This window comes from Burkholderia sp. Bp9015 (genome assembly GCF_003853505.1).
Classification (GTDB): Bacteria; Pseudomonadota; Gammaproteobacteria; order Burkholderiales; family Burkholderiaceae; genus Burkholderia.
The window spans coordinates 113291-169057 of sequence record NZ_QTPZ01000010.1 but is presented as its reverse complement, the minus strand read 5'-3'; the positions used below and the strand labels follow the sequence as shown (position 1 = coordinate 169057).

The window sequence follows — 55767 nt, the reverse complement described above, 5'->3', positions numbered from 1 at the left end:
GACACGTCCTGCGACGTGACGTTCAGCTCGCGCGCCTTCTTCTGGTCGAGCTCGAAGCGCACCGAACGTTCGGCCGGCTCGTCCCAGTCGAACTGCACGTTCACCGTGCGCGCGTCGCCGCGCATCGTCGCCGCGACCTTCTCGGCGATCGCGCGCACCGTCGCGATGTCGTCGCCGCTCACGCGGAACTGCACGGGATAGCCGACGGGCGGCCCGTTCTCGAGCCGCGACAGGCGCCAGCGCACGGCCGGGAAGCGGTCGCGCAGCGTGGTCTCGAGCCAGGCCGCGAGCTTCTCGCGATCCTCGACCGATTTCGCGGTGACGACGAACTGCGCGAAGTTCGGCAACTGCAGCTGTTGGTCGAGCGGCAGGTAGAAGCGCGGCGCGCCGCTGCCGACGAAATTCACCGAATGGTCGATTTCGGGCCGCTTGTCGAGCACCTTCTCGAGGCGTTCGGTCTCGCGCAGCGTCGCCGCGAACGACGCGCCTTCGGGCAGCCGCAGGTCGATCAGCAGCTCGGGGCGATCGGAGCTCGGGAAGAATTGCTGCGGCACGAGCGAGAAGCCCGCCAGCGCGACCACGAACAGGGCGCCGGTGATCAGCAGCACGACGAAGCGCCGCTCGATGCACCAGTCGATCCAGCCGCGCAAGCGCGTGTAGAAGCGCGTGTCGTAGATGTCGTGCTCGTGATCGTCCGGCAGGTGCGCTTCGTGCGCGTGCTTCTTGCGTTCGGGCAGCAGGTGGAAGCCCAGCAGCGGGATCAGCACGACGGCCGCGAACCACGATGCGATCAGCGCGATCGCCGACACCTCGAAGATCGAGCGCGTGTACTCGCCGGTACTCGATTTCGCGAGCGCGATCGGCAGGAAGCCCGACACGGTGACGAGCGTGCCCGTCAGCATCGGGAACGCGGTGCTCGTGTACGCGAATGCGGCGGCGCGCGCGCGGCTGTAGCCCTGCTCGAGCTTCACGGCCATCATCTCGACCGCGATGATCGCGTCGTCGACGAGCAGCCCGAGCGCGAGCACGAGCGTGCCGAGCGACACCTTGTGCAGCCCGATGTCGAACAGGTACATGAACAGGGCGGTGACGGCGAGCACGACCGGAATCGAGATCACGACGACCATTCCGGTGCGCAGGCCGAGCGACACGAGGCTCACGACCAGCACGATCGCGACCGCTTCGGCGACGGCTTCGAGGAAGTCGTCGACGGAATGCGCGACCGCATGCGGCATGCTCGACACCAGCGTCAGCTTGAGGCCGGCCGGCAACCGCGCCTGCAGATCCTTCGATTCGGCGTCGAGCGCCTTGCCGAGCCGGATCACGTCGCCGCCCGGCTGCATCGTCACGCCGATGCCGAGCACGGCGTGACCGTTCGCACGCATCTGCGTGATGGCCGGATCGTCGTAGCCGCGCTTCACGGTGGCGAGATCGCCGAGCCGGAACGTTCGGCCGTTGATGCGGATCAGCGTGTCGGCGATCGTGGCGACGTTGTCGAACTGGCCGCTCGGCCGCACGAATACGCGGTCGTCGGCGGTCGTCAGCACGCCGGCCGACGAGATGTCGTTCTGCGCGTTGATCGCCTGCCCGAGTTGCTGCGGCGAGATGCCGAGGCGCGTGAGCTGCGCATTGTTCACCTCGATGAAAATCCGCTGGTCGGGATCGCCGAAATAGTCGACCTTGCCGACGCCGGGCACGCGCAGCAGCACGGTGCGCAGCTGGTCCGCATAGTCGTGGAGCTGCGCGGGCGTGAAGCCGTCGCCTTCGAGCGTCCAGATGTTGGTGTAGACGTCGCCGAACTCGTCGTTGAAGAACGGGCCCTGCACGCCGGGCGGCAGCGTATGGCCGATGTCGCCGACCTTCTTGCGGATCTGGTACCAGGTCTCGGGCACGTCCTGCACGGGCGCCGAGTCCTTCATCGTGAAGAAGATCAGCGATTCGCCGGGCCGCGAATAGCTGCGCAGGAAGTCGATGGCCGGCGTTTCCTGCAGCTTGCGGCCGATCCGGTCGGTCACCTGTTCCTGCACCTGCCGCGCGCTCGCGCCGGGCCAGAACGTGCGGATCACCATCACGCGGAACGTGAACGGCGGGTCTTCGGATTGCGCGAGCCGCGTGTACGCGAGGATGCCCGCGAGCGTCGCGAGCGCGATCAGGTAGACGACCAGCGCCTGGTGGCGCAGCGCCCATGCCGACAGGTTGAAGCGGCCTTCTTCGCGGGGGCTGCTCATGACGCGAAGTCCTCCGCGTGCAGCGGGGCGACCGGCCGCACCTTCTCGCCCGCGCTGACCGTGTGCACGCCTTGCAGCACGACGCGCTCGCCCGGCTGCAGCCCGCTCGACACGGTGACCGTGCGTTCGTTGAAGCGCGCGACGTCGACGCGGCGCAGCTCGAGCGTGTCGTCCTTCGTGCGCACGACCCACAGGGCCGGATGCGGGCCGTCGTGGAACAGTGCGGTCGCGGGCAGCGTGATGCTCGGCGCGTTGCCGGCAACCGGCGCGCCGTCGAACGCGACGTTCGCGGTCATCCCGAGGCGCACGGTCGGATCGGGCGCGGCGAGCGTGAGCTTCACACGCCAGGTGCGGCTTTGCGGATCGGCGGCCGGCGCGATTTCGCGCACCTTCGCGGCGAACTGGCGGCCCGGCAGCGACGGCAGCGTGACGCTCGCCGCGTGACCGGGCGCGAGCGATGCGAGCGCGGCCTCGGGCACGTCGCTGACGACGTCGACGTCGCCCGACCACGCGAGCTGGTAGACGGCCTGGCCGGCCGATACGTTCTGGCCGGTGTCGGCCTGCTCGGCGGTGATGGTGCCGGCGTGATCGGCGACGAGCGTCGCATAGCGGAGCTGGTTCTTCGCAAGCGCGAGCTGCTGCTGCGCCTGGTCGCGCTGCGCGAGCGCCGACGTGTAGCTGTTCTCGGTCTGCTCCAGCTGCGCCGTTGCGATCAGGTTCTCGCGCGCCTGCGCGCGATCGCGATCGCGCTGCTGCTTCGCGAACGCGAGGCTGTGCGACGCGGCATCGAGTTGCGCCTGCGCGCTCGCGACGTTCTTCTCGACGTCGGACGGATCAAGCAGCGCGACGACCTGGCCGGCCTTGACGGTATCGCCGAGCCGCACCTTGCGCTCGACGATCTTGCCCGCGATGCGGAACGACAGCGGCGTCGCATAACGTGGCTGGATCTCGCCGGGCAGCGTGGCGGCGGCCGCGGCGCCGTCGGCGCGCGCGGGCAGCGCGACGACCGGGCGCGGCGCGGGCGGCGCGGCTTCCTTCGGATGACAGGCGGCGAGGACGAGCGCGGTGCCGACCAGCAGCACGGCGCGGGAACCGGAGCGATTCACGAAACCCCCAGATGAGGTGAGAGCGGAACGAAGCCGGCAAGCGCGGCGGGCGCTTGCCCCGAGTGGCGCCAGTCCGGCGCACACGAACACAGCCGAACGGGGTCGTTCGGAAACTGCGGTGGATTCTAATACACTGCTGTATCTGAATGCAAAGATGAATCTGAAAGGAAGTTGGTGCTAGACTGCGCGCCATGAAACCTCAGCGCTTAACTCGCGAGCAGAGCAGGGACCAGACGCGCGAACGTCTGCTGACTGCCGCGCACCGCATTTTTATGAAGAAAGGCTTTGTCGCGGCGAGCGTCGAGGACATCGCCGCGGCGGCCGGCTACACGCGCGGCGCGTTCTACTCGAACTTCCGCAGCAAGTCGGAACTGCTGCTCGAATTGCTCGAGCGCGACCACGATTCGGTGCGGGCCGATTTCGAGGCGATCTTCGAGATAGGCGGGTCGCGCGAGCAGATGGAGTCGATGGCGCTCGCGTACTACCGGACGCTGTTTCGCGACGACGAATATTCGCTGCTGTGGGGCGAGGCGAAGCTGCAGGCGGCGCGTGACGCGAAGTTCCGCGTGCGCTTCAACCAGTTCCTGCACGGCAAGCGGCTGCAGATGGCCGAATTCATCCAGCGCTTCGCGGAGCGCGCGGGCACGCCGCTGCTGCTGCCGGCCGAGACGCTCGCGTTCGGCCTGATGTGCCTGTGCGACGGCGTGCAGTCGTACTACACGGCCGACCCGCAGCACGTGTCGGCCGACGTGGCCGAATCGGTGCTCGCAGGGTTCTTCGCACGGGTCGTGCTGGGGCGCGCGCCGGACTGAACGGCCGGGCGGGCGGACGGAGAAGCGGGCGCGGCCTACGGGTGGTGCGCCGGTGCGGCGACCGACAAGGCCACGACGCCACATCGGGCGCCGCGCACCGGCGCCGTCACCGCTCGCCGGTCATCCGCCGGTACGCGTCGAGCAGCGACGTCTTGTAGACGACGCCCGCGAGCGTCGGCTCGGCTTCGCTTTCGATCACCGGCAGCCGTTCGCCCTGGAACGCCATGAAGCGTTCGAGCGCGGTCGCGAGCGGCATGTCGGGCGTGAGCAGCGGAAACGGCGTATGCGTGTAGTGCGCGGCCGTCTTGTCGGTCGTGTCGCGCTTGTCGAGCAGGTCGGACGTGATGTCCTTCAGCGCGACCGCGCCGCGGAAGCGCCCGGCGTCGTCGGTCACGTACAGATACTTCACCGGATATTCGAGAAACACGCGCGTCATGTCGGCGACGCTCGCGGTGAGCGGCACGATCGTCTGCGCGGGCTGGATCAGCTCGCGCATCTGGGTGGTGCGCAGCCGCAGCCGTTCCTGTGCGTCCTGGTGATGGTGCAGCGTGATCTCGTACATCGACGTCGTGCCGGTCGCGCGCGCGACGAAATACGCGAACACGCACGACACCAGCAGCGGCAGCACGACCTGGTAGCTCAGCGTCATCTCGAAGATCATCAGGATCGCCATCAGCGGCGCCTGCGTGGCGCCGGCCAGAAACGCGCCCATCCCGACCATCGCATACGCGAAGTACGCGGACGTGTGGCCGGGCCACAGCGCGTGCATCGCGAGCCCGAACAGCGAACCGAACACGGCGCCGACGAACAGCGTCGGCGTAAACACGCCGCCGACCGCGCCGGAGCCTGCGGTCGCGGCGGTCGCGATCACCTTGAACACCAGCACCGCGACGAGCGCCTGCCAGGTCCACGGCGCATGCAGGATGTGGTTCACGACGCTGTAGCCGTTGCCCCACACGTCCGGAATCCACACCGAGATCACGCCGACCACGAGGCCGCCGAGCGCGAGCCGCACCGGCAGCGGCACGGGCAGCCGCTTGAACTGGTTCTTGGACGCATCGAGCAGGTGCAGGAACTGCGGCGCGAGCACGCCGCACAGCGCGCCGAGCACGACGAACAGCAGCACTTCGGCGCCCGTCACGGCCGGGAACACCGGCATCTCGTACGGTGGCCGGTAGCCGGCGAATTCCCGCATCACGATGTTCGCGACGACGGACGCGACGACCATCGGCCCGAAGCTCTCCATCGCGATCGTGCCGAGCACGATCTCGGAGACGAAGAACGCGCCGGCGATCGGCGCGTTGTACGCGGACGTGATACCGGCCGCGGCGCCGCACGCGACGAGCAGGCGCAGGCGCGGCGGGTCGAAGTGCACGAAGCGGCCGACCAGCGACGCCGCGAGCGCCGCGAGCTGCACCATCGGGCCTTCGCGGCCGATCGAGCCGCCGCTGCCGATCGTCAGCAGCGACGACACGCTGCGCCACAGGCTCTGCCGCACCGGCACGACGCCGTCGCCGAGCGCGACGGCTTCCATGTAGTCGATGTTGCCGGATTTTCGGTCGCCGCGCGTCGCGAGCAACAGCACGCAGCCGGCGAGGAAGCCGCCCGCGGCCGGCATCCAGAAGCGCACGTACCAAGGCAGGCTTTTCGCCATCTCCACGAAGCTGCCGCTGTGCCCCGAGATCAGGCGCTGCATCAGGTCGATGCCTTCGCGGAACGCCATGGTGGCGAAGGCGCCGCCGACGCCGACGACGGCCGACCAGATCAGCATCGTATGGGCGTCCGACAGGCGGAACAGCGTCTGGGCGCGAGTGCGCAGCTTCAGCAGGAACGAGAGCACGGCTGAAAGAGGGTGATGAAGAGGACGAAGGAAAACGACGCGAAGCATAGCACTGCGCCGCGCCCGCGGGACCTTCCCGTCGGGCGCGGCGCGTGTCGCGGCGTGGCTGCGCGGCTCAGCCAAGCCAGTGCTGTACCGCCCAGGTGATCCCGTAGCCGCCGGCGATCAGCCACACGTACAGGATCAGGCCGGTGGTCAAGGCGCGCGGGCCGGCCTCGCGGATCTGCGACACGCGGGTCTCGATGCCGAGCGCGGTCATCGCCATCGTCAGCGCGAAGGTGTCGAGCAGGTTCAGCGTGTGCGTGACGTCGGCGGGCAGCACGTTCAGCGAATTGACGATCACGAAGCCGAGGAAGCCGAGCGCGAACCACGGCACCGCCACCTTGCGCTTGCCTTGCGCGCCTTCAGCGGTCGCATCGGCCGAGCGCGCGGAGCGGGCGAGCCACCAGCCGAGCGTGAGCAGCACCGGCACCAGAAGCATCACGCGGGTCATCTTCACGATGGTCGCGACGTGCGTGACCTCCGGACTGATGTCGCTCGCCGCGCCGACCACCTGCGCGACCTCGTGGATCGTGCCGCCGAAGAACAGGCCGAGGCCGGTCGGGTCGAGGTTGAGCAGGCCGGCGTGATACGCGAACGGGTACAGGAACATCGACAGCGTGCCGAACAGCACCACGCTGCCCACGGCCATCGCGCTCTGGTGCGGCTTCGACTGCAGCGTCGACTCGAACGCGAGCACGGCGGCCGCGCCGCAGATCGCACTGCCGGCGGCGGTCAGGAGCGCCGCGTCGCGATCGAGCTTCATTACCTTCATGCCGACCCAGGTGCCGATCGCGAGCGTGCTGACGACGATCAGCACCGACACCGTCAGGCCCGGCAGGCCGACCTGCGCGATTTCCTGCAGGCTCACGCGCAGGCCAAAGAACGCGACCGCGATGCGCAGCAGCTTGCGCGCGGAAAAGTTGATGCCGGCCGCCCAGCTCGCGGGCATGCCGTCGCGCAGCGCGTTGCCGTACAGCGCACCGGCGACGATGCCGACGATCAGCGGCGACAGGCCGAGCCCGGCGACTGCCGGCAGTTGCGACAGACTCGTGACGGCGGCGGCGAACAGCGCGACGAACAGCACGCCGTTCAACTGGCCGCGCAGCGACGGCGCGGCGTGGGCAAGATGGGGAGTCGGAGCAGTGGACATGGGGCACCGTGATCAAGCAGGTTGCGATGGCCTAATCCTAGTTTGGTTATATCGATATGAAAAATTGTGATTTGTGACGTAAACTATCCGGGAAGCCGATAATTCATCCCCATGACCCCGGATCAACTGATAACGTTCGCGGCCGTCGCCGAACATCTGAACATCAGCCGCGCTGCCGTGGCGCTGCATCTGTCGCAGCCGGCGGTATCGGGCCAGCTGCGCCTGCTGCAGGACGAGTTCGGCGAGCCGCTGTACCAGCGTGACGGCCGCGGCATCCGCCTGACGCCGGTCGGCGAGCAGCTCGCGCAGTACGCGAAGGCCCAGCGCGACACGTTCGCGCAGGCGCGCGCGTTTCGCGACGCGGTGCGCGGGCTCGACGCCGGCACGCTGCGGATCGGCGCGAGCACGACGCCGGCCAGCTACCTGCTGCCTTACCTGATCGCGGCGTTCCAGCCGCGCGTGCCGCGGGTGGCGATCCACACGATGAGCGGCAACACGGCCGACGTGGTCGCCGCGTTGGCATCGCTCGACATTGCGATGATCGAAGGGCCGCCCGGCGAGGCGCTGCCGCCCGGCACCGCCGTGCACGCATGGCACGAGGACGAGATCGTCGCGGTCGTGCCGGCCGGGCATGCGCTCGCCGCGCCCGAGTACGCAGCCGGCGTCACGCTCGAGGCACTCGCCGTGCATCCGCTCGTGCTGCGCGAGGAGGGCTCCGGCGTGCGGCAACTCGTGGAACGCGCGTTCGCGCACGGCGGCGCGCCGATGCGTGTCGCGTTCGAGATCGCCGGTGTCGAGGCCGTGAAGGAGGCCGTGCGCGCGGGGATGGGCGTCGGCTTCGTGTCCGCGATGTCGCTGCGCCACGAGGGTGCGGCGCTCGTGCCGCGCTCGCTCGCCCCCGCGCCGCTCACGCGTCATTTCTCGATCCTGGTGCCGCACGGCGCGGCGCCGTCGCGCGTGGCCGCCCAGTTCCTGGAAATGAGCCTCGCGCACGACGCCGGGTAGACACCCGAAGCCGGTCCTGGAGCGCCGGATGCCCCTGCGCCCGCGCACGTTCGTGCGGCGGCCATCCTTAGGGATTTCCTCTATGGCGTGCGCCCGGGGCGAAGCGCACCATCCGTCTCAAGCAAATGGAACCGGTTCCATTCCGGAGAAAAAAGGGCAGACATGGCAGACATCGTGATCGTGGCGAGCGCATTCGGGATGGACCGCGTGCGTCAGGAGGGCCACCGTGCATTCATCGCGACCGCGGCGGCATCCGGTGCGACCGGCTTCGAGGTGCGGCGCGAACTGTTCGCATCGGACGACGACGCGACGCCCGGCGCGCTGGCCGAGCTCGGCACGGCGCTCGCCGCGCACGGGCTGTGGTCGGTCTATTCGACGCCGGCCACGCTGTACACGGAAACCGGCGCGCTCGACGCCGAAGCGCTGCGCGACACGCTCGTCGAAGCCGACGCGCTCGGCGCGCGCTTCGTCAAGTTCCAGCTCGGCGGCTTCGCCGGCAACGCGCACGCAGCCGAGATCGTCGCGCTGTCGCGCGGCGCGCGTGCCCGCGTGGTGGTCGAGAACGGCCAGTTGCCGGTGGGCGGCGCGCTCGTGCAATTCAGCGGGCTGTTCGCGGCGCTGGCCGAGGCGGGCGCGCCCGATGCGCTCGGCATGACGTTCGACATCGGCAACTGGCAGTGGCCGGGCGAAGCGCCGCTCGCATGCGCGCACGCACTCGCGCCGCATGTGGAATACATTCATTGCAAGGCAGTCGCTGGCGAGGGCGCGCGCCGTTTCGCGGTGGCGCCGGCGCCGGGCGACACGCTCGTCACGGGCGTGCTCGCGGCCCTGCCGCAAGCGGCGCCGCGCGGCATCGAATTCCCGTTCGATGCGGCCGACCTGGCGGGCGATGCCGGCCGGCGCGTCGCGTGGCTCGCCGCCGCGTGACGCTCGAAGGATACGGAGGAATGCACTCATGAAGGCAGCACTCGATGTCGTGACCTACGGCGAAGCGATGGCGATGTTCGTCGCCGCCGAGCCCGGCCACCTCGCGCACGCCGCGCAATTCACGAAACGGATCGCGGGCGCGGACCTGAACGTCGCGATCGGCCTGTCGCGGCTCGGCTTCCGGGTCGGCTGGATGAGCCGGGTGGGCCGCGATTCGTTCGGCGGCTACGTGCTCGACACGCTCGCGCGCGAAGGCATCGACGCGTCGTGCGTGACCGTCGATCCGCGCTATCCGACCGGCTTCCAGCTGAAGTCGCGCAACGACGACGGCAGTGACCCGACCGTCGAATATTTCCGCAAGGGCTCGGCCGCGAGCCACCTGTCGTGCGACGACTACGTGGCCGACTACGTGCTCGGCGCACGGCACCTGCATTTGACGGGCGTCGCACCCGCGATCTCCGCGACGTCGTGCGAGCTTGCGTTCCGGCTGGCGCGCGAGATGCGTGCGGCCGGCAAGACGATCTCGTTCGATCCGAACCTGCGCCCGACGCTGTGGCCGTCCGCCGACGTGATGGCGAAGACGCTGAACGCGCTCGCGTCGCTCGCCGACTGGGTGCTGCCGGGCTTGGCCGAAGGGCAGCAGCTCACCGGGCACGACACGCCGGCCGACATCGCGGGCTTCTACCTGGCACAGGGCGCGCGCGGCGTGGTGATCAAGCTGGGCGCCGACGGCGCGTACTTCCGCACGGCCGACGGCCGCGAGGGCACGGTGGCGGGCGAGCGTGTCGCGAACGTGGTCGACACGGTCGGCGCCGGCGACGGCTTCGCGGTCGGCGTGGTCAGCGCGCTGCTGGAAGGCCGCTCCGTCGAGCAGGCGGTCGCGCGCGGCAATCGCATCGGGGCGCTCGCGATCCAGGTGATCGGCGATTCGGAAGGCTTGCCGACCCGCGCGGCGCTCGATCGGCTCGAAAACGTCAGCAATCGCGCCGATCGCCTAGAGGAAACCGTCACCGCGCAATGAGAGGCCGGACACGGCACAATCCGCGGACCCAATTCGTGCTTCGTGCACGGTTTTGCATGAGGCCGGAGCAGGCGCCATCGCGCCGACGCCGGTCGATTCCCGAAAGGACGGGAGCGGAGCCGGGCGTTTGACCCGCCCACTCCGATCACCCAAGGAGACACTCTGATGGCAGCCAATCTCGCAGCACGACGCTGGTGGACGATCATGCCGATCGTGTTCATCACCTACAGCCTCGCTTACCTCGACCGCGCGAACTACGGGTTCGCTGCAGCCGCCGGCATCAACCAGGACCTCGGGATCAGCAAGGGCCTGTCGTCGCTGATCGGCGCGCTGTTCTTCCTCGGCTACTTCTTCTTCCAGATTCCCGGCGCGATCTATGCGGAGCGCCGCAGCGTCAAGAAGCTCGTGTTCGCCAGCCTCGTGCTGTGGGGCGCGTGCGCGGCGCTCACGGGGGTGGTCACCAACATCCCGTCGCTGATGGCGATCCGCTTCGTGCTCGGCGTGGTCGAGGCGGCGGTGATGCCGGCGATGCTGATCTACATCAGCAACTGGTTCACGAAGAACGAGCGCTCGCGTGCGAACACGTTCCTGATCCTCGGCAACCCGGTCACGGTGCTGTGGATGTCGATCGTGTCGGGCTATCTCGTGCACGAATTCGGCTGGCGCCACATGTTCATCGCCGAAGGCGTGCCGGCCATCATCTGGGCCGTATGCTGGTGGTTCCTCGTGCAGGACAAGCCGGCCGATTCGCCGTGGCTCACCGCGCAGGAAAAGCGCGACCTCGACGCCGCGCTCGCGGCCGAACAGGCGGCGATCAAGCCCGTGCGCAACTACGGCGAGGCGTTCCGCTCGCCGGCCGTGATCAAGCTGTGCGCGCAGTATTTCTGCTGGAGCATCGGCGTGTACGGCTTCGTGCTGTGGCTGCCGTCGATCGTCAAGAACGGCTCCGAGCTCGGGATGGTCGCGACCGGCTGGCTGTCGGCGCTGCCGTACCTCGCGGCGACGATCGCGATGCTGGTCGCGTCGTGGGCGTCCGACAAGGTCGGCTCGCGCCGCGGCTTCGTGTGGCCGTTCCTGCTGGTCGGCGCGGCCGCGTTCGCCGCGTCGTATGCGCTCGGCTCGTCGCACTTCTGGATCTCGTATGCGCTGCTGGTCGTCGCGGGCGCCGCGATGTACGCGCCGTACGGCCCGTTCTTCGCGATCGTGCCGGAACTGCTGCCGAGGAACGTCGCCGGTGGGGCGATGGCGCTGATCAACAGCATGGGCGCGCTCGGCTCGTTCGTCGGCTCGTATTTCGTCGGCTACCTGAACGGGGCGACCGGGTCGCCCGTCGCATCGTATGCGTTCATGAGCGTCGCGCTCGTCGCCGCGGTGATCCTCACGCTGTCCGTCAAACCCCAGGCGCGCGATGCGCACCCGCTCGCGACGCCGCTGCAAGGAAAATGAAAACGATGAAGCCTCGTATCGTCGCGTACAAGCCGCTGCCCGATGACGTGCTCGCGTACCTGCGCGAGCATGCGGAGCTCGTGCAGGCCGACGGCGCCGACGCGCTCGCCGACGCCCTCGGCGACGCGGACGGCGCGATCGGCGCGAGCCTGAAGGTCACGCCGCAGATGCTCGATCGCGCGCCGCGGCTGAAGGCCTGGTCGACGATCTCGGTCGGCTACGACAACTTCGACGTCGCGGATCTCACGCGGCGCGGGATCGTGCTCGCGCATACGCCCGACGTGCTGACCGAATCGACCGCCGATACCGTGTTCTCGTTGATCCTCGCGTCCGCGCGGCGGGTGGTCGAACTGGCGGAGTGGGTGAAGGCCGGCCACTGGCAGCGCAGCATCGGCCCCGATCTGTACGGCACCGACGTGCAGGGCAAGACGCTCGGCATCGTCGGGCTCGGGCGGATCGGCGGCGCGGTCGCGCGCCGCGCGGCGCTCGGCTTCCGGATGCAGGTGCTGTACACGAACCGTGCCGCGCACGCCGAAGCCGAGACGCAGTACGGCGCGCGCCGCGTGACGCTCGACGAGCTGCTCGCGCAGTCGGACTTCGTGTGCCTGCAGGTGCCGCTGTCGCCGCAAACGCATCACCTGATCGGCGCGGCCGAATTCGCGAAGATGAAGCGTGGCGCGATCCTGATCAACGCGTCGCGCGGGCCGGTGGTCGACGAGGCCGCGCTGATCGACGCGCTGCGGGCCGGCACGATCCGCGGCGCGGGGCTCGACGTGTTCGAGAAGGAGCCGCTGGCGGCGGACTCGCCGCTGCTGCGGATGAGCAACGTCGTCGCGCTGCCGCATATCGGCTCGGCGACGCACGAGACGCGCCATGCGATGGCGCGCTGCGCCGCGGAAAACCTGGTCGGCGCGCTGGCCGGCACGCTGCGCACGAATCTCGTCAATCCGGACGCGCTCGCGCGCGTCTGAGCGGCGGCGGCCGGCCGGCGGGCCGCCGCCGCCGTTAGAGTCGATGGTCTTGGTGCGGGAGGGCAGGCTGCGTTATGATCGCCCGCTCGTCGCGCATCGACGACCCGGCCACGCGGCCGGCGGCGTCCGGCGACGGGCATCCGTGCCAGCCCGGTGCGGCCGATCGCCGTGCGTGTCAGGCGAGCGGAGCGGACGCGAAGGCGCCGGCTTCGATCGACCGCGAAGCAGGGGAGCGGCGGCGTGCGCCGGGGGGCGTTCGTATCCAACAACAAAGGTCCGTCCGCACACGAAGCGGCGCGGATCGTACGTCGCGAGGCACGACTTGAGCGATTCGCAACCTTCCACGCAGCGTCCGGCGACGATCAGCGACGTCGCACGCGAAGCAGGCACGGGCAAGACCAGCGTTTCGCGCTATCTGAACGGCGAGACGCACGTGCTGTCCGCCGATCTGCGCCAGCGGATCGAGACGGCGATCGCGCGCCTGAACTACCGGCCGAACCAGATGGCGCGCGGGCTGAAGCGCGGCCGCAACCGGCTGCTCGGCATGCTCGCGGCCGACCTGACCAATCCCTATACCGTCGAAGTGCTGCTGGGCGTCGAGGCCGCGTGCCACGCGCTCGGCTACATGCCGCTCATCTGCCACGCGGCGAATGAAGTCGAGATGGAGCGGCGCTTCCTGCAGCTGCTCACGACCTACCGGGTCGAAGGGCTGATCGTCAATGCGCTCGGCGCCGAGGAAGACGTGCTGCGCCCGCTGCGCGGCGGCGGCATCCCGGCCGTGCTCGTCGACCGCACGGTCGAGGGCTTCGAGGCGGACCTGATCGGGCTCGACAACACCGATGCGATCGAGACGGCGCTCGCGCACCTGATCGCGCGCGGCTTCGATGCGATTCATTTCGTCGTGCAGCCGTTCGAGCGCGTCAGCTCGCGGCGCCTGCGCGAGGCCGCGTTCCGCGCGGCGCTCGAGGCGCGCGGGCTGCCGGTGCCGCCGACGGTCGTGCTCGACCTGAACGAGCCGGCCGCGGCCGCCGTGGCGCTCGCCGACCTCGACGCGCGCGTCGACGCGGCCACGCAGCGCGGCGTGCGGGCGGCGCTGTTCGCCGCGAACGCGCCGGTCGCGCTCGCGATCGCGCGCCACCTGCGCGCCCGCTTCGGCGCCGCATGGCAGGAAAAGGCCGCGCTGCTGTCGATCGACGATCCGGAGTGGGCCGAGCTGATCGGCATCACGACGATCCGTCAGCCGACCTACGAGATCGGCTACAAGGCCGTCGAATTCGTGCACGAGCGCATCGACGGCGCGGTCGGCGACGTGCGCGTCGCGATGCTGCCGGGCGAGCTGATTGCGCGCGCGTCGACCGCAAGCTGAGTATCATGCGGGGCACGCGGCGCGTCAGGTGCGCTGCCCCGAACAAGGAAATTCATGACTGTCGCTCCCGTCACGCTGGCGGTGCTGATCGCCGCCACGCTGATCATCGCGCTACTGCCGTTCGTTCTCTTCCGTACCCTGCGCAAGCCGCTTGCGCTCGACCGCCGCGACACGATCGTCGGCGTCGCCGTCTTCACGCTGTTCGCGATGATCGTCGAACGCGCATTCCATGGCCTCGTGCTGAGCCAGACGCCCGCCGGCGGCTGGCTCACGCAGCCGCTCGCATTCGTCGCGTACAGCGCGCTCGCGACCGCCGTGTTCGAGGAGGTCGGCCGTTATCTCGGGATCCGGTTCCTGAACCGCCGCTACGGCGCGTCGGCCGGCGACGGGCGCGGCATCGGCTACGGGATCGGCCATGCCGGCGCCGAAGCCTGGTTCGTCGGCGTGCTCGTCTGGGGCCAGTGGTCGTATCTCGCGTGGCTCGCGAGCCGCGGGCAGCTCGAGACGCAGCTTGCCGACCTGCCGGGCGATACCGTCGTGCGGCTGCACGTGATGCTGGCGACGCTGTCGGCACAGTCGATCCTGCTGTTGCTGATCGAGCGCTGCGCGGCGTTCGCGGTGCAGCTCGCGCTGTCGGTGCTGGTCTGGCGCGGCGTGCGTGCCGGCCGCGCGGGCGTATTGCCGCTCGCGATCGTGCTGCATGCGCTGGCGGCCGCACCGGCGTTGCTGTACCAGGTGCGCGTGCTGCCGGCCGGATCGCTCGAGGCCGTGTATTTCGTGCTGGCCGCGATCCTGGTCGCCGTGCTGGTGAAGACGTGCCGGTCGCCGCGCGCGGCGGCCTGACGGGAGAGGCGGAATGGACGACTATCTGATCGAATGCGCAAGCGCCGAATTCGACGCGCTCGCGCGCGTGATCTGCGATCTCTTTCCGGAGCAGACGCGTTTTGCCGAAAGCAGCGACGAACGCGGGCGCTTCCTGTCCGTGCAGTGGCTCGCGATGCGTTTCGGTTCGACGCCGAAACGGATGACGCTCGATATCCGCATCGTGCCGGCCGCGCTGGCGCGCTATCTGGCGCTCAGGCCGATGCAGCGCGCCCGCAGCCACGCGGTGCTGCATGCGTACACGGAAGCGATGCTGGGCTCGCTCGAGGAGCGGCACGCGGCGGGTGAAGCCGTCGAGCGCACCGCGGAACTCGAACTCGACGAAGACTTTGCGTGAGCGGCGACGCCGGCGCGCGCCGGCACGATGCCGGCGCGGCGCGTGTCACGCGACGCGCGCTTACGCGTCGCGATAAACCTGCGCGAAGCGCTGCGCCTGCACGACGCCATAGTCGCCGGGTGCATATTGCATGACCCAGTCGCCGGCCACGCCGCGCAGCGTGTCGCCGTTTTCCGAGCGGGCGATCGTGAACGGCTCGTCCATGCGACGGGCGAGCACGACGGCCGGCCGGTTCCGGTAGGCGCCCGGCGCGCCGTGCGCGAGCGCCGGATCGGCGGGCAGGTACTTCGCGTCGAAGCGCGCGCGCGACACGACCCAACGGTCGCCGGTCGAGCCGGTGATCAGCGCGTCGCCCGCGACATAGCGGTTCGGGCCTTCGAGGCTCATCAGTTCGCCGTCGGCATCCGCGAATGCGACCGTGACGGTTTCATCCTTCACGACGCGACGGGCCTGCGGGTCGGTACGCAGATCGAGGTGCTTGAGTTCGAGCATGGCAGGGGGGAAGTGCGGGAAAAGCCGGGAGCTTATCCCGAATCCGGCGCGCCGTGTGACGCGCCGGATTCCCGCGGGATGCGCGACGCCGTTCGGCCCGCACGGGCAGTGCGGCGCCGACGGGGCGGACGTCAGGGTTGCGCGGGCGCGCTGGCGGCCGGCGCGGCTGCTGCCTTGCCTTCCTTGCTCGCGGCCTTGCCCTTGCCGCGGTGTTCGCCGCCGTGGTGCAGCCAGCTGCGGAACGTCGTGTCGGCGAGCGCCTTCTGGTCGGCCGGGAAGCGCTCGTAGAGCGGCGCGAATGCGTCGGCGAGCTTTTTCGCGCCGTCCGCGTTCGCCTGCGCGAGTTCCGCGTACTGCTTCATGTCGTCGACCGCGGACACGTCATGGCTTTCCATCCGGGCGCGATAGAGGCGGCCCATCGTGTCGCCGTTCTCGCGCATCGTGTCGGCGAACGTCTTCCATTGCGGTTCCTGCGCCGACGTGATCTTCAACTGGTCGTGCAGGTACTTGATGCGCTGCTCGATGCGCGCTTCGTGGCGCGCCGCACGCTGCTCGGCGCTCGGGGCCGACGACGCCGTTGCCGCTGCCGGAGCGGGCGTCTGCGGTTGCGGCGGGGTTTGCGCGAATGCGCTGGCTGCAACGGCGAGCGTAGCGAGGGTGAGCGAGATCTTCTTCATGGTTGGCTCTCCGGGGTGGTGTCGTGCGAGCGGGCGCGGCGGCCAGTGCCGCGAGCGCGCATCTCGCGTCGCACCTTATTAGTAGCACGTTGAGTGCAGTGCAGCAGCGAAAGCGACACTTGCTTACATCCGATACGAATCGAAATTGAAAGGGACCTGGGGAAGGCCGGTGATCGATGGTGTTCGATCGGCGAGTCGGGCGCCGCGCGCGAACGAGGCGGGGCGATGCGAACGCGTGAGATCCCGTTTGGGCGCACCGGCGTTCGGCGCTATCATCGCGTCACGTTCCATTTCGCCGGCGCGTTGCACGCCGGCCCAGCCTCATGCGTCCTCCTCGCCTCGACCAACTCGACGACCTCGACCGGCAACTCGTCGCGCTGCTGCAAGCGGATGCGCGTGCAAGCGTCGCCGATCTCGCGCGACAGCTCGACGTTGCCCGCACGACGGTCGTCGCGCGCATCGCGCGGCTCGAGCGTACCAACGTGATCGCCGGTTACAGCGTGCGGCTCGGTCAGGACGTGCTCGACGCGAGCATTTACGCATACGTCGGCATCATTCTCACGCCGAAGTTCGGCAAGGACGTGCTGCGCAAGCTCGACCGGATGCCCGAGGTGCAGCTGTTGTGCGCGGTGAGTGGCGAATACGACTATGTCGCGTGGTTGCGTGCCGATTCGCCGGAACGGCTCAACGACCTGCTCGACCAGATCGGCACGCTCGAAGGCGTCGAGCGTACGACGACGTCGATCATTCTGTCGCGCAAGATCGATCGCGGCACGATCGGCGGATGACGCGTCGCATGCGGTGTTGCATGTGACGCCGCGGCGCGATTCGATTCGTCGCGCAGGTTTTTTCCTCCTTTCCCTTCCCTCGATGCCTTGATGCCCGCCGCCTGCGCTCGCCGCGGGGCGGGGCGTTGCCTCGCGCGTCCGCACGCGAGCATCGTTGTGTCGAATGCGTGCCCGGGCGCGCGCAACGATTCATTTGCCCGCCATGTCCCGCCTTGCGGGTTCTTTCCTGTCCGGCCACACGCGTCCACACGCGTCCACACGCGTCGATCGCGGCCCTTCTGCGGCCCGTCGTATACGCGTTTTTTAGATGATTTGGTCGTTGTGACGAAATGTGTAGTCATTTCGTCGAAAGTATCGGTCGTTTCGCATCATTCTTCGTCTTGGAACTGATTTTGCACGTCCCTAAACTGTGTTCATGGCTCGACGCCGTACACCAACACCAAACCCATCATCAGGAGATAAGCGCATGAAAATCGCCATCGTCGGCGCAGGTCTGATCGGCCACACCATTGCTCACATGCTGCGTGAAACGGGCGACTACGAAGTCGTCGCGTTCGACCGTGACGCTGATGCGCTCGCCAAGCTGTCGCGTGAAGGCATCGCGACGCAACGTGTCGATTCGGCCGACGCCAATGCGATCCGTGAAGCCGTGAAGGGCTTCGATGCGCTCGTCAACGCGCTGCCGTACTACCTGGCGGTCAACGTTGCAGCGGCGGCCAAGGCGGCCGGCGTCCATTACTTCGACCTGACCGAAGACGTGCGCGCGACCCACGCGATCCGCGAACTGGCCGACGGTTCGGACCGCGCGTTCATGCCGCAGTGCGGCCTCGCACCGGGCTTCATCGGCATCGCCGCGCACGAGCTCGTGAACGGCTTCAGCGAAGTGCGCGACGTGAAGATGCGCGTCGGCGCGCTGCCCGAGTATCCGACCAACGCGCTGAAGTACAACCTGACGTGGAGCGTCGACGGCCTGATCAACGAATACTGCCAGCCGTGCGAAGCGATCCGCGACGGCCGCAAGCAGTGGGTGCAGCCGCTCGAAGGCCTCGAACATTTCTCGCTCGACGGCACCGAATACGAAGCGTTCAACACGTCGGGCGGCCTGGGCACGCTGTGCGAGACGCTGTCGGGCAAGGTCGAGACGCTCGACTACAAGTCGGTGCGCTATCCGGGCCACCGCGAACTCGTGCAGTTCCTGCTCGAAGACCTGCGACTGTCGAGCGACCGCGACACGCTGAAGTCGATCATGCGCCGCGCGGTGCCGTCGACGAAGCAGGACGTCGTGCTCGTGTTCGTCACGGTGACGGGCGTGAAGGACGGCCAGCTCGTGCAGGACGTGTTCACCCGCAAGATCTTCGCGAAGGACGTGTGCGGGATGCACATGAGCGCCATCCAGATCACGACGGCCGGCGCGATGTGCGCGGTGCTGGATCTGTTCCGCGAAAAGAAGCTGCCGCAAAGCGGTTTCATCCCGCAGGAAAAGGTGTCGCTGAAGGCGTTCCTCGCGAACCGCTTCGGCAAGCTGTACGAAGGCGGCACGATGGAGCGCGTGCACGAAGTCGCCTGACGATCGGTCCCAGGCACGAGGGCCGTGCGACGCCGGGAGCGCAACAGCGCTTCCGGCGTTTTTTTTGACGAGCGCGTCGAAGCCCTTCACGGCTTCACGGATCGCATTGGCGTCGGCCGAATCGACACGTTGCGTCGCGATGCCTTCACGCGACATGGTGAAGCGACGAGGAGCAGGGCGGTGCGCGCCGCTCAGGCGGGCAGCGGCGGGACGATCGTTGCCGCCGGCGGGGGCGGCACGATGCGGTACAGCAGCGCATCGATGTCCGCGTCGGACGGTGCGGTGTTGTCGAACATCACGATGCCGTCGCATTCGTGGCCGGTCGGCACGAAGCGGCGTTGCCGGTATTCGTCCCAGTGCGCGAGCTTGTACGCGTCGTTCGGATTGCCGCGCGCGACGATCCGCTGGTGCGCGACGTCTTCCGAGGTGTGGACCCACACGACCGTCAGCGCGACGTCCGGCCCGATGCCGAGCCACGTGCGGTCGAGGATGCGCCGGTCACGCACTTCGCGCGACAGCGGGCCGACCACGAGCGCGCCGATGCCGAGCGCGAGGTTCTCGCGGGCCGTGTCGAGCAGGCCCTGGTATTCGGGATCGCGCAGATGCTTCAGGTAGAGCGGGCTGTCGCGGTCGTTCGGATCGGAGGTGAGGGCGCCCATCGCGGCCGAGCTGTAGCGGCCGTAGAGCGTGTCCTTGTCGAGCAGGCAGAAGGCTTCGCCGGTCGCGCGCATCAGCGGCCCGATCAGCCGCTTCGCGAGCGTGGTCTTGCCGGTGCCGGCATGACCGCAGAAGAACACCAGGTGCGTCACGAATACCGGCTCCCCGAATCCGTGCGCGGTGCGGCGGTGCGCTTGCCGTCGCGCGAGAACACTTCCGCTTCAAGCCACATCGCGTTGATGATGCCGAAGCCGAGCGCCACGCCGATGCCGAGTATCCACGAGAAATACCACATGGGTCTGTCTCCTTGAAGGTTGGGCGGCACGGCCGTGCCGTGCACTTGTCGAAGCGATGCCGTGCGCGAGCCGCGGCGCACGCAATCCGATCATGACCAATATCGGCGTGCCGCGCAAGCCGGGCCGCCCGCGCGGCAACCCGGTAAACTGGTGCGATAACGGCAACATGACGGACATCATGCTCATCAACTGTGCTGCATACCAGGACGGCCGCAAGCTGGCCGATATCGATATCGACGCCATCAGCGAATACGTGTCGAAACCCGAGTGTTTCGTATGGGTCGCGCTGAAGGATCCGACGCCGGACGAGATCGACCTGATGGGCGAGGAATTCGGGCTGCACGAGCTCGCGCTCGAGGATGCCCGCAAGGGGCATCAGCGGCCGAAGATCGAGGAGTACGGCGATTCGCTGTTCGCGGTGCTGCACACGGTCGAGCTCGACCACGACGGCGAATTCAATGTCGGCGAGCTGAACGTGTTCGTCGGCCCGAACTACGTGCTGTCGATCCGCAACCATACCGAACAGGACTTCCGCGCGGTGCGCAAGCGCTGCGAGCGCGAGCCGCATCTGCTGCAGGAAGGGTCGGCGTTCGTGTTCTATGCGTTGATGGACCAGGTCGTCGACCGCTATTTCCCGATCCTCGAGACGCTCGGCAACGAGCTCGAGGAACTCGAGGACCGCATCTTCACCAAGGCCACGCCCGCGTCGTCGCGCGCGATCATCGAGGATCTCTATTCGCTGAAACGCCGGCTCGTGATGCTGCACCAGCACACGGCGCCGCTGATCGAGCCGCTCGCGAAGCTCACCGGCGGACGCATTCCGCAGGTCTGCAGCGGGATGGAGCATTACTTCCGCGACGTGTACGACCACCTGCAGCGGATCGTGAAGACGATCGAAGGGCGGCGCGAGATGGTCGTGACCGCGATCCAGGTCAATCTCGGGATGATCTCGCTTGCGGAGAACGAGGTGACCAAGCGGCTCGGCTCGTTCGCCGCGCTGTTCGCGATACCGACGATGATTGCCGGCATCTACGGGATGAACTTCGCGAACATGCCCGAACTGCACCTCAAGTACGGCTTCTACGGCTGCATCGGCGTGATGGTCGTAGCCGATCTCGCGTTGTGGTGGCGCTTCAAGCGGGCGGGGTGGCTGTAGCCGTGGCCCCGTGCACCGTCAGCGCGGAGCGTGCTTGCCGACCACGACGCGCCACGGACGCACGCGCCAGGACTTGACGAGGCCGTTTTGCACGTAGGGATCGGCGCGCGCGAACGATTCGGCGGCTTCCGGCGAATCGCCTTCGAACACGAGCACGGCCTGGTCGGCCGGATCCTGCAACGCGCCGGCGAGCACGAGTTCGCCGCGTTCGGTTGCCGCCCGCGCGAGTGCGAGGTGCTCGGCGCGGTACTGTTCGCGCCGGGACAGGTAATCGTCGACGAGTTCGTAGATCAGCTGGTAATGCATGGTCGCTCCCGGAATCGGCCGCCGCGGGATGGCGGGTGTTGGCTCAGTATAGGGCGAGGTTCTGTCTTTGTCGGCGCGGTTTGCGGTGGCCTCGTTGGTGCGTGGCCCGCCGATGGCGACGGTTTTCAGGTCTCGACGTTCTTCCTTAAAATGCAACTAACGGTCTGGCGCAGATCCGCCATCACATGTGGTGGGGTCCTCGTACGGGAACCGTTACCGCCCGTTGCGTCTCGTTGTGTCTTCAGGAAAGGCGGGGGCAGGCAGACATGTTCCATGCGGATTCCGGGCCCGGATTGCGCGCGCCGGAAAAAGGGGGCCGAAGCCGGGGCGAGCGTCGGTGCGGGCGTCGTGCGAGGGCGTTTCCATTGGCCGCAATGCGACCTATGCTGAACAAACCCGGAGCGAACTTCGTTCGTCCGATTCGTCCAGAGAGGTGTGCCATGCCTGTATCAGCCACCCTGCAGGATTGCCTGCGCCAGAAGTCATCGCGGTACGAAGTCGTGTACCACCCGTATAGCCATACCAGCATGGAGACGGCCGCCGCCGCGCATATCCCCGGCGATCGCCTCGCGAAAACCGTGCTGCTCGAGGACGACGAAGGCTACGTCGCCGCCGTGCTGCCGACGTCGCACGCGGTGCGGCTGTCGGACCTCTGGGTCAAGACCGGCCGCCATCTCGTGCTCGCCAGGGAAATCGAACTGCGCGAACTCTTCAAGGATTGCGACCTGGGCGCGTTGCCGCCGGTGTGCATGGCGTACGGGATGAAGACGTTCCTCGAGGAACATCTCGCGCAGCAGCCGGAAGTGTATTTCGAGGCCGGCGACCACGAAGCGCTGATCCACATGATGCAGGATGAATTCCTGTCGCTGATGGAGACGGCCGAGCGCGCGCATTTCTCGCACAAGATGCAGGGGATGTGGTTGTCCTGATCGTCCTGTTGCGGGCGGTTTGCGGTGGCTGGAGACGGCGTCTGGCGGGCGGCCGTCGGGGGCATTGCGTGCCGCAGGTTTTTGCTGAGGCGGGGTTCACGCTGCAAGAAAGGTGGCTGCGCGTGACTGGTGAGGAAGGAGGCCGGTGGTGTGCGGCGGGGATTTCAGGGGCGTTTTCGGGTGAATTTCATATTTGACATAATCTCAATTATCGATATGACTGGTTGTAGTAGCTTTTTAGAAATGTCGTGTTCTGGCTACTTAGAAATGTCGTGTTTTGACCTCGGTATGCTGGCCGGTTCTTTGCGGGACCACGGAGCCGGCCATGTATCCAGGTGCATTGGTGACACTGAACATGCGAGAACTCGACCGTCTGAAGGTAATCCAGGCCGTGGTGGACATGGGACTCAAGCCCGGACGCGCGGCCGAACGACTGGGCGTGACCGTGCGTCAGCTCCAGCGTCTGGTGGATCGTTACCGTGAGTCTGGCGCCGCCGGACTGGCTTCGCGCAAGCGTGGGCGTCCCGGTAATCGGCGGCTGGACGCTGATCTGGCCGATCGAGCACTGTCGATCATCCGTGATCGCTACGCCGATTTCGGGCCGACGCTGGCTTGCGAGAAGCTGTGGGAATGCCACGCATTACCCGGAGTTGCTTTCCGGCCGGACGCGCCGTTGCGGGTTCACATCGACGCCCCGGGCGAGACCGTCATCGCCCGGAGCGCACCGGCCTACGTCGTCACGCTGGCGCTGGGTTCGAGCGCAGAGTGGTTTTCCCCTGCCCCGGGACGGATCTTGAACCAGATCGAGTACATGGCCGGCAGAAACACCAACGTCAGAACCGTTCCGGCGAATGTTCCTCCGATAAGCGTATAAGCCAGCGTGCCCCAGAACACGGAATGGGTAAGCGGAATGAACGCAAGCATCGCGGCGACCGCAGTCAGGATCACGGGCCGCGAGCGCTGCAGCGTTGCCTCCACCACCGCATCGAACGGCGTCATGCCCGCGCGCGCATTCTCTTCGATCTGGCCGATCAGGATCAGCGTGTTGCGCATCAGGATGCCTGAGAGCGCAATGAGTCCCACCAATGCGTTGATGCCGAAGGCCTGATTGAACAGCAGGAGTGTCGGCACCACACCGATCAAACCCAGCGGACTGGTCGCGAACACCATCATCGTGGCGGAAATCGAGCGGGTCTGAAAAATGATGATGAGCAGCGTCAGCGCGATCATGATCGGGAACAGCGGCGCGAGCGCAGTTGTCGCTTTGTTGGCCTCCTCGATGGAGCCGGCCTCCTCGATCCGGTAGCCGCCCGGCAGCTTCGCGATGATGGGCTGAAGCTGCGCGAGCATCGCGGTCGACACATCGGGCGGCTGCAACCCTTCGGCGATATCGCCGCGCACGGTGATCGTCGGCGTTCGGTCGCGCCGGCGCAGGATCGGATCCTCCATGCGGATGTCGACTTTGCCGACCTGCGAGAGCGGCACCCGCTGCCCTGCGGCGCCGATCAGCGTGAATCCGTCGATCCGTTGCGGGTCGAGCCGGATGTCGCCCGCCGAACGCGCGACGAGCTCCACGGAACGAATGTCCTCGCGCACGTGCGTGACGGGAATGCCGGTCAGCAGGAATTGCAGTTGCTGCGCGACCGAGCTGGACGTCAGTCCAAACGCCCCGAGCCGATTTTGATCGAGCGTGAAATGCACGGTGGGAACGCGCGGCCCCCAGTCGGCGTTCACCGTTCGCATCATCGGGCTGGCGTTCATGGTCCGTTCGACCTGTGCGGCGATGGTGCGCAACGTCTGGGCGTCCGGGCCCATGACCCTGAACGCAACGGGGTAAGGCGAGTAAGGGCCGAACACCAGCTGCGTGACGCGAACCTGCGCTCCGGGCACCAACCCTTCGGCGATGACCTTGCGCAGACGGAATTTGAGCGCTTCCCGTTGTCGCTCGTCATTCGTGCGGATCACGATCTTCGAGAAGGACGAATCCGGCAACTCCGGAGACATGGCCAGATAGAAGCGCGGAGCGCCCTGCCCGATGTACGAGGTCACGATCTGCGCTTCCGGCTGCTTCGCGAGCCATGCCTCGACCTTTTCCGTTGCCGACGCGGTCTGCTCGATCGAAGTCCCATAGGGCATCTGCACTTCGACGAGCACTTCCGGGCGATCGGAAGTCGGGAAGAATTGCTTCTTCACGAGCCCCATGCCCATCACGGCGACCACGAACGATGCCACCACGATCCCGGCGACCATCCACTTGCGCGCGACCACGCGCCCGAGGAAGCGGCGAAAGCGCCGGTAGTTCGGCGTGTTGTAGATCGCCTCGTGGCCGCCTTCGATTACGGCGATGTCGGGTAACAGCTTGACGCCGAGGTACGGTGTGAAGACGACGGCCACGATCCACGAGGTGACCAGCGCGATGCCGACGATCCAGAACATGTTGCTGGTGTATTCGCCGGCCGTCGAGCGCGCAAAGCCATTCGGCATGAAGCCGACAGCCGTGACCAGCGTGCCCGACAGCATCGGTGCGGCCGTGTGGCTCCACGCGTAAGCTGATGCCTGGACGCGGCTATAGCCCTCCTCCATTTTCACGACCATCATTTCGATGGCGATGATCGCGTCGTCGACGAGCAGGCCGAGCGCGAGAATCAGCGAACCGAGCGTGATGCGGTCGAAGCTCTTGCCCGTTGCGGCCATGACGACGAAGACGCCCGCGAGTGTCAGCGGCACCGCCGCCGACACGACGATGCCGACACGCCATCCCATGCTCGCGAAGCTCACGACCATCACCACGAGCAGCGCGACAAAGAACTTCACCATGAATTCGTCGATGGCCGAATGGATGTTGACGGCCTGGTCGGTCACTTTCGTGAGGCTCACGCCCAGCGGCAGCCCGGCATTGATCGATGCGACTTCCGTGTCGAGCGCCTTGCCGAGATTGAGCCCGTTCCAGCCGTCCCGCATCACGACGCCGAGGAGCAACGCCGGTTCGCCTTTGTTGCGAATCTGGAACGTGGCCGGGTCTTCGTAACCGCGTTCGACGGTCGCCACATCGGAGAGCTTCAGTGTGCGGCCCTGAACGACGATTGGCGTGTCACGGATGGTCTGCAGCTTGTCGAAGGCGCCTTCGACACGAATGAAGACCTGCGCGCCCGCCGTATCGATCGAACCAGCCGGCGTGAGAACGTTCTGGTTGTTCAGCGCGGCAAAGATCTCCTGCGGCGTCACGCCGAGCGTCGCGAGCCGGTCGTGCGAAAACGACACGTAGATCCGTTCCGCCTGCTCGCCGATGATGTTCACCTTCTTGACGCCCGGCACATGAAGAAGCCGCTGGCGCAATCCCTCGGCGTCGCGCACCAGCAATCGTTGCGGCTCGCCTTTCGCCTTGAGCGCGAACAGCGCGAACGTTACGTCGGAATACTCATCATTGACGAGCGGGCCGATCACCCCGGGCGGCAGGTTGCCCGCTTCATCGTGCAGCTTCTTGCGCGCCTGATAGAACTCCTCGGGCACGTCCGCGGGCGGCGTACTGTCGAGCAAGGTCACGGTGGTGAAGGCCAGCCCCGGACGCGTATAGGTCTCGGTCCGGTCGTACCAGCGCAGCTCCTGCATGCGCTTTTCGAGCGGCTCGGCCACCTGGTCCTGCATTTCCTGCGCGGTCGCGCCGGGCCATGCCGTAATGACCGTCATCGACTTGACGGTGAATGGCGGATCTTCGGCCCGCCCCAGTTTCAGGAAGGCAATCACGCCGGCGATCGAAATCAGGATGATCAGAAACAGCGTGACCGAGCGCTCCCGCACCGCAAGAGCCGACAAATTGAAGCCGCTCATTGCGCGGCTCCTTGCGTGGAGACGGATGCCGCGGCCAGCTTGTCGTTGGCGAGACGCACGCGCTCTCCGTCGTGCAGCAACTGGGCACCGAGCGCGACGACCTGGTCGCCTTCGCGAAGATCGCCAGTCACCGTCGCACTGTCGTCGCTCAATGCGGTGACACGAACCTTGTGCCAGGTCACACGCGATTGAGATCGATCGACGGTCCAGACGCCGGTGCCGGTGCCCGTGCCCGGATCGAACAAGGCGCCGACCGGCACCACCATGCCGGCCTGTGTCTGGCCGGCATCGCCGGCGAGATCGATGGTCACGGTCGCGCCGAGCGGTGCATTCGAGAGCGCGCCCTCGAGGACGTATCTCGCCTCGTAGGTCCGTGTCAGCCGATCGGCAGAATCGGAGAGCTGGCGCAGGACGGCGGGAACGGGCTTCTGGTCCGCGCCGTAAAGCGTCGCCGCGGCAATCGAGCCGGACGCGGGACGCAGCGTCTCGGGAAGCTGGACGACGGCCTCGCGGGGGCCGGCATGCGCGAGCCGCACGACGATTTGTCCCGGCGCGACGACCTGGCCCGGCTCCGCCAGCGTCTCGACCACCACGCCGTCGGCGTCCGCCATGACGACGGCGTATCCGGAAGCATTGTTGGCGAGCACGGCCTGCGCCTGCGCTGCGACGAGCTGGGCCCTGGCGGAATCGGCGGCCGCCTTGAGCTGGTCGTAGGTCGATGCCGACACCGCGCCCGCCCCGACGAGATCCCGATACCGCGCCTCGTCGGCAGCCGTCTGCGTCGCGCGCGCCTGCGCAGCGTCCACGAGTTTCTGCTGCGCACGGGCCTGCAGCCCCAGATCGATCGGATCGATGCGCATCAGGGGCTGGCCGCGCTTGACCGTTTGGCCCGCGTCGACCAGTCGCTCGATGACTTTACCCTGAACGCGGAAACCGAGATCGCTCTGAACGCGGGCGCCCACGACACCCGAAAACGACCGGCTCGCACCCGCCGCACCGTGAACGGCGCTTGTACGGACCAGTGGCGCCTCGGTACGCGGATCAGCAGCCGGATGCTCGCCGCATGCTGCGAGCGCAAGCGAAGCCAGGCCCAATGTGTAGACAAGACGATGGCGCCGGAACATGAGATCCCCTCTCGCAAAGAACAGGAGACCTCATTCTGATACCGGTGACTAAATCAGTCAATAGTCACAGCGAGATTCATGGAGCAAGACTTCTGAGTACCAGGCTCGCGAGTTGGGCCGTCGCCTCTTCCGCGCCATCGAGGTTGTACTGCAGCAGCAAGGGATTGAAGTAAGGCTTCATCACCAGAAAGATCGCGTTCACCGCCTCGTCCGGCGGCGTCTTGCGTTCGAATTCGCCGGTTTCTCGTCCGAGCCGCAGGATATCGGCGATGAGTTGCCGGATCTGGTCCTCATAACTCTGGACAGATGGCCAGAGCGATTCGGCCGACACGGCGGCAATATCGTAGAGCTTGCGATCCTGGAAGAAAAGCTGGCCTCCGGTTGAAAGTAAGGTCTTGAACATGCAGCGAAATTTTTCCGTCGCACTGTGCGCGCCGTCGATGTTTTCCCTGACTGCGGCGATCATCGCGGCGAGGCGATTGGCGCAGATGACCTGACCGATCGCCTGTTTGGAGTCGAAAAACTTGTAAATATAGGCTTTTGAAAACCCGATTTCCTTCGCGAGATCGGAGACCGTGGTTTTTTCGTAGCCGTAACGGCTGAAGTATTCCGTCGCGGCGTCGACGATCTGGGCGCGAACTTCGTGGTCCGAGGGGCCACGGGACGAAGAGGTGGAGGGAGTCGGTTTGTTCATGCCTCAAGCTTAGTCCGACGCTCGTCAGTTGACAACGTGTGACCATATTGTATATTGGTCACTATATTTCCCCTCCCGTTGTCGCTCCCGAGATGATCATGCCCTTGCGCCGTCCACTTGTTCTCCTGACTAGCGTCGCCGCCCTTTCGGCGTGCGCCGTGGGTCCCGACTACCGCCGCCCGGATGCGCCGCTGGCGCAGCACTACATGACCCAGCCGCCCGCCCGCGCGGCAAAGGCGCCGGTTGCCGATCTGTCCGCATGGTGGGAAAGCTTCAACGACCCGCTGCTCACGCATTACGTTTCGCTGGCGCTGGCCCAGAACCTGGACCTGGCCCAGGCCGTCGCGCAAATCACTCAGGCGCGCGCGCGCCTCGGCACGGCCAACGCGGCGCTCCTGCCGTCGGCCTCGGTTTCCGCGTCGGCGGCACGAGCCTATCAGTCTGTCGATACGCCGTTGGGGCGATTGCTCAACGCCACGCCGGGGTACGAGCGCTGGGGCACCGCGTACGAAACCAACCTGGAGGCCGGTTGGGAGATCGACATTTTTGGCGGTCTGCGCCGTCAGCGTGAAGCCGCGCTCGCCGATTACTCGGCAACGCAGGCGGCGGCAGTTGCCACCCGGCTTGCCGTCGCGGCCCAGACTGCCGATATCTACGTCACGATCCGGGGGCTCCAGGCCCGTCTGGATATCGCGACCCGGCAGGTGCAGACGCAGCAGGCGCTTCTCGCAGACGTGAAACTCCTGTATTCGAAGGGCGCGGCAGCCGACTATCAGGTTCAGCAGGCGCAAGGTGCGCTCGACCAGGTGCAGGCCAGCGTGCCCGTCCTCCTCGCGGCGCTTGATGCGGCGTCGAACGCCCTCGACGTGATGCTCGGTACACCTCCTGGCACGCACCGGGCAGAGCTGGGCTCGCCTTCCCCGATCCCCGTCGCGCCGGCGCTCGCGGAAATGGGCACGCCAGCCGATCTGCTGCAAAGACGTCCCGATCTGATCGCCGCCGAACGTCACCTCGCCGCCGCCAATGCGCGCATCGGCGCTGCGATCGGCGAGTACTACCCGACGGTCTCGCTGAACGCCTTCCTCGGCAGCGCGACCTCGGCCGCCGCCGGTACGTTGTTCTCGGGCGGCGCCAACCAGGCGGCCGGCCTCGTCGGGCTGCGCTGGCGACTGTTCGATTTCGCCCGCATCAGTGCCGATGTCGACGCGGCGAAAGGCGCCGACGCGCAAGCGCTCGCGGCCTATCGGCAGGCCGTGCTCCGCGCCTCCGAGGACGTCGAAAACTCGCTCTCGTCATTGGTGAATCGAGAGGCGCAGGCTGCCACGCTGTCGCATGCCGAGTCGTCGTTTTCCCGCGCCAAGGATTCCTCGATGACCGCGTACCGCAGCGGTGCAGCGAGTTTCATCGACGTATTGCACGCCAACGAGACGCTGCTCCAGGCCGCCGACGCGCGTGCACAGGCACAGACGGAATCCGCTCGTGCAGCGATCTCGACGTTCAAGGCGCTCGGCGGCGGCTGGGACCCGGCATCGCACGATGCGCAGACGTCGTTGAGCTCACGCTGACGCCACCGCCCTGCACTGGCGCGCGCAATGGAGCCTGCGCACGTTCCTGGTTCGCGCAATAGCGCACCGCACCATTGACGTGCGCGTCGCGCCCGCAATCGGAGAGCGTCTCGCGCATCACGACACCAGTCGCGCGCCAGTCATCGAATTGCGCTAAATTGGGCCTGTTTTCATTTGAACCCGCCGTCGGGTAAAGGCACACGACGCCTGTACGGGCGCACTCCAAGGCGCGATGAATGAACGATAGGAATCACGTCGATTTCGGGCAACCCGTTGCAGACGACGCCCTCGCCAAACGGTTTCTACTGCGAGATGCGCCCACCGTGCGGGCCGGCGTTTTCTCCCACGGGCAGCCTATCTCGTTCACACGGTTGACGAACCCCCGGCCTCAACCGGGGCGCTCGCTCACGCCGCAACCGGAGGAAGCCTTTGTCTTTCAGATGCCGCTGATACTGAGCCCCGATCCCGGCCTCCGTTATTCAGGCGGTAACCTCGATGCTTCCGCGTCGTGCAGTCCCGGCAGTTGCTTTCTGCTCGACCTGCGCTCGAGCCCGACGCGCCGTCTCGACATGCCGTTCGATACCATGCGGCTCTATCTGGCCCAGAGCGCGATCGAGGAATTCACCGATCAAAAGCGGCGCCGGCGCATAGGCGGACTCGTGCAGCCGCATCTCGGCGCCAGCGACCCGGTGCTGTTCAGTCTTTCGCATACGCTGCAGGCGGTCCTGCAGCATCCCGACCTGACGAGTGCGCTGTTCATCGATTACCTCGCGCTGGCGTTTTGCGAACACGTCGTCACACGATATGGCCGAGCCGATCCGGCGCTCCGGCCGCGCCGCTCGGGACTCGCTCCGTGGCAGATGCGGCGCATCGAAGATTATTTCGCGTCCCACCTGCACGACAATCCTTCGATTGCCGATCTCGCGCGCGAGTGCAATCTCTCCACCAGCTATTTCGGTGAAGCCTTCAAGCAGACGACCGGCAGCACACCCCATCAGTGGCTGCTCAAGCGCCGCATCGAGCGCGCGAAATCGCTGTTGCGGGAAACAGATGCGAGCCTGGCCAGCATCGCATCGGACTGCGGATTTTTCGACCAGAGTCATTTTTCGCGCGTGTTCTCGCGCCTCGAAGGGTGCGGGCCGAAAGACTGGGCGCAGCGGAACCGATAGCGCCGGACAGGTGCGAACGTCGTTATCGGCGCTTGCGCGCCCGCTCGATATGCGTCGACGCGCGACGCACCACCGCCTCTGATCCGAGTTCAACCACTGCCCCGGTGTCCGACGGCCGTCCGCGATTCGTCCATCGAATCGTTGTTTTATACAAGATCGTTCTGGCACCCGACAGGTACGCTTCTCTCACATCGACTCGTCGATGCCTGCGCGGCTCGTCACGGATCGAGCGGGTGGCCGTCGCGGTATGGCCGTTTCTTTTTCACCGCACCCGCCGGGATAGCACGCTGATTTGCCCGTAAAGTTTCGCGCGGCCGCCAGCCTGGAACGGTATGGCGCTGCGCCGGTCCGCCCAACCCTCCTGGAGTCGAGGCATGAAAAACCGCGATACGTCTACGCGTCTTGATCACGCAACGGGCGCGCCCGTTGCCGACAATCTGAACATCGAAACGGCCGGCCCGCGCGGCCCCGCGCTGCTGCAGGATATCTGGCTGATCGAGAAACTCGCGCACTTCGACCGCGAGGTGATTCCCGAACGACGCATGCACGCCAAAGGATCGGGCGCGCACGGCGTATTCACGGTAACGCACGACATCACGCGCTACACCAAGGCAAAACTCTTTTCGGAAATCGGCAAGGCAACGCCCGTATTCATGCGCTTTTCGACGGTCGCCGGCGAGCGCGGCGCCGCCGATGCCGAGCGCGATATCCGCGGCTTCGCGGTGAAGTTCTATACGGAAGAAGGAAACTGGGACATCGTGGGCAATAACACGCCCGTGTTCTTCTTCCGTGATCCGCTGCGTTTTCCCGATCTCAACCACGCGATCAAGCGCGACCCGCGCACGGGACTGCGCAGCGCAAACAGCAACTGGGATTTCTGGACGCTTTTGCCGGAGGCGCTTCACCAGGTCACGATCGTCATGAGCGACAGGGGCATTCCGCGCAGCTATCGCCACATGCATGGTTTCGGCAGCCATACGTTCAGCCTGGTCGATGCCGACAATCGGCGGACGTGGGTAAAGTTTCACTTCCGTACGCAGCAAGGCATCGCGAATCTGACGGACGACGAAGCCGAACAGCTCGTGGGCAAGGACCGCGAAACGCATGGCCGCGATCTTTACGAAAGCATCGAGCGCGGCGACTTCCCGCGCTGGACACTCTTCATTCAGGTGATGAACGACGACGAGGCCAGGTCTCTGCCGTTCAATCCGTTCGACCTGACCAAGGTCTGGCCGAAAAGCGATTTCCCGTTGATCGAGGTCGGCGTACTCGAATTGAACCGCAACCCGGGCAATTATTTCGCCGAGGTCGAGCAGGCGGCCTTCTCGCCCGCGAACGTCGTGCCCGGCATCGGCTTTTCGCCGGACAAGATGCTGCAGGCACGTCTGTTCTCTTACGGCGACACGCAACGGTATCGGCTGGGCGTGAACTTCAATCACATTCCCGTCAATGCGCCGAAGTGCCCCTTCCACAGCTACCACCGCGACGGCGCCATGCGCACCGACGACAACCTCGGCGGCACGCCTTCTTACTATCCGAACAGTTCCGGCGAGTGGGAAGTGCGGCCCGATCTTCACGAGCCGCCGCTGAGAATCGAAGGCGACGCCGCGCATTGGGACCACCGCGTGGACGTCGATCACTTCGCGCAGCCGGGAAACCTGTTTCGCCTGATGAGTCAGGCGCAGCAACAATTGCTGTTCGACAACACCGCACGCCAGATGGCCTCCGTTCAGGCGCATATCCAGGAACGCCACATCCTCAATTGCACGAAGGCCGACCCCGAGTACGGCGCGGGTGTTCGCGAGGCCCTGGCAAGAATCGGGGCGACGACTGCAGCCAAGTAGCCAGCCATTCGCGTGCGGCGTCCGCCACGACGCCGGCGTCCGCTCACATTTCGATGGAGGACCGTCATGTCAGAGTTCATTCAGGATGTCGCGGTGCCCGACAGTCAGCTTGCGCGGGAAATTACCGAGTTCGTGCGCGACACGTCCACCCCGCTGCTCTTTCATCATTCGAGCCGCGTATATTTGTTCGGTGCGCTGGAGGGTGTGCGCCGCGGCCTGAAATTCGATCCGGAACTGTTGTACGCCGGTGCCATGTTTCATGACGTCGGCCTCACCGGAGCGTACAGCAGCGCCACCGAACGCTTCGAAGTCGACGGGGCCAATGCGGCCCGCGACTTTCTCTCGGGCCGGGGCATCGACGCGGCCGACATCGATCTCGTCTGGACGGCGATTGCGCTGCACACCACGCCCGGCATTCCGCGCCATATGCACCCGGTCGTCGCGCTGGTGACCGCCGGGGTCGAGATGGATGTGCTCGGACTGTCGTACCACGCGTTCACGCACGAGGAGCGCGAAGCCGTGACGCATGCGCATCCCCGCCCGCCGCACTTCAAGGAAGAGATCATTCAGGCGTTCTACGACGGCATCAGGCACAAGCCGGAAACCACGTTCGGCAACGTGAAAGCCGACGTGATCGCCGACAAGGAGCCTCATTTCCATCGGGGGAATTTCTGTTCCGTCATCCGCAATTCGGCATGGCCGGGTTGAAGGTGCCGTGTCCCGCGCATCGATGCCCGGCCAGTCGCGCCGCGCCACCCGATCGCGATCGTACGCAGGTCCGCATAGGCAGAAAACACCGGCGATCGCATTGGGCGAGACGGCATGCCGGTGTCCATCAACGGAATCATTCACACTGAGGTGAACATCATGGGCAAGCTTGCACGGAAAGTGGCCGTCGTAACCGGTGCGTCGAAGGGTATCGGTGCCGCCATCGCCAAGGCGCTCGCGGCAGAGGGCGCGTCGATCGTAGTGAACTACGCAAGCAGCAAGACGGGCGCGGATGACGTCGTGTCCGCCATCACCACGGCCGGAGGAAAAGCGGTTGCCGTCGGAGGTGACGTGTCGAAGGCTGCCGATGCAAAAGGCATCGTCGATGCGGCGATCGAAACGTACGGCCGCCTCGACATCCTCGTCAACAACTCGGGCGTCTACGAGTTCGCCCCGATCGAGGCGTTCACGGAAGCGCAATACCGCAGGCAGTTCGACATCAACGTGCTCGGCGTGCTGCTCACCACACAGGCCGCCGTCCAGCACCTGGGCGAAGGCGCCAGCATCATCAATGTCAGTTCGGTCGTCTCGACGCTCACACCGGCGACGACTGCCGTCTACAGCGGCACGAAAGGCGCGGTGGATTCCATCACCGGCGCGCTCGCCCGTGAACTCGGGCCGCGAGGCATTCGCGTGAATACGATCAATCCCGGCGTGATCGTGACCGAAGGCGCGCAAAGCGCCGGGGTGATCGGATCGGAGTTCGAGAGTTCCGCGGTCAGCCAGACGCCGCTCGGGCGCGTGGGCAGACCGGACGACGTTGCGTCGATTGCGGTTTTCCTCGCGTCCGACGACGCAAAGTGGCTGACGGGCGAGCATATCGTCGCCAGTGGCGGCATGCGATGACGCAGGTTCGCGAAACCGCGCACGCAGGTCGGCCTCAAAATCGACGAAACAAGCGTGACGGTCGTTCTGGATTTCTCACGCGTCAGTGCGTCGTCACGTCCAGTTGAAGCGTGACGACCGAAGTTACCGACACGAAACGTCGACGCCCGTACTTTGCAAGTGTGACCTGCATTCGCGGGTCACCTCCCTCTCCCGCTTTTCACGCGTTTTTCGTTCGTTGAACGGTGCGTGGCCGCGGATCGGCGTCAGCACGATCGCACACGCCGGGTTCACGCCGACGTCGCCTTTGACGCTTATCCAATGGCGATCATGAAGCTATGGAAAACACTCCAGGTACCGACGATGTCACGAACGGCATCAGCGACCGGCATCGCTGGGACAGGATTCTCGACGCCCTGCGATCGCCTCCGGCCGCACCGCCCTTTCCGGGAGTGGATGAGCGTGCGTGCATGAGCCACTCAAACCTGGAGGCCGTCCGCATCGTGATTCTCGAGCGCCCGTCAACCGACACCGTTCTCATCTCGTAGAGCAGCTCGACGGCGTGTCGATATGGCGAACAGACCTGGCGGAGAGTTGTTGCCCGAGAGGACGGGGTTTGCATTCTGACGGGCGACTCGATTGCCCGGGGGGATTCGGTCTTTCGTCCAAAGCGCACGCGGAATGCGATGTGCAGCAACTCGATGGCGATGATCAAGGCGTCGTCCATCGATCTGCCGCGGTATCGGGTCGGTCAGACATCGGCCAGGTTGGGCGCGGAACCCAAGCCCTCGACGCCAGACCGGCTCGGAGATCGGCACGCAGATGCTCTCCCCGATCTCGAACCGCACCTTGCCCGACTGTTCTCCGAGGCTTGAGTCGGAGGCCGACGTAGGCGAGAAAAAGGAGACGTACGGACCGTTGCGGTGATTGCAGTTCGATTCGATGCGCCAGCAGATGAGCAAGCCTGGGCCGCGGACGGAACAGGAAGCGTATGCAGGTCAGGTCAGACGCGTTTTCGTACTCGCCGGTTTCGATTCATATCGATGCTATTGTGATAAGAAAAGTTATCCGGACAGATCCGATAAGCCATCGAAGTACCCGGCGCGTCCGGGCACGCCATCGCGCGGCATTGACAGCACTTCCTCGCACGAATCCCGGATTTCACGGCGATTCGACGCGCGGTGTCGCCCGCGATTGCTGCTTCGTTCGCAGCCGCGTCGATTCCCCTTCCGCCGCAACGATCGCCGTCGCGGCCGCCCCGTTCTTTCCCGCATTTGTTCCCGCGACGCAAGACTGTTGGTCCACGGTGGGTGTTCGAACTCCGGCGCGACGCGCCTAAAGTCTGGTCCATCGGATTCATCGATCCGGTCGGCACCGAAGCCGAAAACCAGTCACCTGTCGAGGCATATCATGAGCACATCCAAAGTCATCATCGTCACCGGCGCATCGCAAGGCATCGGCGCGGAGACGGTCAACGCATTCCGCGCCCAGGGCCATCGGGTGGTCGCGACGTCCCGTTCGATCGGCGCGTCGGACGATCCCGGCCTGGTCACCGTCGCGGGCGACATCGGCGACCCGGCCGTCGCGCGGCGCGTGGTCGATACCGCACTCGAGCGCTTCGGCCGGGTCGACACGCTCGTCAACAACGCCGGCGTGTTCATCGCGAAGCCGTTCACGCAATACACCGCCGACGACTATGCGGCCATCACCCGCGTGAACCTGGACGGTTTCTTCCACGTCACGCAGCGCGCGATCGCGGCGATGCAACGCAACGGCGGCGGACACGTGGTCAGCATCACGACGAGCCTCGTCGACCACGCGAACAGCAACGTGCCGTCGGTGCTCGCATCGCTGACGAAAGGCGGACTCAACGCGGCGACGAAGTCGCTCGCAATCGAGTACGCGAAGGCCGGCATCCGCGTGAACGCCGTGTCCCCCGGCATCATCAAGTCGCCGATGCATGCGCCCGACACGCACGCGACGCTCGCCTCGCTGCATCCGGTCGGCCGGATGGGCGAGATGAGCGACATCGTCGGCGCGATCCTGTATCTGGATTCGGCGCCGTTCGTTACCGGCGAGATCCTGCACGTGGATGGCGGCCAGAGCGCCGGGCATTGAGCGGCGACGATGGGAGACTGCGCTGACGCGAATGGCGCGAATGGCGAGCGGGGCGCGGAGCGCGGCGGTCCTGCAACGGCGCAGCCGCGCCATTCGCGCCCCGCTCTGCCCCGTTGCCGGCATTCCACCCCGGACGAGCCTAGCGCGCCCGCTTGCCGGGCGCCTGTTGCAGATGTTCGACGAGAAAGTCGACGAACACGCGCACGCGCGAAGACAGATAGCGCGCGTGGGGATACAGCAGCATGAACGGCCGCGACCGGCCGCCCTGGCCGGACAGCACCTCCGTGAGCGTGCCCTCGCGCAGATCCCGGTCGACGATGAAGCGATAGGTCTGGAACAGGCCCGCGCCGCTGCGCGCGAGCGTGACGCCGGCGAGGACGTCGCCCGACGTGCCGTAGCCGCCGGTCGTCGCGACGTCGATTTCCGCCGAGCCGTCGTTGAACAACCACGGAATCGGCCGGCCGCTGCTCGGGAGCTCGAACTGGATGCATTCGTGCGTGTGCAGATCGTCGACGGCGCGCGGCACGCCGGCGCGTTTCAGGTAGCCGGGCGTCGCGACGACAACGAGTTCCGCATCCTCCAGCTTGCGCGCGACCAGGCTCGAATCCGCCGGCGCGCGGCCGCGGATCGCAAGATCGAAACCCTCCTCGGCGAAGTCGATGTTGCGGTTGCTCAGATGCGTTTCGACGCGCACGTCCGGATATCGCTCGCGAAACGCGGGTAACAGCGGCAACACGCGATAGTGTCCGTACGGCGTCGGCATGCTGATGCGCAGCACGCCGGCCGGCGTGGCCTGCTGGCCCGTCGCTTCGCGCTCGGCGTCGACGAGCTGCGAGAGCGCATCACGGCATTGCTCGAAATAGCGCCGGCCGGAATCGGTCAGGCGGATCTGCCGTGTCGTCCGCACGAACAGGCGTACGCCGAGACGCTCCTCGAGGCGCGCGACCGAGCGGCTGACCGCGGCCGGCGTGACGCTCGCGGCCGTCGCCGCGAGCGTGAAGCTGCCGAGTTCCGCGGCCAGGCAGAACAGCTCGATGCTGCCGAGCAGCAGGTCGTCGAATTTTCTCTGCATGGGGCGCTCCTGCTGCTTCGTGCGTGGCGTGGCCGGCAACGCGAACGTAGGCATCACGGAATCGCGCTCGCGGTGAGCCGGCGCGCGCCGTTTCGTCGCGTGACGCTGAAGCAGCGAGTGTGCATGAATCCCGGCCGGGAAACCAGCGTACCGACGACCGTCGCCGGCAACCGTTCGCGCCACATTGAGCCGCGCGCGATTCGTTACATCGCGTGTCGATTCAATTGCGCGAACGATATTTACCGGCGTCGACCGCCTCAATAGAGTGACTGCCAGAGACCCGTGCGAGTGAATCTTCCGAGCCTGGGCGCCACTCAAGCTTCCCCGAAGGAGCAAGCGATGACGATCGAACAGAAGCTGGCCGAACTCGGCCTCACGTTACCCGAACCGCCGCAACCGCTCGGCAGCTACACGGCCGTCAGCGAAGCCGGCAACCTGTTGTTCATCTCCGGACAACTGCCGCTCGTCGACGGCAAGGTTGCCTATACAGGCCGCGTCGGCGAACGGCTGAACGTCGACGACGGGCGGCATGCGGCGCAACTCGCGGCGCTGAACGTGCTCGCGCAGATCCGCAAACACCTCGGCGGGTTCGAGCGCCTGCATCACATCGTGCGTGTCGAGGGGCACGTTGCGTCGGCGGACGGCTTTTTCGGCCAGCCGGCCGTGATCGACGGCGCATCCGATCTGTTCGCCGCCGTGCTCGGCGACAAGGCCGGACATGCGCGCTCGGCGTTTTCCCAGCGCCAGTTGCCGGCCGACGCAGCCGTGATTCTGGTCGTGATCGCCGAAATCCGGCCGGCGTAGCCGCGTTGTGGTTGCGCGGGCAGCCGCCGTTCCGACGGCGGCCGCCCTGTCCGCGCCCGGAATGTCGCGCGACGCGATCTTTTCGATATAAGGGATGGAACACCGCACATCCTTGCCTGGCAAGGCCGTACACGATCCAGATACATTGAAATACAAAATATCGCATGCGATTTAATCGAATCCGCTTGATGAGGTTCGGCGTCTCGACCAAACTGCATCGCATGCGATCGAATCGCATTAGATGGAACCTTCCAACCTGACGGAGTGAACGATGAGCAAGATCGAAAAAGTGCTGTACACGGGCAAGACGCATACGACTTCCGGCGGCCGCGACGGCGCGGCGCGCAGTTCCGACGGTCGCCTCGACATCCAGTTGTCGTCGCCGGGCACCGCCGGAACCGGCACGAATCCGGAACAACTGTTCGCGGCCGGCTGGTCGGCCTGCTTCATCGGCGCGATGCAACTCGCGGCACGTGCGGCGAAGGTGACGCTGCCGGCCGATCTCGCGGTCGATGCGGAAGTGGACCTGGGCATGGGCGGCAACGCGTACTTCCTGCAGGCCCGCCTGAACGTGAGCGCGCCCGGGCTCGATCGTGACGTCGTGCAGCACATCGTCGACACCGCGCATCAGACCTGCCCGTACTCGAAAGCGACGCGCGGCAACATCGACGTCGAAATCCGCATCGTCTGAACGTTGAATCGGGCGGCCAGGCGCCGCCCTCCCGAATCTCCTGCCATTTTCTTGTCGAGGTAAATGATGAAGACCCAACTGATCGCCGCCCTGCTCGTCGCCGTGTCCGCTGCCGTTGCCGCGCCGGCCTTCGCCAATGAAGCCGTCGTGACGCGTGCGCAAGTGCGCGCCGAACTCGTGCAGCTCGAACGGACCGGCTACCCGCTGAACCGCGCCAGCGACGCGACCTACCCGGACAACCTGCAGGCCGCGCTGACGCAGATCCACGCGGACGACGCGGTGGCCAACGCACCGTCGAACGCGGGCTACGGCGGTGACGCCGTCGCGGCGACGCAGTCGGGCCGACGCGCGGTCGTGCAGATGGCCGAGCGTTCGATCTATTTCGGTCGTTGAGCGCGATCCGCGATTCCGGACGAATCGCGTCGACATGCCGCACATGCCTGAACGCCCCGTTTCTTTCCATTGAATCTGTCGAGGTAAATGATGAAAACCCAAGTGATCGCCGCCCTTCTCGTTGCCGTATCCGCCGCCGTTGCCGCCCCCGCCTTTGCCAATGAAGCCGTCGTGACGCGTGCGCAAGTACGTGCCGAGCTCGCCCAGCTGCAGCAAGCCGGCTATGTGCCGGGCCGCGCGAACGATCCGCACTATCCGGACGACCTGCAGGCCGCGCTGACGCGTATCCATGCGAACGACACCGCCGCAGCCGATACGGCGACGTCCGGTTACGGCAGCGACGCGGCAGCCGGCACGCAGTCGGGCAGCCGTCCTGCCATGCGGGTCGCCGAGCGCTCGATCTACTTCGGCCATTGAATGAAATCGCGATCGGCGCCGATTGCCGGCGTGCGACGCCCACACTCCGATCACTCTTTTCTGTCGAGGTAAATGATGAAGACCCAACTGATTGCTGCCCTGCTCGTCGCCGTGTCCGTTTCCGCTGCCGCACCGGCATTCGCGACCGAAAGCACCGTCACGCGCGCGCAGGTGCGGGCGGAACTGGCCGCGCTCCAGAAGGCCGGCTACCTGCCGAATCGCCCGAACGATCCGAACTATCCGGAGAATCTGCAGACCGCGCTGAAGCGGGTGCGCGACAACGCTGCGACAGCGGCCGATACCGACGCATCCGGTTACGGCACCGACGCCGACGGCGCGACGCAAGCCGGCAGCCGGAACGTCGTTCGCACGGCCGAGCGCTCGATCTACTTCGGTCATTGAGCACCGCGCCGAAATCGACGACGTCATCCATCAAATAAAGCGCATGCGATATAATCGTATGCGCTTTTTGTTCGTCTGAGACCTGAATGGACGATCGCGTCTATGCTGTGCGACGAACGACCTTCAATCAGGGAGCAGGCAATGCGGCAAGCAACGACGGGGAACGAAGGAAGCGGAGCGCATCCGCTCGACAACGCCGTTTGGCATGCGCTCGCCGGCGAGCAGCAGCGTTTTGCGCTCGGCGACGAGCGCGCGCGGCGCTTTCCTCCCGAACTCGCGCCCTTTGCCGGCCTCGCCGAGCGCAGCCCGGCCGCTTTCGACGCGTTGCGCGCATTGATCGACACGCACGGGCCCGCGGCACTGGTCACGCCTGACGAGATCCCGACGCCGGGCGGATGTTCCGTGGTCCGGCGCGCGGTGCTGCATCAGATGATCTGGCAGGGAACGCCTGACGATGCGCAGCCGCTGGAGCATGTCCGGCTGACCGAAGTCGACGTACCGGCCATGCTCGAGCTGATCGCGGCGACGGAGCCGGGTCCGTTCGGCCCGCGCACGATCGAATTCGGCGGCTATCTCGGTGTACGGAGAGAAGGACGGCTCGTGGCGATGGCCGGTCAGCGACTGACTGCCGGCGGCCATACGGAGATCAGCGCCGTGTGCGTGGATCCCGCCTTTCGCGGCCAGGGCCTCGCGGCCGGACTGATCCGCGCATTGATCGCGCGGATTCATGCGCGGGCGGAAACGCCGTTTCTGCATGTGCTGTCGTCGAATCGCGTCGCAATCGAGCGCTATCTGGCGCTCGGTTTCACGATCCGTCGCGACATGCAATTGCTGGTGTTGGGGCGTGAGGATACCGGGACGGGCCAGCCCGAGCGTCAGCCGTAAGCAACCGGGCGCAGCATTGCAAAAGTCGGTCCGGACGGCCGGAAAAGCATGGAAATCGTGGAGGAAGCCGGCTGCAATCGTATCCCGGCTCGACATCGAGCCGGCGGCCAGGCTATTCGTGGTTTACTCGTCGATCGAATCGATCAGGTTGCCGCGCAGCGTGACGATCGCCTTCTGCATCTTCGCGAATTCGTCGGGTTTGAGCCCGGTGGCTTCGACGAGATTCATGTCGAGCCCCTTCTCGCGCACGCGGCGACCGCTTTTCGTCAGGCTCACGACCACCTGACGCTCGTCCGACGGATCGCGGTGCCGTTCCAGATAGCCCATCGCCTCGAGCTTCTTCAGGATCGGCGTCAGCGTGTTCGATTCGAGGAACAGCTTTTCGCCGAGCTGCCCGACCGTCTGGTCGCCCTCCTCCCACAGCGCAATGATCGTGATGTATTGCGTGTACGTGAGGCCGAGCTCCTCGAGGATCGGCTTGTAGGCCTTGCCGAACGCGAGGTTCGTCGAGTAGATCGCAAAGCACAGGAACTCGGAAAGCTTCGGCGTGGCGGGCGATTGGGTTTCGGTCGGTTTCATGAGCATCCTCCATCGACACGGGGGCGTGTCGCAGATGAATGCATTATATATCGCGTGCGATCTTATCGGAAGCATGATTATCGTTTCCGATCGACAGCACGCGACGCGAGCGATGCCCGCTCACGCTCAGGCTCGATCGCCGTCGTTCCGGCCCCGGCGCTCGCCGTGCCGTTGCCGGCTGATCGACAGCAGCGAACACTGCACCGGATGCGCGATTTCGGTCGCGAGGCCGCCCGCGGCGAACAGCAGGATCGTCAGCCAGCGTTTCATGCATCCTCCACGACGGACAGGCTCGCGCCGTCGGCGACGGTCGCGTCGAGCGCATACGGATCGACGCCTTCGAGGCAGCCGAGATTGACGCGCCAGCACGCGGGATCCTTGCGCGTCTGATGAAACGGGTAGACACCGCACCGGCTGCAGAAAAAGTGACGGGCCGTGCGCGTGTTGAAACGGTAGGTCGTCAGCGCGTCCTCGCCTGCGACGATCTTCAGGTCGGCGGCGGGGAACATCGGGCTCATCAACGCGCCGCGACGGCGGCAAAGGCTGCAGTTGCAGCGAACGGCCGGCGCAAGCGCGGTCCGGACCTGGAATTTCACGGCGCCGCAATGGCAGGATCCGTTGAACCATGTAGCAGACATGTCGTGCTCCTCGAGAGGTGATGTCTGCTTTATATCGAACCCGGGCGGACGCGTTGTATCGCTCTGTATCCGCGCGGTGCGCAGACACAGAGCATTGCAATTTTGTCGCGAACGGTGCGGACTTCAGCGCCTTCCGGCGCGTCCGCCGCGCGCCGCGTGATCCGGCACTCAGTCCAGCGCGTGCTGCAGCCGCGAGATGGCCGCCCGCGTCTCGCGCTCGAGCGTCGCGAACAGTTCCGCCGCCGGCAGCGACCGCACGAGCGGCGCCGCCTGCCCTGCCCACTGCGCGCCGTAGCCGAACTCGCCCTTCGCCTTCGCGGCCGCATGCAGTGCCTTGCCGGCGTCGTACGCGATCGGATAGGCGGGCGTCGCCGGTGCGTGCGGATCGTCGCCGAGCGCCGTCAGCCGGTTCGCGATGCCGCGCGCGACACGGCCGGAGATCGCGGTCGTGAAGGTCGTGCGGTGCGCCGCGTCGCCGAGGATCGCGCGGCGATATCCGTCGTCGATCGACGTTTCGGGACACGCGACGAACGCCGTGCCGAGTTGCGCGGCCTGCGCACCGAGCGCGAGCGCCGCGGCGATGCCGTCGCCGTCCATGATGCCGCCGGCGGCGATCACCGGCAGCGCGCATTCGCGCACGAGCAGTCGCGTCAGCGCGAACGTGCCGAGCCGGTCGTCGTGCGCCGTCGAGTCGAATACGCCGCGATGCCCGCCGGCCTCGATGCCCTGCGCGACAATCGCATCGATGCCGGCCGCGGCGATCTGGCGGGCTTCGTCGGGATGCGTCGCGGACGCGAACAGCGTGATGCCGGCGCGCTTGAGCATCGCGATCGCCTCGTCGGACGGCAACCCGAAATGAAAGCTCACGACCGCCGGTTTTTCCTCGAGCAACATCGCGAGCATCGCATCGTCCGCGACGAAGCTCGTGTAGATCTCCGACAGCGCCGCCGGCGGCGTCGCGCCGTATTCGCGGAACACCGGCGCGAGCCACTCGAGCCACGCGCGCTCGACGGCGGCATCGGCACGGGCCGGCTGGTGGCAGAACAGGTTGATGTTGAACGGCCGGTCGGTGAGCGCGCGCGTGTCGCGGATCATCTTGCGCGCGCCGTCGGCGTTCGTCGCGCCGACGCCGAGCGAGCCGAGCCCGCCCGCGTTCGACACGGCAGCCGCCAGCGCGGGCGTGCTGACGCCGGCCATCGGCGCCTGGATGATCGGAGTGCGGACGCCGAGCGTGCGCAGCAGCGTCCGGTTGTCGGTCGGTCGATTCATGTCGTTGCCTCCTGCAACGTCCGGGATCGGAAGGCTCGGGCCGGCTGCCGGCCGAAGCGGCTGGGTCGGGTCCGGCGACGTCGCGCATGCGCGGTGCGTCGTATGGACCCTGTCATGCGAATGCGAAAGCGGTGCCGGATACGGCGGCTGACCAAACGACGACGCGGCCGTCGCGACGCGTGGTTGCGGCGTCGCCTCCGCACGGCGTTCGAACCGGCCGCCCCGCAACTGCGCCCATGCTACGCCAGAGCTCCGCCCGCGGGCCAGCGCGCAGCGCTTCTACCGGCTGCGCACCCGATATGCGAGCGCCGCGCAGGCCGCCAGCAGCGCGGCCGTCACGAAGAACACCGAATGCAGGCCGAGCGCGACGCCGATCTGTCCGCCGATCACCGGGCCGATCACCTGCCCGCCGAACTGCGCGGACTGCAGGTAGCCGAGCATCTGGCCCGTCGCGCGCTCGTCGACCGACTGCCGGACCAGCTTGCCGATCGACGGCAGCAACCCGGCGAGCGTCATCCCCATCAGCACGCGCAGCGCGGCGAGCTGCCACCAGTGCGTGACGAACGCCTGCGGCAGCATCGCGAGCGCGGTCAGCAGCAGGCAGCCGACGATCACGTTCCAGCTGCCGATCCGGTCGGCAAGCGCGCCGAGCCGCGCGGCGGTCAGCATGCTGCCGAGTGCGGAGCCGGCCATCACGACGCCGGCGACGCGCGCCAGATGATTGCCGTCCACGCCGAGCCCGCCGATATAGACCGTGATGATCGGCTCGATCGACATGTTCGCGAGCAGCACCATCATCGCCGTCACGAGCAGCGCGGCGACCGCCACGCGATCGGTGCGCCGGGCCGGGTTCGCCGACGTTGCGCGGGCGTGCCGCGCGTGCGCGTCGGTGGCCGGATCGAAGTCCTCCTTCACGACGACGATCGTCAGCAGCGCGGCGACGGCGATCATCGCGCCACCCGCGAAAAACGTGCCGCGAATGCCGAGCCAGCCCGGCAGCAGGCCGCCGACGAGCGGCCCGACGAGATTGCCCGCGAGCGCGCCGGTCGACAGGATGCCGAGCGCCCAGCCCGCGCGTTCGCGCGGCGCCTGGGTGCCGACCATCACGGTCGACGCGGACGCATAGCCGCCGACGAGCCCGGCGATCAGCCGCAGTGCAACGAGTTCCACCACGTTGTGCGCGACGCCGATCAGCGACATCACGACGGCCATCCCGAGTGCCGCGCGCACGAGCATCGGCTTGCGGCCGAAGCGGTCCGCGAGGCGGCCCCACAGCGGTGCGGTGACGGCCGTGCCGAGGAACGTCGCGCCGAACGCGACGCCCGACCACTGGATCACGGCCGACTGCGCGTCGACGCCGAGCTGCCGCACATACAGCGGCAGGAACGGCAGCAGCATGCTGAGACTCACGAGCGTCGTGAACGAACCGAACACGCACACGGCGAGATTGCGGCGCCAGTAGCGCGCATTGCGTTCGGCGTAGCCGGCGCTCGAGCGGCCGGCGTGTGCGGCGGCCGGTGCGTGGGCGGTCGTGCTCATCGCGTCCTCGCCGAGGAGATCACGTCGACCGCGAGCGCCAGCAACAGCGCGGCGGTGCCGACGCCGAACAGCGCTTCGTAACGGCCGCCGCTCGATGCGAACAGGTACGACAGACCGTAGGCGGCGACCGCCTGCATGATCGCGAAGCTGGTCGTCGCGCTGCGCCATGCGCGCTTCGCGACCGACGGATGATGCGCGAGCAGCTCGTTTACGCGGCCCAGCGCGAGCGGCACGATGCCGGGCGTGAACGCGCCGACGAGCAGGCTCGACACGATCAGCGCGGCCGGGCCCAGGCCGAGCAGCGGCAGCGCGACCGCGACGGCTTCGATCGCGAATGCGATCCGCAGTGCGCGGCCGAAGCCCGCACGGTCGGCCAGATGCCCGCACGCGAGCGGCCCGACGATCGCGCCGAGGCCGTACAGCACCCAGTACTGCGCGCCCGCGTCGACGCCCTTGCCGAGTCCGCGCGCGACGTAGTCGACGAGGAAGATCATGTGCGGGACGAGCCCGACCGCGTTGAGCCCGTATTCGACGTACAGCGCGCGCAGGCTGCCGGCCGGCAGGTTGCGCGCGTGCGCGGCATGCGCCGCGGCGGCTGCGGGCCGTGCGTCGTCGGCCGGCCAGCCGCGCCACGCGACGGCGGTCAGCAGTAGCGACACGATCGCGAGCCCGAGCCACGTGACGGTGAGCCCTTGCCGCAGCAGGATCGGCACGATCGTGCCCGATGCCGCGATGCCGAGCCCGATCCCGGTGAAGATGCCGCCGCTCGCGAAACCGCGCCGGGACGGCGGCACGTGCGTGAGGATCGCCGGCGCCGCGAGCACCATCAGCGCACCGCCCGACAGGCCGGACGCGAAACGCCACACGAAGAACCACACGAACGACACTGGTGCCGCGCACGCGACGAATGCGAGTGTCGCGAGCAGCATCATCGCGCGCAGCACGGCGGTCGAGCCGGCGCGGCGCGCGAGCGTGCCGGCGACCAGCGCGCCGGCCAGATAGCCGCCGAGGTTGGCCGCCCCGAGATACGCGGCGGTGGACGCGGGAAACCAGTGCGCACCGATGATCGCCGGCAAGAGCGGCGTGTACGCAAAGCGCGCCAGGCCGATCCCGATCAGGCTCGCGCTGGCGCCGGATACCGTGCCGCGCCACACGTTGAACGCGGGGGCGTGCGGCCGGTCGAGAAGCGCTTGTTGCATGGAGACCTCCCATTCGCTGGGCGGATGCACGCGCATCCGCCGGTTGAAGGAAGTCTAGATTGAACCGGGTATCGGGAGAATCCATGCAGCACGGAAGCCATTCTTCCGCAACGCGATTCAATCTCCGTCGGTGATGGCCGCCAGCTGCGCGAAATGCTCGCGCAATCGCGGCGCGGCGAAATCGACGAACGTCCGCACCTTCGGCACCGACAGGCGTCCGTAAGGCGTGACCAGATGAATCGGCAGCGGCGCGTGCTCGCTGTCGCGCAGCACGATGCGCAGCGCGCCGTCCCGCACCGGCTCCGCGACGTGATACGAGAACAGCCGCGTGACGCCGTGGCCGGCGAGCGCCGACGCGAGCGCACCGCGGATCGTGTTGACGATGAAGCGCGGTGCGAACTGGACCACCTGTGGCAGCGCCGACGGCGCGGACGGCGGAAAGCTCCACGAATCGAGCCCGAAGTGCGTCATCGAGATGATCCGGTGCCGGGCGAGATCGGCCGGCGCGGTAATCGGCGGATGGTTCGCAAGGTAGTCCGGCGACGCGACGACGACACGCCGCACCGCGCCGACCGGCATCGCGACGAGCGTCGAATCGCTCAGGTGCGCGATGCGCAGCGCGACGTCGATGCCCTCGTCGATCAGGCTGACGGGACGGTCGAGCAGTTGCAGGCGAATCGACACGGCCGGATGGCGGTCGATGAATTCGTCGATGAGCGCACGCAGCACGTCTTCGCCCGCGGCGACCGGTGCGGTGATCGTCAGCAGGCCGCGCGGCGCCGAGCGTTCGTCGGCGATCAGCATGTCGGCTTCCTCGAGATCCGCGAGGATGCGGCGGCACGCTGCCGCATAACGTTCACCGGCTTCGCTCAAACGGATCGTCCGGGTGGTCCGGTACAGCAGCGCGGTGCCCGTGTGTTCCTCGAGAAACGCGAGCGCGCGGCTGACGGCCGCCGGCGAGCGGCCCAGCCGGCGGCTCGCGCCCGCGAGGCTGCCCTCGTCGAGCGTGGCGACGAACACCTTCATCGCATCGATTCGGTCCATGTCGTGTGCGGGGGCGCGTGGGGTCGTGTCGTGGGCGGGAAAAGCCAGCGAGCAGTCTACCGTACGCGTTGCGCAACGCGGGGGCAGCGCGGTCGCGCCGCTTCGTGAAATACTTCGGCCACGCGTCCTTGCGGAACTTCGAGATGACCGACTTGCCTGCCGTGCCCGCGTTGCGTTGCGTCGTCATGCGTTGCGCGTCGGCGTGCGTCGTCGCGTGGCTGGTCGCCGGGCCGGCGATGGCCGGCTCGTCGGCGGTGTCGCCGCCCGGGTTGCCGGCGCCCGCAATCCGCTCGCCGCAACGCATCCTGTTCGTCGGCGACAGTCTCACGCACGGCCGTTACACGCCCGTGCGTTCGTACGGCGCGATGCATGCCGGCCGTCAGGCCGCAGGCGCGGCCGCGGCGCGGGTGATCGACGAGAACTTCGGGCAGACCGGCGCCCGCGCGGAACGCGAGCCGGGCCCGTGGGGCGGGATTCCGGGCATCTTCGCGCGGTTTGCCGTCGAAGCCGGGCTCGACTATGACGTCCATCTCGAAGCGATGTCGGCGACGAGTCTCGCCAAACACGACCGCGTTGCATCGGACGTGATCGACCGGCCCGTCTGGGACGCGGTCGTGCTGCAGGAGTTGAGCGCGAAGCCGCTGCCGTTCGTGCTCACGCATAGCCGTGCCAGCGATCCCGCCGCCTTCTGCGCGAGCGTCGCGAAGATCGCGCGCGGCATTCGCGCTGCTGCACCGCAAGCGCGCGTCTATCTGTACGAAACCTGGCCGGGCGCCGATCTCGCGAAGGCGCTAGCGGGCGAGCCGGGCAGCGCCGGCTTTCACGCGCGCTATGTCGAGCGTCTCGCCGAACTCGGCGCCGCGTATCGCGATGCATTCGAACGCGCCCGCCGCACCGATCCGTCGATCGTGGCCGTCGCGCCGGTCGGCCGCGCATGGCAGCGCGCGTGGATGGCGGGCATCGCCGATCCCGATCCGTATGCGCCGTCGGGCGCCCCGCTGCTGTGGTACGGCATGCGCGCGCACAACGACCCGCCGATCTCGCGGCTCGACTATCAGCATCCGGGCGTGACGGGCGCTTACCTCAGCGCCCTCGTGCTGTTCCAGCAGATCGCCGGCGTCGACGTGCGCACCCTGGGCGCGCGGGAGCAAGCAGCCGCGCAGCTCGGCATCGCGCCGGACCTGGCGGTGAAGCTGCAGGCGGTTGCGTCGGAGACGGTGCGGCATGAACGGGCGGACGTCGGGGTCGGGACCGGCACCGATGCCGGTGCGGCGGCGACGGATGAACGGTCCGATCCGTGCGCGTCGCCATGAGCCGGATGGGCGGACGAGCGGCGGCGCTGCACATTCGGTGCGTCGCAGCGATCGATGAACGCTGACGAATGCAAGGTCCCGCGGCGTCGCTCCGCCGTTCCGTCGCGCGGCGCCGGCGGATTGACCGAGGATACCGAACCGCGCGGTACGCCATCACCATCACCGGCCGCCGAATCCGCGCAGCGCGGCCTATCGTTTTCCCTGCCCTGACCTTCCAGCTTCGGCTCGCCTTCCGTCCGACGCCCGCCCAGCGGGCGTTTCCCGGCCTTTCTGCGCGGGAAAGGATGCTTGAAGCATCCGCAATTATCGCGTCGCGCAAATTCGCCGACCATGTTTCGGACGATCGGCGCGATCGCGCGCATCCGGCCTTTCGCGGGCCTTGCGGGCACGTGCGCCGCGTCGCGCGACCGGGCCCGTGATGCCGGCCGCGAATAGCCGCGAACGGCCGGGCATCGCGCCACGGCAAATCGATAATCAGGAGACACGATGAACAGCCAATCCCTCGACCTTGGCGGCACCGCGGGCGGACCCGCGTCCGCCGCATCGTCCGCGGCCCGGGCCGGCGCCGATGCGACGGCCCTGCCCGCGCGTGGCATCACGCTCGGCGAATTCATGGACGACCTGCCGGTCGGTGCGCTGCACCGGTTCGTCGTCTGGGTGATCGGCATCGGGCTGTTCTTCGACATGTACGAGATCTTCCTCGTCAGCACGATCGGCTCCGCGCTGCAGCACGAATACGGGCTCAGCCGGCAAAGCGTCGATTTCAAGCTGCTGCTCGCGTCGGCATTCATCGGAATGTTCGTCGGCGCGCTGTGTCTCGGCAGCCTCGCCGACCGCATCGGCCGGCGCAAGGCGTTCCTGATGACGCTCGTCTGGTACAGCGCGTTCTCGCTGATCGGCGCGTTCTCCGTGAACGCCGACATGCTCGTCGCATGCCGCTTTCTCACGGGCATCGGCGTCGGCGCGATCTACCCGGTCGCCGACAGCTTCCTGTCCGAAATCCTGCCGAAGGACAAGCGCGGACGGCTTGCCGCATGGGCCTATACGACTTCGTACGTCGCCGTGCCGCTGGTCGGCTTCCTCGCGCTGTGGCTGAATCCGCTGCACGTCGCGGGCGTGGCCGGCTGGCGCATCATCCTCGCGATCGGCAGCCTCGGCGCCGTGTACGTGCTGCTGGTCCAGCATCGTCTGCCGGAAAGCCCGCGCTGGCTGCTCGCGCAGGGCCGCGCCGCGGATGCGCATGCCGCGGCGAAGCGCTTCGCGGACAGCGCGGGGGTGCGCGTGCCCGACCAGTTCGCGGCATCGGCCGAACCGCAGCGGCCGCTGCGCGTCGGCGAGCGCATCGCGCTGCTGCGCCGCCGGCCCTACGGCGCGCGCTACCTGATGCTCGCGGTATTCCACCTGTTCCAGGGCTTCGGCTATTACGGCTTCGGCACGCTCGCGAGCACGGTCGTCAAGAGCCGCGGGTTCGACGTCACCGACAGCACGCTGTTCATCGCACTGTCGTTCATCGGTTATCCGATCGGCTCGCTGCTGTCGATTCCGCTGCTGAACTGGATCGAGCGCCGCACGCTCGTGATCGTGTCGATCCTCTCGATCGCCGCGTTCGGGCTGTGCTTCGCGTATTCGGGCAATACGGCGCTGATCGTCTGCTTCGGGTTCCTGACGACCTGCGCGTCGAACGTGTTCAGCAACGCGTATCACGTGTATCAGGCGGAGATCTTCCCGGCGCGCGTGCGCTCGACCGCGATCGGCAGCACCTACTCGCTGTCGCGCATCGTCAGCGGCGCGCTGCCGTTCGTGCTGCTGCCGGTGCTGGCCGAGCACGGCGCCGGAGCGATGTTCGGCGTGATCTCGGTCGCGCTCGGCATCGTCGCGGTCACGCTGCGCGTGCTCGGGCCGCTGACCACGCGGCGCAGCCAGGACGACATCAACCCGGTATGACGCGGTATGCGGCACGGGGCATGCGTGCCCCGTGCGTCGCGCCTGCCGCGCGTTGAACGCAGGTCGCGCATTCGTCGCATTCTTCGCATTCAGCGCGCCGACATGAAATCGAACAGCTTCGCGATGTCCGTCGTCAGCACGGTGCCGGCCTTCACGCCGACCCACAGCGTGCGCGTCGCCCACGCGTCGTCGAGCGTCACGACGCCGAGCCGCGCCGCGCGCTCGCCCGTCACCGCATCGCGCGGCAGCACGCCGATCCCGAGCCCGGCCTCGATCATCCGGCTCACGCCGTCGAAATTCGATACCTGGATGCGCAGCTTCAGCGAGCGCTCGGCCGCGAACGCGGCGTCGGTCATCCGCGCGAGCAGCGAACTGCCGTCGCTCAGGCCGACGTAGTCTTCATCGAGCGTATCCGCGAAGCGGATGCTGTCGCGCGCGGCGAAGCGATGCCCGCGCGGCACGAGCAGCACGAGCTCGTCGCGCCGGTACAGCCGGCGTTCGATGCCCGGCGCCGGCACGTTGTCCGCGAACACGCCGAGATCGGCCTTGCCGGACCCGAGCGCATCGACGATCTCGTGACTCAGCCTTTCCTCGAGACTGACCTTGATGCCCGGGTTGTCGGTCAGGAACGCGGCGAGATCGGCCGGCAGGAACTGGACGATCGCCGACGTATTGGTCCACACGTGAATGTGGCCGCGTACGCCGGCGACGTAATCGCTCATCTCGTGCGCCATCCGGTTCACCTGCTCGATCACCTTCGCCGCATGTTCGAGCAGCGCGCGGCCCGCGGGCGTCAGCTCGACGCCGCGCGCATGCCGGACGAACAGCGCGCTGCCGGTCACGCTCTCGAGTTCGGCGATCCGCTTGCTGACCGCGGACAACGTGAGCTGACCGTGTTCGGCCGCCTTGGTCAGGCTGCCGTGCTCGGCGACGAGCGCGAACACGCGCAGCGACTGCAGATCGAAATGAAGCGGGTTCACCATGACGAGGATCCTGGGGTGTGCCGTGCGGCGCGTGCGAACGGCGCCCGACCGGCTTGATGCCGATCATACGCCCGGCCATGCACGCGGCGAAAGCGCGCGAGACGGCGCAGGACGGCGCGCTCAGCGCGGCGCGATCGCCTGCAGTGCGGCGAGCATCGCGCTGTCCGGTCGCGCTAGATCGTCGAGTACCGTGAAGTGCTGCATGCCCGGCAGCCACGCGCGTGCAACCGGCTCGCCGGCCGCCTCGCATGCGTCCGCGTATTCATGCGCATGGCGCACCAGCTCCGGCAACTCGGCCGCGCCGACCGCGACGACGGTCGGCGCACCGGGGCCGACATGACGCAGCGGGCTGTAGGCGGCGATTTCCTGCGCGGTGAGTCGAAGCTTCTCGCCGAGCACGCACAGCGAGATCGGCTCGAGATCGACGAGCGGGCTGATCGCAAGCGCCGACACGACCGCCGGATGCGCGCGATACACGGCGGTCAGGTGACCGCCTGCCGAGTGGCCGCTCAGGTGGATCGGCCGGCCGCCGGTGCCGATGCGATCGGGATCGGCCGCGAGATGGTCGAGCAGCGCGCCGATCTCGCCGACGATGTCGGTCATCGATGCAGCCGGTGCGAGCGTGTATTCGGCGAGCACGACATCGAACCCGCGTGCGAGCGGCCCGGCGGCCGCGTACGCGAAATCTTCCTTCGCGCAGTGCTGCCAGTAGCCGCCGTGAATGAACACGAACAGCGGCGCGCCGGGCAGGCCGCAGCGCAGCCAGTCGAAGCGCTGCGCGGGGCGCGACCCGTAACGCAGGTCGCGCTGCGCGGGCGTCGCGGCGTAAAGCGCGGCACTGCGTGCCTGGCAGGACGCGAGTACCGCGGGGAAGTCAGGAATGGCCTTCGTGTTCAGGTAAGCGGCGTCGAGCGCCGCGCGGTCCATGCCGCGATAGAGGATCGTCATTCGGAATGTGCGTGGGTCGGATTGCGGATCCGCGGGACGCGCGTCGCGCCCGCTGCGAAGGCGGCGGACGGACCGGCGCCGATGCACGCCATTATCCGCAGTACAACGGGGCGCGCCTATCCGGAATCGGCGGGTGCGGTACGCGCCTGTCCGCTTTCGGCGGAGGATTGCTGCGTGGCGGGCGCATCGCGCCGGCGCATGCGGAACCGGCAGAACGGACGCGATGCTGCGCCCACGCCGCACGACAGCTCGGCATGACCGCCGCGCGCGCCGTGCAATTCACGGCAACGCAACTCAGATCAGCTCGGAGATCTCGATCAGGTTCAGGTCCGGGTCGCACACGTACACCGACCGGATCTTCTGCGTCGCGCCGGTGCGCTCGACGGGCCCTTCGACGATCGGCCATTCGACGAGGTGCAGATGCGCGATCACGTCGTCGAGCGGCACCGACGCGATGAAGCACAGGTCGAGCGCGCCGGGCACCGGCACGTGCGCCTTCGGCTCGAACTCCGCGCCGCGCACGTGCAGGTTGATCTTCTGGTTGCCGAAGCGGAACGCGAGCCGGCCCGCGCCGAAGGTTTCGAGCTGCATCTGCAGCACTTCGGTATAGAAATGCTTCGTCCGCTCCGGATCGACGCAAGTCAGCACGAGGTGGTCGAGGTGGTCAATCAGTGCCATGTGATTCGCTCCGGTTCGGTTACGAGAAAGCCCGCTGCGCCGGCATGTGGCCGGCTTCGGCGCGCGGTGGCGGATGCAGGTCCGAGCGGCGCCCGGCCTTCAGGATCTGGCTCGGCACGTCATGCCCGATCAGCGCGGGCAACCGCGCGGCCGCGGCGAGTACGCCCGCCAAGTCGACGCCCGTATCGTAGCCGTCGAGCGCGAGCATGTGCACGAGCTCCTCGGTGCACGCGTTGCCGGTCGCGCCCGGCGCGTACGGACAGCCGCCGAGGCCGCCGAGCGATGCGTCGAAGCGGTCGATGCCGGCGTCGAGCGCGGCGAGCGTGTTCGCGAGCGCCATGCCGCGCGTGTTGTGAAAGTGCAGCGTGAGCTGCAGCGCGCCGAAGCGTTCGCGCGCGCGTTCGGCCAGGTCGCGCACCTGGGACGGATACGCCATGCCGGTCGTGTCGCACAGCGTGAAGCCGTGCACGCCGAGATCCGCGAAGCGCTGCATCCACGCGAGCACGGTTTGCGCGCGCACGTCGCCTTCCATCGGGCAGCCCATCGCGGTCGACAGCGACACGTTGAGCGCGACGCCGGTGCCGCGCACCGTGTCGATCACGTCGCGCAGTTGCGCGAACGACTGCTCGCGGGTCATCCGCAGGTTCGTGCGGTTGTGGCTCTCGCTCGTCGACATCACGAGGTTCACCTCGTCGACGCCGCACGACAGCGCGCGTTCCGCGCCGCGCACGTTCGGCACGAGCACCGTATAGACGACGCCCGGCGCGCGCACGATGCCGTGCATCACGGCTTCCGCGTCGCGCAGCGCGGGGATCGCCTTCGGCGACGTGAACGACGTGACCTCGATCTTCGCGTAGCCGCACGCGCTCAACGCGTCGACGAGCGCGATCTTGTCGTCGGTGTCGACGAACGCCGCTTCATTCTGGAAACCGTCGCGTGTCGCGACTTCGTGAATATAAAGTCGTTGGGGATGGGGCTGGTTCATGTCGTCGTCCGGGTGGCGGCGGGTTGGTCGCTTCAGATCACGCCGCGCGTGCGCCAGTCGTCGCGCGTCGCCGCATCGATGCCGATCGATTCGAGTACCGCGTCGGTATCGGCGCCGAGCGCGGGCGCCGGACGCTCGATGCATCCCGGCGTCGCGCCGAGTTTCGGCACGATGCCCGGCACGAGCACGGGCGTGCCGTCGGGCAGCGCGGCGTCGACGATCATGTCGCGTGCGCGGTAATGCGGATCGGCCGCGATGTCCGCGACGTCGTAGATGCGCCCGGACGGGATGCGTGCGTCGTGCAGCGCGGCGAGCACGTCGTCGAGATCGAGCCGCGCGCTCCATTCGCCGATCGCCGCGTCGATGCGCGCAACCTGCGCGACGCGCCCGTCGTTGTGCGCGAGCGCGGGATCGTCGCCGAGATCGGGGCGCCCGATCAGCGCCATCAGGCGCCGGAAGATGCTGTCGCCGTTGCCGGCGATCAGCGCGTACCTGCCGTCGCGGCAGCGGTACGCGTTGGTCGGAGCGATGCCCGGCAGGCTGCTGCCGGCCGGCTCGCGCACCGCGCCGAACGCCGAGTATTCGGGCAGCAGGCTTTCCATCATGTTGAAGACGGATTCGTACAGCGCGACGTCGACGACCTGCCCCTTGCCGCCCTGCTGTTCGCGATGGCGCAGCGCGAGCAGGATGCCGATCACGCCGTGCAGCGCCGACAGCGAATCGCCGAGCGACACGCCGACGCGCACCGGCGTGCGGCCGGGCTCGCCGGTCAGGTGGCGCAGGCCGCCCATCGCTTCGGCGATCACGCCGAAGCCGGGCCGGTCGCGATACGGGCCGGTCTGGCCGAAGCCCGATACGCGCAGCATCACGAGACGCGGGTTGATCGCGGACAGCGTCTCCCAGTCGAGCCCCCAGCCTTCCAGCGTGCCGGGCCGGAAGTTCTCGATCAGCACGTCGGTCCCGGCGACGAGGCGGCGCACGACGTCCTGCCCTTCGGGCGTGCGCAGGTCGAGCGCGAGCGAGCGCTTGTTGCGCGACTGCGCGGCCCACCAGACCGACGTGCCGTCGTGCAGCAGCCGCCATTTGCGCAGCGGGTCGCCGACGCCGGGCGGCTCCACCTTGATCACGTCCGCGCCGAATTCGGCGAGCATCCGGCCCGCGAACGGCCCGGCGATCAGTTGGCCGAGTTCCAGCACGCGGATACCGTCCAGGGGGCGCGTCATGACTGTCTCCTGAAAATCGTGTTGTCGATGACGGCGATCATGACGGCGTTCGCATCCGGCGAAAATCGATCGATGCTCAACCAGCCTTTCCTGAACGGAAAGGGGCGCGTGGCTCTTTTCGCGGGCCAGCACGGCGGCTTCGTCGAGCGCCGCACACGCATCGTCCCAGTGGCGCCCGCGTGCGCCATCGCCTGCAGCACGACGGGGCGCTGCCACAGCGGCTCGTGCGACGGAACAGTGAACCGGGAAGTCGTCGGGCCGGCCGTGCACGGATGGCATCGACGTTTTCCACGCGGGAAAGCGCGCTCGCGCAATGCGCAAGCCCGATCGCATGCGCCGTTGGCAGAATCGTTGCCGTTGCGCGCCCGCCGGGCGCCCGTCAGCGAGGCCCGCCATGTTTTCCAGTTCCTCTCCTGCGCAGATCGTGTTTCTCGACCGCGCGACGCTGTCGCCGCAGACCGTGCTGAAGCCGTTTCCGTTTCCGCACGCGCTGCGGACCTTCGAACGGACGGCCGCGGACGAAGTGGCCGCGCGTATCGGCGACGCGGACATCGTCGTGACCAACAAGGTCCGGCTCGACGCGACGGCGCTCGACCGTGCGCCGCACCTGAAAATGATCGCGATCGCCGCGACGGGTACCGACATCGTCGATCTCGATGCGTGCGCCGCGCGCGGCATCGTCGTCAGCAACATTCGCGGGTATGCGGTGCGCACCGTACCCGAACACACGTTCGCGCTGATCTTCGCGCTGCGGCGCAGCCTCGTCGCGTATCGCGACGCGGTGCGCGCGGGGCGCTGGCTCGACAGCGGACAGTTCTGCTTCTT

General features: G+C 67.3%; 53 protein-coding genes and 2 pseudogenes (2 of these 55 only partly in view). 30 read left to right on the top strand and 25 right to left on the bottom strand.

Annotation, left to right across the window (positions count from 1 at the left end):
- Positions 1-2228, bottom strand: the 5' portion of a protein-coding gene (locus tag DIE12_RS13595) for an efflux RND transporter permease subunit (protein ID WP_124521707.1). 922 nt of this gene lie to the left of the window's left edge; the window shows 2228 of its 3150 coding nt (coding positions 1-2228); the start codon lies at positions 2226-2228; the stop codon falls past the left edge of the window.
- Entirely contained in the window at positions 2225-3334 is a 1110-nt protein-coding gene (locus DIE12_RS13590) for an efflux RND transporter periplasmic adaptor subunit (protein ID WP_124521709.1), read from the bottom strand. Before DIE12_RS13590 ends, DIE12_RS13595 begins: the two co-directional genes overlap by 4 nt.
- 191 nt (positions 3335-3525) lie before the next feature.
- Between DIE12_RS13590 and DIE12_RS13585 the strand changes: the two genes are divergently transcribed.
- A complete protein-coding gene (locus DIE12_RS13585) occupies positions 3526-4146 on the top strand; it encodes a TetR/AcrR family transcriptional regulator (RefSeq protein ID WP_124485436.1) in 621 nt (206 codons plus the stop codon).
- Between the two features lie 106 nt (positions 4147-4252).
- Here the strand turns inward: DIE12_RS13585 and DIE12_RS13580 are convergent, their stop codons facing one another.
- Together DIE12_RS13580 and DIE12_RS13570 are read right to left on the bottom strand one after the other, a co-directional pair.
- Positions 4253-5986, bottom strand: coding sequence for a ClcB-like voltage-gated chloride channel protein (locus DIE12_RS13580; RefSeq protein WP_221621948.1), 1734 nt, complete (start codon positions 5984-5986; stop codon positions 4253-4255).
- 115 nt (positions 5987-6101) lie between these two features.
- Positions 6102-7178, bottom strand: a complete 1077-nt coding sequence (locus DIE12_RS13570) for a YeiH family protein (protein ID WP_124521711.1) — start codon at positions 7176-7178, stop codon at positions 6102-6104.
- Positions 7179-7289: 111 nt separating this feature from the next.
- On the opposite strand from DIE12_RS13570, the gene DIE12_RS13565 reads away from it, so the two are divergent.
- The 8 genes from DIE12_RS13565 to DIE12_RS13530 all read left to right on the top strand — a co-directional run bounded on the left by DIE12_RS13565 (position 7290) and on the right by DIE12_RS13530 (position 15133).
- Positions 7290-8183, top strand: a complete 894-nt coding sequence (locus tag DIE12_RS13565) for a LysR family transcriptional regulator (protein WP_124485439.1) — start codon at positions 7290-7292, stop codon at positions 8181-8183.
- A 162-nt stretch (positions 8184-8345) separates the two neighbouring features.
- Complete coding sequence (locus DIE12_RS13560) at positions 8346-9110, top strand: sugar phosphate isomerase/epimerase (RefSeq protein ID WP_124521713.1); 765 nt, start codon at positions 8346-8348, stop codon at positions 9108-9110.
- A 28-nt stretch (positions 9111-9138) separates the two neighbouring features.
- A complete protein-coding gene (locus DIE12_RS13555) occupies positions 9139-10131 on the top strand; it encodes a sugar kinase (protein WP_044848249.1) in 993 nt (330 codons plus the stop codon).
- A gap of 165 nt (positions 10132-10296) precedes the next feature.
- Positions 10297-11577, top strand: a complete 1281-nt coding sequence (locus DIE12_RS13550) for an MFS transporter (RefSeq protein WP_044848248.1) — start codon at positions 10297-10299, stop codon at positions 11575-11577.
- 5 nt (positions 11578-11582) lie between these two features.
- On the top strand, positions 11583-12548 hold the full coding sequence (locus DIE12_RS13545; RefSeq protein WP_044848268.1) for an NAD(P)-dependent oxidoreductase: 966 nt from the start codon (positions 11583-11585) through the stop codon (positions 12546-12548).
- Positions 12549-12870: 322 nt separating this feature from the next.
- On the top strand, positions 12871-13914 hold the full coding sequence (locus DIE12_RS13540; protein ID WP_124485442.1) for a LacI family DNA-binding transcriptional regulator: 1044 nt from the start codon (positions 12871-12873) through the stop codon (positions 13912-13914).
- A gap of 54 nt (positions 13915-13968) precedes the next feature.
- Positions 13969-14757, top strand: coding sequence for a YhfC family intramembrane metalloprotease (locus DIE12_RS13535; protein ID WP_124485443.1), 789 nt, complete (start codon positions 13969-13971; stop codon positions 14755-14757).
- Positions 14758-14770: 13 nt separating this feature from the next.
- Positions 14771-15133 (top strand): DUF3022 domain-containing protein, encoded by a 363-nt coding sequence (locus tag DIE12_RS13530; protein WP_044848245.1) that lies wholly within the window; start codon positions 14771-14773, stop codon positions 15131-15133.
- A gap of 60 nt (positions 15134-15193) precedes the next feature.
- Here DIE12_RS13530 and DIE12_RS13525 read toward each other — a convergent pair whose 3' ends face one another.
- Together DIE12_RS13525 and DIE12_RS13520 are read right to left on the bottom strand one after the other, a co-directional pair.
- Positions 15194-15625 (bottom strand): PGDYG domain-containing protein, encoded by a 432-nt coding sequence (locus DIE12_RS13525; protein WP_124521715.1) that lies wholly within the window; start codon positions 15623-15625, stop codon positions 15194-15196.
- A gap of 131 nt (positions 15626-15756) precedes the next feature.
- Positions 15757-16302 (bottom strand): Spy/CpxP family protein refolding chaperone, encoded by a 546-nt coding sequence (locus tag DIE12_RS13520; protein ID WP_124485446.1) that lies wholly within the window; start codon positions 16300-16302, stop codon positions 15757-15759.
- A 323-nt stretch (positions 16303-16625) separates the two neighbouring features.
- Between DIE12_RS13520 and DIE12_RS13515 the strand changes: the two genes are divergently transcribed.
- Together DIE12_RS13515 and DIE12_RS13510 are read left to right on the top strand one after the other, a co-directional pair.
- Positions 16626-17090 (top strand): Lrp/AsnC family transcriptional regulator, encoded by a 465-nt coding sequence (locus DIE12_RS13515; protein ID WP_006481526.1) that lies wholly within the window; start codon positions 16626-16628, stop codon positions 17088-17090.
- Positions 17091-17556: 466 nt separating this feature from the next.
- Positions 17557-18657, top strand: coding sequence for a saccharopine dehydrogenase family protein (locus DIE12_RS13510; RefSeq protein WP_040144221.1), 1101 nt, complete (start codon positions 17557-17559; stop codon positions 18655-18657).
- Positions 18658-18848: 191 nt separating this feature from the next.
- Here the strand turns inward: DIE12_RS13510 and DIE12_RS13505 are convergent, their stop codons facing one another.
- Together DIE12_RS13505 and cydX are read right to left on the bottom strand one after the other, a co-directional pair.
- Positions 18849-19466 (bottom strand): ATP-binding protein, encoded by a 618-nt coding sequence (locus DIE12_RS13505; RefSeq protein ID WP_044848242.1) that lies wholly within the window; start codon positions 19464-19466, stop codon positions 18849-18851.
- Positions 19463-19609: a cytochrome bd-I oxidase subunit CydX gene (gene cydX / locus DIE12_RS13500; protein WP_044848241.1), complete on the bottom strand. Its 147-nt coding sequence runs from the start codon at positions 19607-19609 to the stop codon at positions 19463-19465. The genes DIE12_RS13505 and cydX overlap by 4 nt, the downstream gene beginning before the upstream one ends.
- A 179-nt stretch (positions 19610-19788) precedes the next feature.
- Between cydX and corA the strand changes: the two genes are divergently transcribed.
- The gene (corA, locus tag DIE12_RS13495; RefSeq protein WP_044848267.1) at positions 19789-20766 is read left to right on the top strand and encodes a magnesium/cobalt transporter CorA; all 978 of its coding nucleotides are present in this window, start codon (positions 19789-19791) and stop codon (positions 20764-20766) included.
- 18 nt (positions 20767-20784) lie between these two features.
- Here the strand turns inward: corA and DIE12_RS13490 are convergent, their stop codons facing one another.
- Positions 20785-21072 (bottom strand): YciI-like protein, encoded by a 288-nt coding sequence (locus DIE12_RS13490; protein WP_124485447.1) that lies wholly within the window; start codon positions 21070-21072, stop codon positions 20785-20787.
- Between the two features lie 440 nt (positions 21073-21512).
- Here DIE12_RS13490 and DIE12_RS13485 point away from each other — a divergent pair, with 440 nt between their 5' ends.
- Together DIE12_RS13485 and DIE12_RS13480 are read left to right on the top strand one after the other, a co-directional pair.
- Complete coding sequence (locus tag DIE12_RS13485) at positions 21513-22001, top strand: aminoacyl-tRNA deacylase (protein WP_044848239.1); 489 nt, start codon at positions 21513-21515, stop codon at positions 21999-22001.
- A 325-nt stretch (positions 22002-22326) separates the two neighbouring features.
- Positions 22327-22644, top strand: a pseudogene (locus DIE12_RS13480) (helix-turn-helix domain-containing protein); the annotation flags it as partial.
- Between the two features lie 86 nt (positions 22645-22730).
- Here the strand turns inward: DIE12_RS13480 and DIE12_RS13475 are convergent.
- The 3 genes from DIE12_RS13475 to DIE12_RS13465 all read right to left on the bottom strand — a co-directional run bounded on the left by DIE12_RS13475 (position 22731) and on the right by DIE12_RS13465 (position 27647).
- Complete coding sequence (locus tag DIE12_RS13475; protein WP_124485448.1) at positions 22731-25829, bottom strand: efflux RND transporter permease subunit; 3099 nt, start codon at positions 25827-25829, stop codon at positions 22731-22733.
- Entirely contained in the window at positions 25826-26953 is a 1128-nt protein-coding gene (locus DIE12_RS13470; protein WP_124521717.1) for an efflux RND transporter periplasmic adaptor subunit, read from the bottom strand. The genes DIE12_RS13475 and DIE12_RS13470 overlap by 4 nt, the downstream gene beginning before the upstream one ends.
- Positions 26954-27029: 76 nt before the next feature.
- Positions 27030-27647: a TetR/AcrR family transcriptional regulator gene (locus DIE12_RS13465; protein ID WP_124485450.1), complete on the bottom strand. Its 618-nt coding sequence runs from the start codon at positions 27645-27647 to the stop codon at positions 27030-27032.
- A gap of 92 nt (positions 27648-27739) precedes the next feature.
- Between DIE12_RS13465 and DIE12_RS13460 the strand changes: the two genes are divergently transcribed.
- The 7 genes and pseudogenes from DIE12_RS13460 (at position 27740) to DIE12_RS13430 (ending at position 35936) form a co-directional block, all read left to right on the top strand.
- Complete coding sequence (locus DIE12_RS13460) at positions 27740-29212, top strand: efflux transporter outer membrane subunit (protein WP_409333452.1); 1473 nt, start codon at positions 27740-27742, stop codon at positions 29210-29212.
- 236 nt (positions 29213-29448) lie between these two features.
- On the top strand, positions 29449-30381 hold the full coding sequence (locus DIE12_RS13455; RefSeq protein ID WP_124521720.1) for an AraC family transcriptional regulator: 933 nt from the start codon (positions 29449-29451) through the stop codon (positions 30379-30381).
- 374 nt (positions 30382-30755) lie between these two features.
- On the top strand, positions 30756-32225 hold the full coding sequence (locus DIE12_RS13450) for a catalase (RefSeq protein ID WP_124521722.1): 1470 nt from the start codon (positions 30756-30758) through the stop codon (positions 32223-32225).
- A 66-nt stretch (positions 32226-32291) separates the two neighbouring features.
- The gene (locus tag DIE12_RS13445; protein ID WP_124485454.1) at positions 32292-32933 is read left to right on the top strand and encodes an HD domain-containing protein; all 642 of its coding nucleotides are present in this window, start codon (positions 32292-32294) and stop codon (positions 32931-32933) included.
- A 159-nt stretch (positions 32934-33092) separates the two neighbouring features.
- Positions 33093-33839 (top strand): glucose 1-dehydrogenase, encoded by a 747-nt coding sequence (locus DIE12_RS13440; RefSeq protein ID WP_124485714.1) that lies wholly within the window; start codon positions 33093-33095, stop codon positions 33837-33839.
- Between the two features lie 545 nt (positions 33840-34384).
- Positions 34385-34693 (top strand): annotated as a pseudogene (locus DIE12_RS39045) (DUF3331 domain-containing protein); the annotation flags it as partial.
- Positions 34694-35228: 535 nt separating this feature from the next.
- The gene (locus DIE12_RS13430; protein ID WP_124521724.1) at positions 35229-35936 is read left to right on the top strand and encodes an SDR family NAD(P)-dependent oxidoreductase; all 708 of its coding nucleotides are present in this window, start codon (positions 35229-35231) and stop codon (positions 35934-35936) included.
- A gap of 139 nt (positions 35937-36075) precedes the next feature.
- Here the strand turns inward: DIE12_RS13430 and DIE12_RS13425 are convergent, their stop codons facing one another.
- A complete protein-coding gene (locus DIE12_RS13425; protein ID WP_124521726.1) occupies positions 36076-37008 on the bottom strand; it encodes a LysR family transcriptional regulator in 933 nt (310 codons plus the stop codon).
- 339 nt (positions 37009-37347) lie between these two features.
- On the opposite strand from DIE12_RS13425, the gene DIE12_RS13420 reads away from it, so the two are divergent.
- From DIE12_RS13420 to DIE12_RS13395, 6 genes are all read left to right on the top strand, one after another.
- Positions 37348-37812: a RidA family protein gene (locus DIE12_RS13420; protein ID WP_124485458.1), complete on the top strand. Its 465-nt coding sequence runs from the start codon at positions 37348-37350 to the stop codon at positions 37810-37812.
- Positions 37813-38083: 271 nt separating this feature from the next.
- Complete coding sequence (locus DIE12_RS13415) at positions 38084-38503, top strand: organic hydroperoxide resistance protein (RefSeq protein ID WP_124485459.1); 420 nt, start codon at positions 38084-38086, stop codon at positions 38501-38503.
- Positions 38504-38569: 66 nt separating this feature from the next.
- Positions 38570-38896: a DUF4148 domain-containing protein gene (locus DIE12_RS13410; RefSeq protein ID WP_124521796.1), complete on the top strand. Its 327-nt coding sequence runs from the start codon at positions 38570-38572 to the stop codon at positions 38894-38896.
- A 90-nt stretch (positions 38897-38986) separates the two neighbouring features.
- Positions 38987-39313, top strand: a complete 327-nt coding sequence (locus DIE12_RS13405; protein ID WP_124521797.1) for a DUF4148 domain-containing protein — start codon at positions 38987-38989, stop codon at positions 39311-39313.
- Between the two features lie 72 nt (positions 39314-39385).
- Entirely contained in the window at positions 39386-39715 is a 330-nt protein-coding gene (locus DIE12_RS13400; protein WP_124521728.1) for a DUF4148 domain-containing protein, read from the top strand.
- Positions 39716-39856: 141 nt separating this feature from the next.
- Complete coding sequence (locus tag DIE12_RS13395) at positions 39857-40600, top strand: GNAT family N-acetyltransferase (RefSeq protein WP_124521730.1); 744 nt, start codon at positions 39857-39859, stop codon at positions 40598-40600.
- Positions 40601-40723: 123 nt separating this feature from the next.
- Here the strand turns inward: DIE12_RS13395 and DIE12_RS13390 are convergent, their stop codons facing one another.
- The 7 genes from DIE12_RS13390 to DIE12_RS13365 all read right to left on the bottom strand — a co-directional run bounded on the left by DIE12_RS13390 (position 40724) and on the right by DIE12_RS13365 (position 46868).
- Positions 40724-41179, bottom strand: coding sequence for a MarR family winged helix-turn-helix transcriptional regulator (locus DIE12_RS13390; protein ID WP_044843621.1), 456 nt, complete (start codon positions 41177-41179; stop codon positions 40724-40726).
- A 126-nt stretch (positions 41180-41305) separates the two neighbouring features.
- A complete protein-coding gene (locus DIE12_RS38070; RefSeq protein ID WP_185500367.1) occupies positions 41306-41449 on the bottom strand; it encodes a hypothetical protein in 144 nt (47 codons plus the stop codon).
- Positions 41446-41817, bottom strand: coding sequence for a GFA family protein (locus DIE12_RS13385; RefSeq protein WP_044843515.1), 372 nt, complete (start codon positions 41815-41817; stop codon positions 41446-41448). The genes DIE12_RS38070 and DIE12_RS13385 overlap by 4 nt, the downstream gene beginning before the upstream one ends.
- 168 nt (positions 41818-41985) lie before the next feature.
- A complete protein-coding gene (locus tag DIE12_RS13380) occupies positions 41986-43086 on the bottom strand; it encodes a nitronate monooxygenase family protein (protein WP_124521732.1) in 1101 nt (366 codons plus the stop codon).
- A 279-nt stretch (positions 43087-43365) separates the two neighbouring features.
- Positions 43366-44625 (bottom strand): MFS transporter, encoded by a 1260-nt coding sequence (locus tag DIE12_RS13375; protein WP_124521734.1) that lies wholly within the window; start codon positions 44623-44625, stop codon positions 43366-43368.
- The gene (locus tag DIE12_RS13370; RefSeq protein WP_124521736.1) at positions 44622-45824 is read right to left on the bottom strand and encodes a YbfB/YjiJ family MFS transporter; all 1203 of its coding nucleotides are present in this window, start codon (positions 45822-45824) and stop codon (positions 44622-44624) included. Before DIE12_RS13370 ends, DIE12_RS13375 begins: the two co-directional genes overlap by 4 nt.
- Positions 45825-45941: 117 nt before the next feature.
- Positions 45942-46868, bottom strand: a complete 927-nt coding sequence (locus DIE12_RS13365; protein WP_044843518.1) for a LysR family transcriptional regulator — start codon at positions 46866-46868, stop codon at positions 45942-45944.
- A 143-nt stretch (positions 46869-47011) separates the two neighbouring features.
- Between DIE12_RS13365 and DIE12_RS13360 the strand changes: the two genes are divergently transcribed.
- Together DIE12_RS13360 and DIE12_RS13355 are read left to right on the top strand one after the other, a co-directional pair.
- A complete protein-coding gene (locus DIE12_RS13360) occupies positions 47012-48181 on the top strand; it encodes a hypothetical protein (protein ID WP_124521738.1) in 1170 nt (389 codons plus the stop codon).
- 486 nt (positions 48182-48667) lie between these two features.
- On the top strand, positions 48668-50125 hold the full coding sequence (locus tag DIE12_RS13355) for an MFS transporter (RefSeq protein ID WP_124521740.1): 1458 nt from the start codon (positions 48668-48670) through the stop codon (positions 50123-50125).
- Positions 50126-50214: 89 nt separating this feature from the next.
- Here the strand turns inward: DIE12_RS13355 and DIE12_RS13350 are convergent, their stop codons facing one another.
- The 5 genes from DIE12_RS13350 to DIE12_RS13330 all read right to left on the bottom strand — a co-directional run bounded on the left by DIE12_RS13350 (position 50215) and on the right by DIE12_RS13330 (position 54942).
- Positions 50215-51108 (bottom strand): LysR family transcriptional regulator, encoded by an 894-nt coding sequence (locus DIE12_RS13350; protein WP_124485468.1) that lies wholly within the window; start codon positions 51106-51108, stop codon positions 50215-50217.
- A gap of 120 nt (positions 51109-51228) precedes the next feature.
- Positions 51229-52056, bottom strand: coding sequence for an alpha/beta hydrolase (locus DIE12_RS13345; protein WP_124521742.1), 828 nt, complete (start codon positions 52054-52056; stop codon positions 51229-51231).
- 294 nt (positions 52057-52350) lie between these two features.
- The gene (locus tag DIE12_RS13340; protein ID WP_124521744.1) at positions 52351-52734 is read right to left on the bottom strand and encodes a VOC family protein; all 384 of its coding nucleotides are present in this window, start codon (positions 52732-52734) and stop codon (positions 52351-52353) included.
- Between the two features lie 19 nt (positions 52735-52753).
- A complete protein-coding gene (locus DIE12_RS13335) occupies positions 52754-53719 on the bottom strand; it encodes a hydroxymethylglutaryl-CoA lyase (RefSeq protein ID WP_124521746.1) in 966 nt (321 codons plus the stop codon).
- 32 nt (positions 53720-53751) lie between these two features.
- On the bottom strand, positions 53752-54942 hold the full coding sequence (locus DIE12_RS13330) for a CaiB/BaiF CoA-transferase family protein (protein WP_044843524.1): 1191 nt from the start codon (positions 54940-54942) through the stop codon (positions 53752-53754).
- Between the two features lie 394 nt (positions 54943-55336).
- Here DIE12_RS13330 and DIE12_RS13320 point away from each other — a divergent pair, with 394 nt between their 5' ends.
- On the top strand, positions 55337-55767 hold the beginning of the coding sequence (locus DIE12_RS13320; RefSeq protein WP_124521750.1) for a D-2-hydroxyacid dehydrogenase. Its footprint extends 535 nt past the window's final position; 431 of the gene's 966 nt are visible here — the first part of the coding sequence; the start codon lies at positions 55337-55339; its stop codon lies off the right edge, out of view.

What these genes read in the sequence shown, in the direction of transcription:
- DIE12_RS13585 (WP_124485436.1), top strand. Translation starts at nt 3,526, where the DNA reads ATGAAACCTCAGCGCTTAACTCGCGAGCAGAGCAGGGACCAGACGCGC.
- DIE12_RS13570 (WP_124521711.1), bottom strand. Translation starts at nt 7,178, where the DNA reads ATGTCCACTGCTCCGACTCCCCATCTTGCCCACGCCGCGCCGTCGCTG.
- DIE12_RS13565 (WP_124485439.1), top strand. Translation starts at nt 7,290, where the DNA reads ATGACCCCGGATCAACTGATAACGTTCGCGGCCGTCGCCGAACATCTG.
- DIE12_RS13560 (WP_124521713.1), top strand. Translation starts at nt 8,346, where the DNA reads ATGGCAGACATCGTGATCGTGGCGAGCGCATTCGGGATGGACCGCGTG.
- DIE12_RS13555 (WP_044848249.1), top strand. Translation starts at nt 9,139, where the DNA reads ATGAAGGCAGCACTCGATGTCGTGACCTACGGCGAAGCGATGGCGATG.
- DIE12_RS13550 (WP_044848248.1), top strand. Translation starts at nt 10,297, where the DNA reads ATGGCAGCCAATCTCGCAGCACGACGCTGGTGGACGATCATGCCGATC.
- DIE12_RS13545 (WP_044848268.1), top strand. Translation starts at nt 11,583, where the DNA reads ATGAAGCCTCGTATCGTCGCGTACAAGCCGCTGCCCGATGACGTGCTC.
- DIE12_RS13535 (WP_124485443.1), top strand. Translation starts at nt 13,969, where the DNA reads ATGACTGTCGCTCCCGTCACGCTGGCGGTGCTGATCGCCGCCACGCTG.
- DIE12_RS13530 (WP_044848245.1), top strand. Translation starts at nt 14,771, where the DNA reads ATGGACGACTATCTGATCGAATGCGCAAGCGCCGAATTCGACGCGCTC.
- DIE12_RS13525 (WP_124521715.1), bottom strand. Translation starts at nt 15,625, where the DNA reads ATGCTCGAACTCAAGCACCTCGATCTGCGTACCGACCCGCAGGCCCGT.
- DIE12_RS13520 (WP_124485446.1), bottom strand. Translation starts at nt 16,302, where the DNA reads ATGAAGAAGATCTCGCTCACCCTCGCTACGCTCGCCGTTGCAGCCAGC.
- DIE12_RS13515 (WP_006481526.1), top strand. Translation starts at nt 16,626, where the DNA reads ATGCGTCCTCCTCGCCTCGACCAACTCGACGACCTCGACCGGCAACTC.
- DIE12_RS13510 (WP_040144221.1), top strand. Translation starts at nt 17,557, where the DNA reads ATGAAAATCGCCATCGTCGGCGCAGGTCTGATCGGCCACACCATTGCT.
- cydX (WP_044848241.1), bottom strand. Translation starts at nt 19,609, where the DNA reads ATGTGGTATTTCTCGTGGATACTCGGCATCGGCGTGGCGCTCGGCTTC.
- corA (WP_044848267.1), top strand. Translation starts at nt 19,789, where the DNA reads ATGCTCATCAACTGTGCTGCATACCAGGACGGCCGCAAGCTGGCCGAT.
- DIE12_RS13490 (WP_124485447.1), bottom strand. Translation starts at nt 21,072, where the DNA reads ATGCATTACCAGCTGATCTACGAACTCGTCGACGATTACCTGTCCCGG.
- DIE12_RS13485 (WP_044848239.1), top strand. Translation starts at nt 21,513, where the DNA reads ATGCCTGTATCAGCCACCCTGCAGGATTGCCTGCGCCAGAAGTCATCG.
- DIE12_RS13475 (WP_124485448.1), bottom strand. Translation starts at nt 25,829, where the DNA reads ATGAGCGGCTTCAATTTGTCGGCTCTTGCGGTGCGGGAGCGCTCGGTC.
- DIE12_RS13470 (WP_124521717.1), bottom strand. Translation starts at nt 26,953, where the DNA reads ATGTTCCGGCGCCATCGTCTTGTCTACACATTGGGCCTGGCTTCGCTT.
- DIE12_RS13465 (WP_124485450.1), bottom strand. Translation starts at nt 27,647, where the DNA reads ATGAACAAACCGACTCCCTCCACCTCTTCGTCCCGTGGCCCCTCGGAC.
- DIE12_RS13460 (WP_409333452.1), top strand. Translation starts at nt 27,740, where the DNA reads ATGATCATGCCCTTGCGCCGTCCACTTGTTCTCCTGACTAGCGTCGCC.
- DIE12_RS13455 (WP_124521720.1), top strand. Translation starts at nt 29,449, where the DNA reads ATGAACGATAGGAATCACGTCGATTTCGGGCAACCCGTTGCAGACGAC.
- DIE12_RS13450 (WP_124521722.1), top strand. Translation starts at nt 30,756, where the DNA reads ATGAAAAACCGCGATACGTCTACGCGTCTTGATCACGCAACGGGCGCG.
- DIE12_RS13445 (WP_124485454.1), top strand. Translation starts at nt 32,292, where the DNA reads ATGTCAGAGTTCATTCAGGATGTCGCGGTGCCCGACAGTCAGCTTGCG.
- DIE12_RS13440 (WP_124485714.1), top strand. Translation starts at nt 33,093, where the DNA reads ATGGGCAAGCTTGCACGGAAAGTGGCCGTCGTAACCGGTGCGTCGAAG.
- DIE12_RS13430 (WP_124521724.1), top strand. Translation starts at nt 35,229, where the DNA reads ATGAGCACATCCAAAGTCATCATCGTCACCGGCGCATCGCAAGGCATC.
- DIE12_RS13425 (WP_124521726.1), bottom strand. Translation starts at nt 37,008, where the DNA reads ATGCAGAGAAAATTCGACGACCTGCTGCTCGGCAGCATCGAGCTGTTC.
- DIE12_RS13420 (WP_124485458.1), top strand. Translation starts at nt 37,348, where the DNA reads ATGACGATCGAACAGAAGCTGGCCGAACTCGGCCTCACGTTACCCGAA.
- DIE12_RS13415 (WP_124485459.1), top strand. Translation starts at nt 38,084, where the DNA reads ATGAGCAAGATCGAAAAAGTGCTGTACACGGGCAAGACGCATACGACT.
- DIE12_RS13410 (WP_124521796.1), top strand. Translation starts at nt 38,570, where the DNA reads ATGAAGACCCAACTGATCGCCGCCCTGCTCGTCGCCGTGTCCGCTGCC.
- DIE12_RS13405 (WP_124521797.1), top strand. Translation starts at nt 38,987, where the DNA reads ATGAAAACCCAAGTGATCGCCGCCCTTCTCGTTGCCGTATCCGCCGCC.
- DIE12_RS13400 (WP_124521728.1), top strand. Translation starts at nt 39,386, where the DNA reads ATGATGAAGACCCAACTGATTGCTGCCCTGCTCGTCGCCGTGTCCGTT.
- DIE12_RS13395 (WP_124521730.1), top strand. Translation starts at nt 39,857, where the DNA reads ATGCGGCAAGCAACGACGGGGAACGAAGGAAGCGGAGCGCATCCGCTC.
- DIE12_RS13390 (WP_044843621.1), bottom strand. Translation starts at nt 41,179, where the DNA reads ATGAAACCGACCGAAACCCAATCGCCCGCCACGCCGAAGCTTTCCGAG.
- DIE12_RS38070 (WP_185500367.1), bottom strand. Translation starts at nt 41,449, where the DNA reads ATGAAACGCTGGCTGACGATCCTGCTGTTCGCCGCGGGCGGCCTCGCG.
- DIE12_RS13385 (WP_044843515.1), bottom strand. Translation starts at nt 41,817, where the DNA reads ATGTCTGCTACATGGTTCAACGGATCCTGCCATTGCGGCGCCGTGAAA.
- DIE12_RS13380 (WP_124521732.1), bottom strand. Translation starts at nt 43,086, where the DNA reads ATGAATCGACCGACCGACAACCGGACGCTGCTGCGCACGCTCGGCGTC.
- DIE12_RS13375 (WP_124521734.1), bottom strand. Translation starts at nt 44,625, where the DNA reads ATGAGCACGACCGCCCACGCACCGGCCGCCGCACACGCCGGCCGCTCG.
- DIE12_RS13370 (WP_124521736.1), bottom strand. Translation starts at nt 45,824, where the DNA reads ATGCAACAAGCGCTTCTCGACCGGCCGCACGCCCCCGCGTTCAACGTG.
- DIE12_RS13365 (WP_044843518.1), bottom strand. Translation starts at nt 46,868, where the DNA reads ATGGACCGAATCGATGCGATGAAGGTGTTCGTCGCCACGCTCGACGAG.
- DIE12_RS13360 (WP_124521738.1), top strand. Translation starts at nt 47,012, where the DNA reads ATGACCGACTTGCCTGCCGTGCCCGCGTTGCGTTGCGTCGTCATGCGT.
- DIE12_RS13355 (WP_124521740.1), top strand. Translation starts at nt 48,668, where the DNA reads ATGAACAGCCAATCCCTCGACCTTGGCGGCACCGCGGGCGGACCCGCG.
- DIE12_RS13350 (WP_124485468.1), bottom strand. Translation starts at nt 51,108, where the DNA reads ATGGTGAACCCGCTTCATTTCGATCTGCAGTCGCTGCGCGTGTTCGCG.
- DIE12_RS13345 (WP_124521742.1), bottom strand. Translation starts at nt 52,056, where the DNA reads ATGACGATCCTCTATCGCGGCATGGACCGCGCGGCGCTCGACGCCGCT.
- DIE12_RS13340 (WP_124521744.1), bottom strand. Translation starts at nt 52,734, where the DNA reads ATGGCACTGATTGACCACCTCGACCACCTCGTGCTGACTTGCGTCGAT.
- DIE12_RS13335 (WP_124521746.1), bottom strand. Translation starts at nt 53,719, where the DNA reads ATGAACCAGCCCCATCCCCAACGACTTTATATTCACGAAGTCGCGACA.
- DIE12_RS13330 (WP_044843524.1), bottom strand. Translation starts at nt 54,942, where the DNA reads ATGACGCGCCCCCTGGACGGTATCCGCGTGCTGGAACTCGGCCAACTG.